Source organism: Anabaena sp. FACHB-1237 (genome assembly GCF_014696225.1).
GTDB lineage: Bacteria > Cyanobacteriota > Cyanobacteriia > Cyanobacteriales > Nostocaceae > FACHB-1237.
Genome location: NZ_JACJPV010000027.1, coordinates 1 through 57,671 on the forward strand (window position 1 = coordinate 1; position 57,671 = coordinate 57,671).

At 35.0% G+C, this 57,671-nt stretch carries 44 protein-coding genes, 3 pseudogenes and 1 CRISPR repeat array (1 of these 48 running past the window's edge); of the genes and pseudogenes, 20 read left to right on the plus strand and 27 right to left on the minus strand.

Annotated elements, in window-relative coordinates; all coding sequences use genetic code 11:
• Together H6F32_RS20615 and H6F32_RS13675 are read left to right on the plus strand one after the other, a co-directional pair.
• A partial coding sequence (locus H6F32_RS20615) for a transposase (RefSeq protein ID WP_242031133.1) occupies positions 1 to 215 on the plus strand: 215 nt, incomplete at its 5' end.
• Between the two features lie 441 nt (positions 216 to 656).
• Positions 657 to 4,706, plus strand: coding sequence for a hypothetical protein (locus H6F32_RS13675; protein WP_190369883.1), 4,050 nt, complete (start codon positions 657 to 659; stop codon positions 4,704 to 4,706).
• Between the two features lie 267 nt (positions 4,707 to 4,973).
• A CRISPR array of direct repeats spans positions 4,974 to 6,892; the repeat unit is 37 nt; unit sequence GTTAAAATTCTCTATAATCCCTATTAGGGATTGAAAC.
• A 149-nt stretch (positions 6,893 to 7,041) separates the two neighbouring features.
• On the opposite strand, the gene H6F32_RS13680 is transcribed toward H6F32_RS13675, so the two are convergent.
• Both H6F32_RS13680 and trxA read right to left on the minus strand, forming a co-directional pair.
• The gene (locus tag H6F32_RS13680) at positions 7,042 to 8,112 is read right to left on the minus strand and encodes an LOG family protein (RefSeq protein WP_190369884.1); all 1,071 of its coding nucleotides are present in this window, start codon (positions 8,110 to 8,112) and stop codon (positions 7,042 to 7,044) included.
• Positions 8,113 to 8,471: 359 nt separating this feature from the next.
• Positions 8,472 to 8,810, minus strand: a complete 339-nt coding sequence (trxA, locus tag H6F32_RS13685) for a thioredoxin (RefSeq protein WP_190369885.1) — start codon at positions 8,808 to 8,810, stop codon at positions 8,472 to 8,474.
• Between the two features lie 370 nt (positions 8,811 to 9,180).
• Between trxA and H6F32_RS20925 the strand changes: the two genes are divergently transcribed.
• Complete coding sequence (locus H6F32_RS20925; protein ID WP_313926641.1) at positions 9,181 to 9,264, plus strand: zinc ribbon domain-containing protein; 84 nt, start codon at positions 9,181 to 9,183, stop codon at positions 9,262 to 9,264.
• Between the two features lie 480 nt (positions 9,265 to 9,744).
• On the opposite strand, the gene H6F32_RS13695 is transcribed toward H6F32_RS20925, so the two are convergent.
• Together H6F32_RS13695 and H6F32_RS13700 are read right to left on the minus strand one after the other, a co-directional pair.
• Positions 9,745 to 10,908 (minus strand): GuaB3 family IMP dehydrogenase-related protein, encoded by a 1,164-nt coding sequence (locus H6F32_RS13695; protein WP_190369886.1) that lies wholly within the window; start codon positions 10,906 to 10,908, stop codon positions 9,745 to 9,747.
• Between the two features lie 84 nt (positions 10,909 to 10,992).
• A complete protein-coding gene (locus H6F32_RS13700) occupies positions 10,993 to 11,538 on the minus strand; it encodes a YdcF family protein (RefSeq protein WP_190369887.1) in 546 nt (181 codons plus the stop codon).
• A 543-nt stretch (positions 11,539 to 12,081) separates the two neighbouring features.
• Here H6F32_RS13700 and H6F32_RS13705 point away from each other — a divergent pair.
• Both H6F32_RS13705 and H6F32_RS13710 read left to right on the plus strand, forming a co-directional pair.
• Positions 12,082 to 12,897 (plus strand): tetratricopeptide repeat protein, encoded by an 816-nt coding sequence (locus H6F32_RS13705; protein ID WP_190369888.1) that lies wholly within the window; start codon positions 12,082 to 12,084, stop codon positions 12,895 to 12,897.
• Between the two features lie 62 nt (positions 12,898 to 12,959).
• Positions 12,960 to 14,240, plus strand: a complete 1,281-nt coding sequence (locus H6F32_RS13710) for a glycosyltransferase (protein ID WP_190369889.1) — start codon at positions 12,960 to 12,962, stop codon at positions 14,238 to 14,240.
• Between the two features lie 20 nt (positions 14,241 to 14,260).
• Here H6F32_RS13710 and H6F32_RS13715 read toward each other — a convergent pair whose 3' ends face one another.
• Positions 14,261 to 15,565, minus strand: a complete 1,305-nt coding sequence (locus tag H6F32_RS13715; protein WP_190369890.1) for a glycosyltransferase — start codon at positions 15,563 to 15,565, stop codon at positions 14,261 to 14,263.
• 319 nt (positions 15,566 to 15,884) lie between these two features.
• Positions 15,885 to 16,748 (minus strand): class I SAM-dependent methyltransferase, encoded by an 864-nt coding sequence (locus H6F32_RS13720; protein WP_190369891.1) that lies wholly within the window; start codon positions 16,746 to 16,748, stop codon positions 15,885 to 15,887.
• Between the two features lie 402 nt (positions 16,749 to 17,150).
• Here H6F32_RS13720 and H6F32_RS13725 point away from each other — a divergent pair, with 402 nt between their 5' ends.
• The 4 genes from H6F32_RS13725 (at position 17,151) to H6F32_RS13740 (ending at position 22,247) form a co-directional block, all read left to right on the plus strand.
• Complete coding sequence (locus H6F32_RS13725) at positions 17,151 to 19,328, plus strand: transglycosylase SLT domain-containing protein (RefSeq protein WP_190369892.1); 2,178 nt, start codon at positions 17,151 to 17,153, stop codon at positions 19,326 to 19,328.
• A 649-nt stretch (positions 19,329 to 19,977) separates the two neighbouring features.
• Positions 19,978 to 20,445, plus strand: a complete 468-nt coding sequence (locus H6F32_RS13730) for an Hsp20/alpha crystallin family protein (RefSeq protein WP_190369893.1) — start codon at positions 19,978 to 19,980, stop codon at positions 20,443 to 20,445.
• 539 nt (positions 20,446 to 20,984) lie between these two features.
• On the plus strand, positions 20,985 to 21,230 hold the full coding sequence (locus H6F32_RS13735) for a hypothetical protein (protein ID WP_190369894.1): 246 nt from the start codon (positions 20,985 to 20,987) through the stop codon (positions 21,228 to 21,230).
• Between the two features lie 30 nt (positions 21,231 to 21,260).
• Entirely contained in the window at positions 21,261 to 22,247 is a 987-nt protein-coding gene (locus H6F32_RS13740) for a hypothetical protein (RefSeq protein ID WP_190369895.1), read from the plus strand.
• 205 nt (positions 22,248 to 22,452) lie between these two features.
• Here H6F32_RS13740 and H6F32_RS13745 read toward each other — a convergent pair whose 3' ends face one another.
• The 8 genes and pseudogenes from H6F32_RS13745 to H6F32_RS20935 all read right to left on the minus strand — a co-directional run.
• On the minus strand, positions 22,453 to 22,986 hold the full coding sequence (locus tag H6F32_RS13745) for a peptidoglycan-binding protein (RefSeq protein WP_190369896.1): 534 nt from the start codon (positions 22,984 to 22,986) through the stop codon (positions 22,453 to 22,455).
• Positions 22,987 to 23,404: 418 nt separating this feature from the next.
• Positions 23,405 to 24,484 (minus strand): calcium/proton exchanger, encoded by a 1,080-nt coding sequence (gene cax / locus H6F32_RS13750; RefSeq protein ID WP_190369897.1) that lies wholly within the window; start codon positions 24,482 to 24,484, stop codon positions 23,405 to 23,407.
• Positions 24,485 to 25,037: 553 nt separating this feature from the next.
• A complete protein-coding gene (locus H6F32_RS21100) occupies positions 25,038 to 27,686 on the minus strand; it encodes a formylglycine-generating enzyme family protein (protein ID WP_313926639.1) in 2,649 nt (882 codons plus the stop codon).
• Positions 27,687 to 27,994: 308 nt separating this feature from the next.
• A complete protein-coding gene (locus H6F32_RS13760) occupies positions 27,995 to 29,194 on the minus strand; it encodes a MoxR family ATPase (RefSeq protein ID WP_190369898.1) in 1,200 nt (399 codons plus the stop codon).
• A gap of 197 nt (positions 29,195 to 29,391) precedes the next feature.
• A complete protein-coding gene (locus H6F32_RS13765; RefSeq protein ID WP_190369899.1) occupies positions 29,392 to 30,810 on the minus strand; it encodes an EAD6 domain-containing conflict system protein in 1,419 nt (472 codons plus the stop codon).
• Between the two features lie 29 nt (positions 30,811 to 30,839).
• Positions 30,840 to 31,697 carry an EAD6 domain-containing conflict system protein gene (locus H6F32_RS13770; protein WP_190369900.1) on the minus strand — a complete coding sequence of 286 codons (858 nt, stop codon included), beginning with the start codon at positions 31,695 to 31,697 and terminating at the stop codon, positions 30,840 to 30,842.
• 25 nt (positions 31,698 to 31,722) lie between these two features.
• The gene (locus tag H6F32_RS13775) at positions 31,723 to 32,271 is read right to left on the minus strand and encodes a Pycsar system effector family protein (RefSeq protein ID WP_242031134.1); all 549 of its coding nucleotides are present in this window, start codon (positions 32,269 to 32,271) and stop codon (positions 31,723 to 31,725) included.
• 337 nt (positions 32,272 to 32,608) lie between these two features.
• Positions 32,609 to 32,737 (minus strand): annotated as a pseudogene (locus H6F32_RS20935) (cation transporter); the annotation flags it as partial.
• A gap of 442 nt (positions 32,738 to 33,179) precedes the next feature.
• Between H6F32_RS20935 and H6F32_RS13780 the strand changes: the two are divergent.
• Positions 33,180 to 35,825: a DUF3536 domain-containing protein gene (locus tag H6F32_RS13780; protein WP_190369902.1), complete on the plus strand. Its 2,646-nt coding sequence runs from the start codon at positions 33,180 to 33,182 to the stop codon at positions 35,823 to 35,825.
• A gap of 10 nt (positions 35,826 to 35,835) precedes the next feature.
• On the opposite strand, the gene H6F32_RS13785 is transcribed toward H6F32_RS13780, so the two are convergent.
• The 3 genes from H6F32_RS13785 to H6F32_RS13795 form a co-directional block, all read right to left on the minus strand.
• Positions 35,836 to 36,168: a hypothetical protein gene (locus tag H6F32_RS13785; RefSeq protein WP_190369903.1), complete on the minus strand. Its 333-nt coding sequence runs from the start codon at positions 36,166 to 36,168 to the stop codon at positions 35,836 to 35,838.
• Between the two features lie 542 nt (positions 36,169 to 36,710).
• Complete coding sequence (locus H6F32_RS13790; protein WP_190369904.1) at positions 36,711 to 38,540, minus strand: penicillin-binding protein 2; 1,830 nt, start codon at positions 38,538 to 38,540, stop codon at positions 36,711 to 36,713.
• Between the two features lie 110 nt (positions 38,541 to 38,650).
• On the minus strand, positions 38,651 to 39,295 hold the full coding sequence (locus H6F32_RS13795; protein ID WP_190369905.1) for a hypothetical protein: 645 nt from the start codon (positions 39,293 to 39,295) through the stop codon (positions 38,651 to 38,653).
• 382 nt (positions 39,296 to 39,677) lie between these two features.
• On the opposite strand from H6F32_RS13795, the gene H6F32_RS13800 reads away from it, so the two are divergent.
• Complete coding sequence (locus tag H6F32_RS13800) at positions 39,678 to 39,950, plus strand: hypothetical protein (RefSeq protein WP_190369906.1); 273 nt, start codon at positions 39,678 to 39,680, stop codon at positions 39,948 to 39,950.
• Positions 39,951 to 40,332: 382 nt separating this feature from the next.
• Here H6F32_RS13800 and H6F32_RS13805 read toward each other — a convergent pair whose 3' ends face one another.
• The 3 genes from H6F32_RS13805 to nagA all read right to left on the minus strand — a co-directional run bounded on the left by H6F32_RS13805 (position 40,333) and on the right by nagA (position 43,430).
• Entirely contained in the window at positions 40,333 to 40,827 is a 495-nt protein-coding gene (locus tag H6F32_RS13805; protein ID WP_190369907.1) for a thioesterase family protein, read from the minus strand.
• A gap of 276 nt (positions 40,828 to 41,103) precedes the next feature.
• Positions 41,104 to 41,478: a DUF1815 family protein gene (locus H6F32_RS13810; protein WP_313926640.1), complete on the minus strand. Its 375-nt coding sequence runs from the start codon at positions 41,476 to 41,478 to the stop codon at positions 41,104 to 41,106.
• Between the two features lie 788 nt (positions 41,479 to 42,266).
• Positions 42,267 to 43,430 (minus strand): N-acetylglucosamine-6-phosphate deacetylase, encoded by a 1,164-nt coding sequence (nagA, locus tag H6F32_RS13815; protein WP_190369908.1) that lies wholly within the window; start codon positions 43,428 to 43,430, stop codon positions 42,267 to 42,269.
• 111 nt (positions 43,431 to 43,541) lie between these two features.
• Here nagA and purE point away from each other — a divergent pair, with 111 nt between their 5' ends.
• Together purE and H6F32_RS13825 are read left to right on the plus strand one after the other, a co-directional pair.
• The gene (purE, locus tag H6F32_RS13820) at positions 43,542 to 44,063 is read left to right on the plus strand and encodes a 5-(carboxyamino)imidazole ribonucleotide mutase (RefSeq protein ID WP_190369909.1); all 522 of its coding nucleotides are present in this window, start codon (positions 43,542 to 43,544) and stop codon (positions 44,061 to 44,063) included.
• 117 nt (positions 44,064 to 44,180) lie between these two features.
• The gene (locus H6F32_RS13825; RefSeq protein ID WP_190369910.1) at positions 44,181 to 44,453 is read left to right on the plus strand and encodes a hypothetical protein; all 273 of its coding nucleotides are present in this window, start codon (positions 44,181 to 44,183) and stop codon (positions 44,451 to 44,453) included.
• 270 nt (positions 44,454 to 44,723) lie between these two features.
• Here H6F32_RS13825 and tkt read toward each other — a convergent pair whose 3' ends face one another.
• From tkt to dprA, 4 genes are all read right to left on the minus strand, one after another.
• On the minus strand, positions 44,724 to 46,736 hold the full coding sequence (gene tkt, locus H6F32_RS13830) for a transketolase (RefSeq protein ID WP_190369911.1): 2,013 nt from the start codon (positions 46,734 to 46,736) through the stop codon (positions 44,724 to 44,726).
• A gap of 441 nt (positions 46,737 to 47,177) precedes the next feature.
• Entirely contained in the window at positions 47,178 to 48,431 is a 1,254-nt protein-coding gene (fabF, locus tag H6F32_RS13835) for a beta-ketoacyl-ACP synthase II (protein WP_190369912.1), read from the minus strand.
• Positions 48,432 to 48,933: 502 nt separating this feature from the next.
• On the minus strand, positions 48,934 to 49,188 hold the full coding sequence (gene acpP / locus H6F32_RS13840) for an acyl carrier protein (protein ID WP_190369913.1): 255 nt from the start codon (positions 49,186 to 49,188) through the stop codon (positions 48,934 to 48,936).
• Positions 49,189 to 49,466: 278 nt separating this feature from the next.
• On the minus strand, positions 49,467 to 50,636 hold the full coding sequence (gene dprA, locus H6F32_RS13845) for a DNA-processing protein DprA (protein WP_190369914.1): 1,170 nt from the start codon (positions 50,634 to 50,636) through the stop codon (positions 49,467 to 49,469).
• 41 nt (positions 50,637 to 50,677) lie between these two features.
• On the opposite strand from dprA, the pseudogene H6F32_RS13850 reads away from it, so the two are divergent.
• The 4 genes and pseudogenes from H6F32_RS13850 to H6F32_RS13865 all read left to right on the plus strand — a co-directional run.
• A pseudogene (locus tag H6F32_RS13850) lies at positions 50,678 to 50,794 on the plus strand (transposase); the annotation flags it as partial.
• Positions 50,795 to 51,156: 362 nt separating this feature from the next.
• Positions 51,157 to 52,587, plus strand: a complete 1,431-nt coding sequence (gene lpdA, locus H6F32_RS13855; RefSeq protein ID WP_190369923.1) for a dihydrolipoyl dehydrogenase — start codon at positions 51,157 to 51,159, stop codon at positions 52,585 to 52,587.
• A gap of 91 nt (positions 52,588 to 52,678) precedes the next feature.
• On the plus strand, positions 52,679 to 53,563 hold the full coding sequence (gene trpC / locus H6F32_RS13860; RefSeq protein ID WP_190369915.1) for an indole-3-glycerol phosphate synthase TrpC: 885 nt from the start codon (positions 52,679 to 52,681) through the stop codon (positions 53,561 to 53,563).
• A gap of 334 nt (positions 53,564 to 53,897) precedes the next feature.
• Positions 53,898 to 55,040 carry an alanine--glyoxylate aminotransferase family protein gene (locus H6F32_RS13865; protein WP_190369916.1) on the plus strand — a complete coding sequence of 381 codons (1,143 nt, stop codon included), beginning with the start codon at positions 53,898 to 53,900 and terminating at the stop codon, positions 55,038 to 55,040.
• A gap of 96 nt (positions 55,041 to 55,136) precedes the next feature.
• Here the strand turns inward: H6F32_RS13865 and tnpA are convergent, their stop codons facing one another.
• Complete coding sequence (gene tnpA, locus H6F32_RS13870) at positions 55,137 to 55,535, minus strand: IS200/IS605 family transposase (protein ID WP_190369917.1); 399 nt, start codon at positions 55,533 to 55,535, stop codon at positions 55,137 to 55,139.
• 51 nt (positions 55,536 to 55,586) lie between these two features.
• Between tnpA and H6F32_RS13875 the strand changes: the two genes are divergently transcribed.
• Together H6F32_RS13875 and H6F32_RS13880 are read left to right on the plus strand one after the other, a co-directional pair.
• On the plus strand, positions 55,587 to 55,724 hold the full coding sequence (locus H6F32_RS13875) for a helix-turn-helix domain-containing protein (RefSeq protein WP_242031135.1): 138 nt from the start codon (positions 55,587 to 55,589) through the stop codon (positions 55,722 to 55,724).
• A 10-nt stretch (positions 55,725 to 55,734) separates the two neighbouring features.
• The gene (locus H6F32_RS13880; protein WP_190369918.1) at positions 55,735 to 56,334 is read left to right on the plus strand and encodes a tRNA-(ms[2]io[6]A)-hydroxylase; all 600 of its coding nucleotides are present in this window, start codon (positions 55,735 to 55,737) and stop codon (positions 56,332 to 56,334) included.
• Positions 56,335 to 56,401: 67 nt separating this feature from the next.
• Here the strand turns inward: H6F32_RS13880 and H6F32_RS13885 are convergent, their stop codons facing one another.
• Positions 56,402 to 56,764, minus strand: coding sequence for a hypothetical protein (locus H6F32_RS13885; RefSeq protein WP_190369919.1), 363 nt, complete (start codon positions 56,762 to 56,764; stop codon positions 56,402 to 56,404).
• 263 nt (positions 56,765 to 57,027) lie between these two features.
• On the opposite strand from H6F32_RS13885, the pseudogene H6F32_RS13890 reads away from it, so the two are divergent.
• A pseudogene (locus H6F32_RS13890) lies at positions 57,028 to 57,132 on the plus strand (transposase); the annotation flags it as partial.
• Between the two features lie 67 nt (positions 57,133 to 57,199).
• Here the strand turns inward: H6F32_RS13890 and hisIE are convergent.
• Positions 57,200 to 57,671 carry the 3' portion of a bifunctional phosphoribosyl-AMP cyclohydrolase/phosphoribosyl-ATP diphosphatase HisIE gene (hisIE, locus tag H6F32_RS13895; RefSeq protein WP_190369920.1) on the minus strand. 176 nt of this gene lie beyond the right edge of the window, so the window shows 472 of its 648 coding nt (coding positions 177-648); its start codon lies beyond the right edge, outside the window; it ends in the stop codon at positions 57,200 to 57,202.

Genomic DNA, 57,671 nt, shown 5'->3' on the forward strand with positions numbered 1-57,671 from the left:
TTTATCCATCCAGCAAAACTTGTTCTCACTGTGGATATAAAAAAGAAAATCTTTCTTTATCTGAAAGAATTTATCACTGTGAGAACTGCGGTTTTGAGATGGATAGGGATCTAAATGCCGCAATTAAATTAATTTATCGCGTCTGGCTAAGGCGTGTAAGTCTACTGAGGGATAACCGCTCCCATGCTCCCATTGAAGTAGAAAGTAAAGTTTAGTTTTGTCTAGGTTTTATATAGCAGGTAGTAACCAAATAGCGATTACGTATGAGAACCTGTTGACACAATGCTAAACCTGAATGCCAAGCGTGTGTGGCTACTTCTGCGTGTTATTTCAGTACTAGTCTTTGTTCCTTGTTAGCCTTGAGTTCGGTCTTGAATCCTAGTAGCATAAAGATATTTTACCACAAAGTTCCAATATTGTTACCATAGAGGTGTGACTTTGTACAGTAAGCACAAGTAGGTAATTGTTAGCAATTGTTAGCTTTTCAGTTACTGTTAATTAACCCCTCTACTTTTGCTCAATTTGTGCTTTACTACAAAATTGTTAGTAATCAGCAGTCTGCACTTCCCACTCGTATTTGATATTATCTGTCATCTATCTTTACTAACTGCTATATCAGTTGTAAATTCATTGTAAATTCATTAAGGTAATGTAAAGTGACTTCCTACAAAGATGAAATTCAACAACTAATTGAAGAAATTGACCAAGTATTAACTCATAATCATAATGGTCTTTCTAAACTTATATTTAATCAATCACAACAAGAACGAGAATTATTTAAACGAGTGCGTAATTTGTTAGTTAACTTAGAAGAGCAATATGAAAATAGACAAATAGACACTCTTGAATCATCTATAGAAACATTTACAGAACAACCGGCTACTGAGTCATCAACACCACCATCTACAGTAACACCATTTTCATCATTGCTAACACAATTTTCTGAAAAGACTCAACAAAATAACACTCAAAATCAATCAAGTCAAACTATTACACAATCTGTAGAAAGTGAGGTAAATTTCACAGAAATAAAACAAGGAATTACAGTAGTAATTCAGTCTTTACAATCTGAATTATACCAAATGCTACAAGAACGAACAAATCTCATGCACGAAATTAGACAATTAGAACAAAAAAGACTACAAAATTATTCTTTAAGTCGTCAGTTAGCAAACCAAGAACAGATTATTTCTGAATTTTTAGAAGCATTGATGAGTCGTTTAGCACCACATTTAATATCAAATCTAAATGCAAATAATATTGTAGGAAATGCTGGCGTAAAAGTTGCCCAAGAATCAAATCAAAAATCAAATTTAGATCAGGAATATCCAGAAGACAAAGAAGATAATTTAGAAGCCCTAAATTCAGCAATTAAACCAATTTTAGACTCAGCAGAAAAAATAGAACAATTAGCCCATTTGGTGAAGAATTTAGATCAAAGATTGCTATCCTTAGATGGTACAGTGAATACTATTTTTGAGGCTTTAGAAAGGAATATTAATACTTACTACCAATCTTTGTCTCAAGGATTATCGAAAATGCACAGCCAAGGGATGCAAGGGGAACAACTAATGGCCAGTTTCTTAGACAATTTGACTCGCTATTTACAGCAGTATTCCTTAAATATTGAACCGATAATTCAAGCATCTGGTATTCAAGATAATCAAGAATTAACGCCTGTTTCTAACTTATTAGTACCATCTGAAAATGAAGAAACATCTGCAAGTTCTGATGTGAATGATGACAACAGAAATAATGAATATGAATCTTCTTCAAGATTACTAGAAAGTAGGATGGATATTTTAAATGAACCTCTATTTACAGTAGGAGAAAATATACATTTGACTAATTTGATTTCTGGTAATGTTGTTCAGGAAGTTAGTGAAGATGATGCAGATGCAGTTGATGAATTATATGCAACTTTTTTGAATTGGGATCATCCTCCGGAAATTTCTGTCTCTATTCCAGAAAGGGAAGATGAGAATTTTTCTATAGGTTTACCAGCTACAACTGATCAACCTATAGTTGATACAATTAAGGACTTATCTAACAGTGATGATGTGAATGATGTAATATCAAGAGAACAAGAGGATAATTTACAAGATAATATCCTGGTAGTTCCTAATGTGTGGCATGAAACAATAGAGGATGATCAAAATAATCCTGATGTATTAGTTGGTGATAGCTTTAATGATGAAGCTATACCACAGTTAAATGTTGAGTTAAATCTTGAAGAAATATTATCCGATAACTCTGTGGATAATAATTTGCCAGATAATGTGGATATTATTACGGTATTAACTGATTTAGTAGTGGATACTCTGCCAGACAATAAATATTATCCAGATGATCAAGAAAGTGAAACAGCAGAAAATTTATCTCAGAATATTTTGGTAGATACCATACCACAAGATGGTACAAAGTTGGAGAATAATATTGATTATGGTTATGATCATCCTTATAACTATGTAATGGCTTCTCCCCAGGACGATTTATTGTCTTTATTAGATAACGATCTTCCTAATGTACCAGAAATTGTTTTAGATGAACAACAATTACAATCATTAGATCAAGATTTGGCTAATTTTGATCTTGATCAATCTTTAAACAAATCGGCTAATGAAGTTAATTCAGGAATAGGTGTAGATATTCAACAATTTACAGATGTCCCCAAAAGTGTTCCTCAAGAACAGATTCAAGTAGAGATTACAGATCATCTTGTTCGTTTACTAGAGGAAGAAAAACAAGATTCTCTACCACAAACTACTTCACAAACTATTACTCAGGAGATTTTACAAGATGCTTTGAAAACTCCTGAAAATGTTGATCATAATGTTGATGATGATGTAGTTAATAATACGTGGTATCTAGGGTTAGATTTAGGAACTACGGGTATTTCTGCGGCTTTATTTAATTATGATGGTTTAGTGGTTTATCCGATATATTGGTCAGCAGCAGTACAAACTATTGGCACTATATTTCAACAGTCTTTCCGTTTACCTGCGGAAGTTTATTTACCCAGTAATGTAATTCCTATTTCCGAAATTGTGGGAAATAATCAACAATTATTTTCTGCACAGTTGAAACCTTATTTACATATTGGAGTTGCTTATCAACAAGAACGACAAAAGTGGGAACCTGTGTTACAGTTAAATGAATTTTCCGCAGGTCCGTTAATTTGGGTAGTCCGATCGCTGTCTAAATTATTATTAACCCTTAAATCTAGTCAAACTAGCACAACTCCGGCTTTAATTGCTAATGCTGTAGGTATTGATCATCCTACTTTTTCCCGCATTATTAATAATATTACGGGAGTAATTTGTAATTGTCCTAGCGCGGCTAATGAACAATATCGTTTTAATGTGCGGGAAGCTATTTTGACTAGTAAATTGGTAGAACATGGTCAACAAGTATTATTTGTGGAAGAAGCGATCGCTAGTCTATTACCAGAATTAGATAATACTAAAATTCAACCCGTACAATTAAGTGAAACTCAAGGTTTCCGCGATATCAAAAATAATGATCATCCCATTTTAGGAAACACTTTATCTATTAATATTGGTGCAATTTCTACCGAAATGACCTTAATAGATATTCCCACAAATTTAGAAGGAATTAGGTATAAAGACTTTATGCTGCATAGTTTTAGCTATGCTGGTAAAGCCATAGAACAAGATATTATTTGTCAACTATTGCTACCACCAAAATCTCGTCAACCTCGTTTATCCACTGATCGTTCTCATAATTCTACTGAAAATCCTTGGCATTGGCAACCATCAATTCCCGGTTTAGATGGAATCCAATTTTCTAATTTAAAGTTAGAAAATTTAGAACTTCCTAGAGTGGCAGAACCTGATACTCTATTGAGAATTCGTCTCCAACAAAAGTTAGAAAGTTCTATTTTAGGACAAGCTTTATTAGATGCAGCTTTAGCCTTAAAACTGATTTTACAACATCAAGAAACCTTCACTTTAGAATTTGCCGATCAACATTGGTCACTATCTCGCAGAGATTTAGAAAGTCAAATATTTGTACCTTTTGTCAGACGTTTAAATCGAGAATTAAATAAATTATTAGTAACTCGCGGTATTCCCACCGAAGCTATCAATCAGGCAGTTATCAATGGAGGAGTAGCTTCTATAGGAACTATTAACCGTTGGTTAAAACAGAAACTTCCTAACGCCCAAATAATTCACAATTCCTATTCAACAGAAAATGGTTCTCCTAATTGTAGTCGAGTGGCTTTAGGTTTATCCATGTTGCCATTATATCCCCAGATTTTGAATGTTCCTCAACAACAATATAGTGATTATTTCTTGTTTTCAGAATTGTTGAAAATTTTACCAGATCGTACTTTATCTTTTCCAGAAGTATTGCAATTATTTGAAAATCGCGGCATTAATACTCGCATTTGTCAACAAAGATTATTGGCATTTTTAGAAGGGGAATTACCACCTGGCTTAATTCCTGCTTATACAGATAATGTTTGGTTGACTCAACAATCACAACATAATGCAGATTATCAAGCGATCGCTTCTACGGCATTATTTACTAAACAAGGTAATCTTTCTTATCGTCCTAATTCTCAGCAAGTTATGTTATTAGTCCGATATTTGGAGAAGATTAAATCTAGCACTTTACAATCTTTGGATGAACCATGCAGTATTAATTTACAACCGTCTCCTCTTAAGTTAGCTGATAGGTGATAGATTATAAGTGGTAAAATTTTTGCCTAAGTGTTGCTAATTGCGCGAATGGGTGGGTGTAAAAATCACCAATGATGAAAAAATGTCTCAACTCAATTGTTCATAAGGTTTTCCGGGTTTTTTCTTTTTGACACACTCGCGCACTTTACACTGTAAGGTTTTTGGCTATTTTACCTCTTGACTTTTTTTCTGGAATGGACTACAATCATATCACTCGCGCTACCGAACCTTGAAAACTAAATATTTCTAGCCTTTCACTACCCCACGGTTAAAATTCTCTATAATCCCTATTAGGGATTGAAACCTAATAATGAAGCAATTTCTAATCTAAATTGTTCGTTAAAATTCTCTATAATCCCTATTAGGGATTGAAACCTTCTAATTCAATATTCTGATGTGCAAGTTTTTGTTAAAATTCTCTATAATCCCTATTAGGGATTGAAACTTCTATATCTAATTCCCGGGTTGTTGAGATATGGAGTTAAAATTCTCTATAATCCCTATTAGGGATTGAAACAAGTTCTGACTAGCCATACTGCTATACCTACTAAAGTTAAAATTCTCTATAATCCCTATTAGGGATTGAAACAACTACCAATCACAACTACAACCACTACATCCAGAAGTGTTAAAATTCTCTATAATCCCTATTAGGGATTGAAACGATTGCTTCAATAGTAGAACCTGATAAGGAATCTAAGTTAAAATTCTCTATAATCCCTATTAGGGATTGAAACGCCTTAACACTACTGGAATGGCAAACACAGATAAAGTTAAAATTCTCTATAATCCCTATTAGGGATTGAAACTCATTCTTCAAGCACACAGTTGCTATTTGAAGAAGTTAAAATTCTCTATAATCCCTATTAGGGATTGAAACCTAAACCACTCCGCCTTTAAAATGATTGATAATACTAGTTAAAATTCTCTATAATCCCTATTAGGGATTGAAACTTCTCTCTGAGAGATTATCATACCCATTAGGAGTCTGTTAAAATTCTCTATAATCCCTATTAGGGATTGAAACTAGTGAGCGATCGCGCTACTTCCCATCTAATTCCCGTTAAAATTCTCTATAATCCCTATTAGGGATTGAAACAGTAGAAATACTTAGGATATATACACATACGCATAGTTAAAATTCTCTATAATCCCTATTAGGGATTGAAACCATGAATCAGAAATAAGCAATTCATAATTTGTCGTTAAAATTCTCTATAATCCCTATTAGGGATTGAAACAATTCAGGACGAAGTTGATAAAACTTTTGACAAGAGTTAAAATTCTCTATAATCCCTATTAGGGATTGAAACTGGCAATATCTTCCTGTGTATGCGCAAATTCTTGGTTAAAATTCTCTATAATCCCTATTAGGGATTGAAACAGTATTTTCTTTTCAGTTTTCCTTAATTCAATTTCTAAAGTTAAAATTCTCTATAATCCCTATTAGGGATTGAAACCAAGTGGGTATGTAACAGCTTCCCACGACACCATGTTAAAATTCTCTATAATCCCTATTAGGGATTGAAACGGTGACGTACTACCAAACACATCATTTAATATGGCGTTAAAATTCTCTATAATCCCTATTAGGGATTGAAACATTTATGAGGCTACTAATGATCAAATCGATCTCGTTAAAATTCTCTATAATCCCTATTAGGGATTGAAACCTTCATAAACACGACATTTCTGACAAGGAGACTGTTAAAATTCTCTATAATCCCTATTAGGGATTGAAACATAAAACTTGAATGCAAAAAGCACAGGATACCTCTTGAAGTTAAAATTCTCTATAATCCCTATTAGGGATTGAAACAGAAATAATCCATCCTTACGTGAATAGAGATGGGGCTAAAGGTTAAAATTCTCTATAATCCCTATTAGGGATTGAAACATAGCTTTAAGGATTACTTACAAAATAACCCTGTTAAAGTTAAAATTCTCTATAATCCCTATTAGGGATTGAAACAGGATCTGTGAAATACCTGTACTGCGTACTTTTAGTTAAAATTCTCTATAATCCCTATTAGGGATTGAAACTTCGCCGCCCTGCGCAACGGTAGTCCAGCACGGTGTTAAAATTCTCTATAATCCCTATTAGGGATTGAAACCAAAAAACTCTAACAAACCTCCTACATAATCAGAAGTTAAAATTCTCTATAATCCCTATTAGGGATTGAAATGGCAACTAAGCTATCATAGAGAATAGTGGTTTATGTAATAAAGTTTTGACCCTGGAGGCTTTACATTGTCACCAAGAAATAGCTAAGACAATAATTGAGACTTGATTTCTTGGATCTTATCCTCATAAATCTTGAGAAATTACCAGCAATCACTTTCTTTCAGGATGTGCTGCTTCTTCCTCAGTGACAATACCCATATTATTAATCATAGAAATCATTTGATATAACCGTCCTAAATCTCGTTGATTAAAATGTAAAACCAATCGAGGTAAATCAAAGGTTTCATCCTGTGCTTCTGCTGGTAAGGCTTGAGATTTATAAATTGTACCACTGACCAAAATATCACTAAAAGAATCATTTAATTCTACTACCTGATCATCAGATAAATCTTCTCGTAAACGAATTACTAATTGATTACCCACATAACGACTAGAATGATAAACCCGATAAAAGTTTCTGATCACATCATAAGCAACTTGTAAATTATTAGTCACCGTATATAAACTAGGATCATCAGGACTAACTAAACCATTATTTACTAATTGTTGATTAATATAATTACTCCAAGAATGCCAATAATCACCTCCGGGATGATCAATTAAAATTAAAGGAACAGGTCCAAATTTACCAGTTTGGCTTAATGTCATACATTCAAAAGCCTCATCCTGCGTACCAAAGCCTCCAGCAAATAAAGCCACAGCATCACTTTCTTTAAGGAAGAATAATTTACGGGTAAAGAAATACTTAAAATTAATTAATTTAGCATCTCCGTCAATTACTGGGTTAGCTTGTTGTTCAAAAGGTAATTGAATATTTAAACCAAAAGAATTTTCCTTACCAGCACCTTCATGGCCAGCTTGCATAATACCAGCACCACCACCAGTTATCACCATAAAACCCATTTGTGTAACTGCATGGCTAAATTCTAAAGCCATTTGATATGCAGGATGTTCTGGTTGTAAACGTGCAGATCCAAAAATAGAAATTTTTCTGACATGACGGTAATCATAAAATAGTTTAAAACCTCGTTCCATATCAGTTAAAGCTGCTGTGAGGATTTTCCAATCTAACCTTTCAATTTCGGTATCAGCTAAATTTAAAATAGTAGTTAAAGCCTGATGAATAAATTGCCGATGTTTTAAACTTGGTAAACGATCAATTAACTCAGCGATATCAGCTTGTAAGGAATCCAATGTTGTCAAAGATGCGTCAGAGTTCATGGGGAAATAAAGAATGGAGTATACAAAAATCAAACATTAAAAATCAAACATTAAAAATCAAACATTAAAAATCAAACATTAAAAATTATTTAATAACATTTAGAAAAGGGTGGAAAAATTTTACTACTAAAAGCTAAAAGCTGACTACTGATAATATAAGAACAGTTTTTCAGAGATGCAAAAGCAGCATCTCTTCAACTATTCACAAAAGTTTAATTGGACTCAATAGATAATTTCCAGAAAATTCCATAATTCCCTTACCATTTTTTGAATGTGAATTTTAGATTAGGTTATCAGCGTTTTAGATTACTGTTTACCATGATCACTTTTATGAATGGTATTATCTATTGATCCTTTTATTAAGGGTTAGGTGGACTAACGTACTTTTCTAGGGTGTTAGATAATGTACTTTTTGGTACAGCACCAACAACCATATCTACCTTTTCGCCATCTTTGAAAATCATTAAAGTAGGGATACTGCGAATACCATATTGACTAGCAATTTGGGGATTTTCATCAGTATTGACTTTAACGACTTTAAGTTGTCCTACATACTGCACCGCAATTTCTTCAACTACAGGAGCTACCATGCGACAAGGACCACACCAAGGTGCCCAAAAGTCCACTAATACTGGAACTTCGCTACTGAGGACTTCTTGGGGAAAATTTGAATCTGTAACGCTTATTACTGATGACATTCCACAAAACCTTTACATAAAATGTTTCTAACTTTGGTGAAAATTCTACCATAGCAAAGGTAATTGGTGATAGGTGATAAGTAATTGCTAAAAAGGTAAAATTTTAAGGTAATAGTTGATAGCTGATGTCTAAAAAGGAAGCGCCCGAACAGTAGTCCGGGCGTAATGTGGTGTGAGGAGTGAACGGAAACATTTGTCTCCGCTAGTTCTATTATAAGGTACAGATACAATTTTGCCAGTAATTTGAGGAAACAATCAGAAAATTTTTTTGTTTGTGATATGTATAGGGGTGCTGCGGGGTGCAGAGTGCCGAGTGCAGGGAAGAAATTCTTTATTCTGACTACTTGTACGGGTTTAGCAGTGCTTATCTGTGTCCACGTCTGAAAGCACTTATCGCTGTTACAATTGCGGTTTTGAGATGGACAAGGATATAAATGCTGCAATTAATTTATAGCGTCTGGCTAAGGCGTGTAAGTCTACTGAGCGATAGCCGCTCCTATGCTTCCATTGAAGTAGAAAATAAAGTCTAGTTTTTTCTAGGTTTTATATAGCAGATGATTTTTAGTAAGCTGTTGTGCCTTTAACTTGAATAATTAATACAAGCAAGATGCTTGTGCTACTGTAACTTCAGGTTTTTTAATTATACAGTGAGTGCTGCACATTAGCTTATTAACGTAAGTTGTCAGTTAGATGAAGTAGGGTGCGTCAGAATCTTAAGATTGGTAGTTTTAACCTAAATTATGGTGTCTGACGCACTCTACAGACTACAAAATATCGGAAAATTAATAACTAGCAACTTGGGTGATTACACAAAGAAATATGGCTTACACCACGCTGCGCTATCATTCCCAGTAGAGACATTTCATGGAACGTCTCTACTTATGTTTTAAGTTAAGTTGATACCAATGAGATCATGCTTTACCCCTACTCACTCCTATTTACCCATACCTAAATGTTGGGCTTTTTGATAAACTTTGCCCTCAGTTAGTAAAGAAGGAGCAATAACAACTTCAACTTGCTGCATTTCTTTAATATCCTTCGCGCCTAAAGTTCCCATACTGGTTTTTAAAGCACCTAACAGGTTATGAGTACCATCGTCTAGTACAGCAGGTCCACGCAGAATTTGTTCTAGTGTACCAGTTGTACCGACGCGAATCCTTGTACCACGAGGTAATACAGGACTAGGAGTGGCCATACCCCAATGATAACCGCGTCCAGGAGCTTCGGCGGCTCTAGCAAAGGGTGAACCGATCATCACACCATCAGCGCCACAGGCGATACATTTACAAATATCACCTCCAGTAATTAAACCACCGTCGGCAATGACAGGAATATATTTACCCGTTTCTTGGTAAAACTCGTCTCTAGCGGCGGTGCAGTCAGCGATCGCCGTAGCTTGTGGTACTCCCACGCCTAAAACCCCACGGGAAGTACAAGCTGCACCAGGTCCGATACCCACTAATATAGCCGCAGCACCAGCACGCATCAGGTCTAAGCTAACTTCATAAGTGACACAATTGCCTAATACCACTGGCATGGGCATAGAACGACAAAATTCCGCTAAGTTTAGGGGTGTAATATTATTTGGAGAAAGGTGATCAGTAGAAACTACCGTAGCTTGGATAAAAAATAAATCCGCTCCTGATGAAGCTACTACTTCTCCAAATTTACTTGCACCTACAGGAGTAGCGCTAACTGCCGCAATACCACCTTGCTGTTTAATTTCCTGAATACGTTTTTTAATTAGTTCCGGCTTAATTGGTTCCGCATATAGTTCTTGCATCAAGGTAACAAATTCATCCTTACCTACTGATGCAATGCGATCCAAAATCGGTTCAGGATCTACATAGCGAGTTTGAATACCTTCGAGGTTAATTACACCTAAAGCACCTAACTCTGATAAACGGACGGCCATTTTCACATCCACGACACCATCCATAGCACTGGCAATAATGGGGATTTCTCGCTCAATATTACCAATTTGCCATCTGGTATCCGCTAAACTGGGATCGAGTGTTTTTTTTCCAGGGACTAAAGCAATTTCATCAATGCCGTAGGCTCGGCGAGCCATTTTTCCCCGACCAAGTTGAATTTCCACGCTTTCTCTTTTCTCAAATCTGTTTAAGCTAGGGTATCAAACTTATGGCCATCTTGGGAATTTTAGATTTGAGATTTTGATCTGTTATTTCTTATGACCAGTATAACCTGTCATTACCCATACTAAAGCTCTGGCGGCATCACGAATAGATTTTTCTATGGGTTCTGACGGTGTTTGAGATGGTACTGCTATTGGTTTAAAATTCATACCCCTACTACCTAAAACTATTTCTCCAATGATGCAAGCTCGACGAAGATGAAAATCGGAGGTGACTAGGTAAACACTGGTGATCCCCCGATTATGAAGTTCATCTACTAAGGTTGTAAAGTTTGTCAGCGTGTCCACTGCTTCATAATCTAGGTTTAATCTTTTGGGATTAATTCCTGCTTTGGTAAATATTTGTTTTGTATATTCAGGGGGACTACCACCGGAAATCCAAATCGGCAAGTTTGGATGTTCCCTAGCTATCTTAGCAGTAAATTTCTCTCTTTCTAGATCGGAGGTAGATCCTCCTAAAACTAAAATAGCTTGGGGTTGCTGAAATATATCCTGTATTTCTTTGTATCCCCACAATATGAATACTGTTATTATCGAAGCGAGAATTTTTACAGATTTACCTTTTACAGGCATTTTAGGTAGTAGTTTATGCCTGTTTTGATTCCGATCTGACTTACATTTAAAAATTAACACGGTAATTAGCAAGAACTATAAATATAAAAATATAAAGTAATACAGATTTTCTCTGATCTATGATGGACTGTCTTTGCGATTATATAATAGGTTTTGGTTTTTAGCCGTCAGTAGTCAGTAGTAAGATTCTGATGTTATGTGGCTATATCAGTAAATTTTATCAAGGTAATTGATAATTTACGTACTAAGATTAGCTTTGAGTGATATTTTGTCTCAACTCCTAACTGGTAGAGTGTGTTAGATATCAAAAACATGGTTTTTTGGCCAATTGAGTATTGGTAAGCTTTTTGTGGTTCAGATATCCTTTAGGATAACTATATTAGGACTTACGTAAGTGTCACACTAAAAAATCTGTTGAGTGGGTGCGTCACACAGTATAAATCTTGCAAATAAACAGATTTTTGATGTCTGACGCACCCTACGAATGTGCCAGTTGCGTAAGTCCTGTATATGATGAATTTGTTGCAGATTATCAAGACTTAAATGATTAAGATTTTTAGTATTTTTCTCGGTATTTTCTTGAACTTGGTGGTTGTTTTGGCAGGAAATATGCCTGCTTTAGCTGAATTACAACCTACTTATACAGAACAGCAGTTACAAGTGGGGGATGATTTAGCAAATAAGGCATTTACAGCAACGAATAAGGGGGATTTCGCCACTGCGGAGGAGTATTGGACGCAAATTCTGGAGAAATTCCCTAATAATGCGGCTATATGGAGTAATCGTGGTAATTCTCGTGTGAGTCAAAATAAGTTAGTAGCGGCTTTAGAGGATTATAATAAGGCGATTGAGTTAGCACCGAATGTCACAGATCCTTATTTGAATAGAGGTGCTGCATTAGAGGCTTTAGGAAAATGGGAGTTAGCGATCGCTGACTACAATCATGTATTAGAATTAGATACTAATGATGCCATGGCCTATAATAATCGGGGTAATGCTAAAACAGGTTTAGGACAGTGGGAAGCAGCTATTTTAGATTATCAAAAAGCCACAGAAATAGCTCCAGGTTTTGCCTTTGCTAGAGCCAATTATGCCCTAGCATTGTATCAAACCAATCAAACAGAAAAAGCTATCCGCGAAATGCGAAATATCGTCCGTAAATATCCCAAATTTGCGGATATGCGAGCGGCATTAACAGCAGTATATTGGGTGACAGGAAAAAGAGGAGAAGCCGAAAGTAATTGGGTAGCAGCGTTCGGACTGGATAGCCGTTATAAAGATATAGATTGGGTGACAAATATCCGTCGTTGGCCACCAAGTTTAGTGGCAGCATTAGATAAATTTTTGAAATTACAGTAGACCAATTTGGTAATTTCTGGTATAATCTACAGCATTTTGTAATTTACCAGAAATACCTAAAAATGACTCACTATGGCTTAATATGTCCCCTAGCTACTGGACATTTGAATACAATGCTACCTTTAGGAAAAGAATTACAACAGCGTGGCCATCGTGTGACATTAATTGGTTATCCTGATGGAGCAGCAGTAGCAGAAAAAGCAGGTTTAGAATTTTGTATGATTGGGGAAAATATATTTCCTGTAGGTTCAGCAAAAGCCAACCTAGATAAATTAGGAAAATTAAGCGGACAAGCAGCCATTAAATACACTATGAGTTTGTTTGCAGATAAGGCCAATACTAATTTACAATACATTCCTCCAGCAATCAAAAAAATAGGCATAGAAGCACTTATCATAGATCAAGCAATCATAGAAGGAGAAACAATTGCTGAAGTTTGTAATCTACCTTTTATTAGTATTTGTAGTGCAGTAGTTTTTAATCGAGAACTGACGATTCCGCCATTTTTCCTCAATTGGTCTTATAATCCTAGTTGGTGGGCAAAAATTCGCAATAAATTAGGTTATGAATTATTAGATAGTTTGGTAAAACCAATTAATTTACCTATAAATAATTATCGTGCAGAAAATAATTTACTTTCTAGAAAACTTAGTAAACCCTATTTACCCTTAGCACAAATTAGTCAAGAACCAGCAGAATTAGAATTTCCTCGTCAACAATTACCTGCATATTTTCATTTTACTGGCCCATATCATAGTCCAGTGGGGCGAGAAGTTCCTGATTTTCCCTGGGATAAATTAACAGGACAACCTTTAATTTATGCTTCTATGGGAACATTACAAAATCAGTTATTATTTGTGTTTGAAAATATTGCTAAAGCCTGTGAAGATTTAGATGCACAATTAGTCATTTCCTTAGGAGGTTCTGCTGATCCTGAAATCCTCAAAGGAGTACCAGGAAATCCTATCATAGTGCGTTATGCCCCACAATTACAATTATTACAAAAGGCAAATTTAACTATTACTCATGGAGGATTAAATACTACTTTAGAATGTTTAACAAATGGTGTACCAATGGTAGCAATTCCTGTGGCTAATGATCAACCAGGAGTGGCTGCGAGAATAGTTTGGTCTGGATGTGGGGAAGCTATTCCTGTGAAAAAAGTTAATGTGAATAATTTGCGAGTGGCTATTAAAAAAGTCCTCACAGAAGATATTTATAAACAGAATGCTTTAAGGTTGCAAGCAGCAATTAAAAAAGCAGGAGGAACAAAAAGAGCAGTTGATATTATTGAACAGGCTATATCTACTGGTAAACCTGTTTTGAATCATATTAATTCATAGTATAAAGTAGCTTTTTTATATTATTTGATGAAATAATCTATTCCTTCCAGTAACATCTTTTCTACAATGTCTACTGCTTTGTTTAAACCTCCACTATTTTTCAAAACATCTGACATCCGATTTGCAGCTTCTTTATAAGTTGAATTAGTAAGCAAGTGATTAATTTTTGTGGTTACTTCAGTGCTATCAAATTTTTGTTTGTTCAATTTCAATCCAACTCCAATATCTACAATACGGGCTGCATTATAATGTTGATCTCCAAAAAAAGGTAGAGCTAATATCGGTTTGGCAAAATACAAAGATTCGTTAATACTGTTCATACCACAATGACTAACAAAAGCTCTCACATTTGGATGAGCAAGAACTGTTTGCTGCGGAACAAAATTTTCTATGCGAAAAGAATCTGGTAAATCAGGAAGATGATGATGATTGTTTGTTGGTAAAGACCATAAAACTTTCAATTTAGTATTTTTTAAACCTGTTACTAATACTTGACACTGCCATTTGTTAATCTCGGCAAGAGTACCAAAAGCAACATATATAATACCATTTGCTGCTTCTTTATCTTCTAACCATGTACTTAAAGAAGGACTAGGGGATGAGGTTATTTTAGGAAAAATTGGACCTACCATTTGTACGAAAGGAGGTATTTTTCTGGGAATTTCAATCCCAAAAGATGTACCTACTATAATTAACTGTTTATTAAAAGGATCATTTAACTTTTTATTATTAGTACATTTCTGACGTAGTTGATTAAGTTTAATCATATTAGGAATAAGAAAAGGTAGAGATAGAATTGGTTGGAGATAATTAAGACAGCGTTCCCATAAATTCATATTAATAGAATAAGATGTACTAAAATGAGGATATTTGCTACTAGTTTTCACAAAATTACCTAAAAACCTAGTTTGAATAATGTATGGTATGTTCATTTGTTGAGCTAAATCCATTGCTGCAATAACAGCACGATCAATAATTAATAGGTCAGGATGATATTTTTCAAAAATAGAAATTAAACTTTGATACATAGGAGAATACAACTTAATGAAGCGTTCAAAAATAATCTTTTCACTATGTAAAATGCTTTTTTCTTGAGAAACATTTTGCCAAATATTATCTTTTTCATCATTGCTACTTTCTATTTCATTTAGCATGATTTCCCAATTAATAAATTCTGCACCAGTTGTAGATATCCAGTTTTTGGCAATTTCAGGAATTACAAAACTAACTTTATGTCCTCGTTCAACTAGTTCTTGAGCGATCGCTATCATTTGATTCATATGCCCCATTAAAGGTAGGGAAACAAACATAATATATTTTTTCATTGCTTTCTCCTCATTGACTTACTTGATTATTCTTTATATTCCGGACTTACGCAACAGGCACATTGGTAGGGTGTGGTTCGACAAGCTCACCAACCACCTCAGACAGTATAAATCATATAAATAACCAAATTGTTGATATCTGACGCACCCACTCAACAGATTTTTTACTGTGACACTTGCGTAGGTTCTAATATTTTGGAAATACAGCACATTCCATCTACATGAGGTACACTATGAACACAGCAAGATGCCTGTATTACAAAGGTTTTATCATTAATATCTATACCTCATAATAAGAGAAACTGCTGTAATGTTGTTATTATATAACTTTTTGAAATAGTTGACCGGCAGAAACATAAGTTACTTCGATATTTCTTTGATAATAGGTTTCTATTTTTGCTTTTAATGATATAAATAGGGAGTTTCTGATTTCTGAATTGAGTTTTAAATAAGGTGTAAAGGTACTTAAAAGTAGTAAATAATCATCAATAGTGTAATTTTTTTTATAGATAATTATTTGTGTATTTAAGTGAGTAAATTTTTCAGATTTTAGGGTATTTTCTTTCCAACTTGCTATTATTTGTTTTTGATGTTCAATTGTTTCATATTTAGCTAAAGATGGGGCATAAATTTGATAAATTTCTTCTATATTTTGATATAGATGATAATTAAGTTGAGGTGTCATATTCCATAATAAAATTAATATACCGTTATTTCTTAAAAGATCAGCAGTTTTATTATAGACAATTTCTGGGTTTAACCAATGCCAAGAATTTGCAGCTAAAACAGCATCAAACGTTGTAATTTTTTGTGGTGTAAATTCTTCCAAGGTTGTTTGTAAAAATTGAACATGAGGATAATTTGCCAAATTTTGTTTTGCTATTTCACAAGCTGGTAGACTGGGTTCTAAGGCTAAAATATTAAATCCTAATTTGGCATAGGGTAATGTTGCTATACCAGGACCACAACCGATTTCTAAGATATTGGCATTTTCTGGTAATTTGGCAATGCTTAAACCTTGGTTGATGATGTTCTGGGGATAGGATGGTCTGATGTAATTGTATGTTTGTGCGATATTTGAATACCAGTTTTTTCTAGTTTCTAATTCTTGGGGATAGGTGTTGATAAATAGTTCAACTTGCTGGTTGATTTTTGCTTGGATATTTTGAGGTTTATCAGTCATGACTATATTTTAATCTTAGTTTAATGTTGTTGGGTTTCCTTGCGTCAACCCAACCTACCATAATAAGATGATCACCTAAAATTGCTGGATCGCCTGATGAATGGTTAACTATGTATCGCTACCAGTGTGTTAGACCAAGCTAATGTGCAGCACTCACTGTATAATTAAAAAAACCTAAAGTTACAGTAGCACAAGCATCTTGCTTGTATTAATTATTCAACTTAAAAGCACAACAGCTTAAAACTGTAACATACCTTACTTAAAAAATCCCAGCAAGCAAAACTTGACGGAAATCATTAGGCAATGATTGTAAAATTTAGCAAAATAGTGTTTATCTAATGTTACAGTATTTAAGGTACTGATCTACTTTTTTCCTTGACTCTCTACTCCCATAGATTATCCATGCTGAAGAAACTCCAAAAAACACAAATTTATTTGCTTGCTGGTGCTGGACTATTGGCTTTTTGTGCTGGGGCAATGGTTTCTGCCCCCCAATTAGGAAAAACTTTGGGAGAATGGTTAAATTTAAGTCAAAGTGAACCAGAAAAGCTATCTGAAGCTCATAAAACTAAATCAATTGTCTTTCCTTTGGTATCTCAATCTATACCGGAAAGGTTTCAAAAACTCACAGAAATTGCTGAAAAAGGTAATTCTCCTGACAGACAAAGGGCGCGTTATTTGTTAGCAAGTGATTATATAGAAACTTCTCAAGGTAAAAAGGCTTTAGAATTATTAACAGGTTTAGAAAATGATTACCCTATCTTAGCTCCTTATATTTTGCTCAAACAAGCTCAAGCTCATGATATTTTAGGAGAAAAACCACAGGCTTCTGATTTACGACAAAAGGTATTAAAAACCTACCCCAAAGAGGCGGCAGTTGTCAAGGCCATATATTTAATTGGGCAACCAAAATTACAAGATATAGCTATTACTAAATTTCCCTACCATCCCCTGACTTGGGAAATTATTCGTAAACGGTTACAAGATAACCCTAAACAACCAAAATTAAGATTAACTCTGGCTAAATATGCTGCTAATGATCCGGGTATTGTGGGTATTTTAGATGAATTGGTGAAACAACCACCTTTAACACCAGAAGACTGGCAATTAATAGGCTCAGTTTATTGGGAAAATAATCAATTTACTAAGGCTAAAGATGCCTATATTCAAGCTCCAAAAACCGCAGAAAGTATTTATAGAATTGGGCGAGGCTTTCAATTAAATAAGGAACAAGATAAGGCGATCGCTGTCTACAAACAACTGATTCAAAAATTTCCCACAGCTACAGAAACAGGTACAGCTTTACTCAGATTAGCCGAAATGTCTCAAGGTGCAACATCTATTACCTATCTCAATCAAATTATTAATAAATTCCCTGAACAAGCACCAGTAGCATTAGAGAAAAAAGGCAAATTACAAGAATCGCTAAAAGATACTAAAGGTGCTAGTGAAACTTGGGAATTATTGTTAGGTAAATACAATACCTCTGAAGCAGCAGCAGAATATAGATGGCGTAATGCCATAGCCAAAGCTAAGGCTAATGATTATAATAGTGCCTGGCAATGGGCGCAACCAATTGCTACTAATAATCCTGATAGTATTTTAGCCCCTAGAGCTAGTTTTTGGGTGGCTAAATGGGCTACAAGATTAGGCAAACAACAGGAAGCAATTACAGCTTATAAATACGTTCTCAGCGAATTTCCTCACTCCTATTATGCTTGGCGATCTGCTAGTATTTTAGGTTTAAATGTGGGTGATTTCCAAACTGTGCGTTTCCTAAATCCACAAATAATTATCCCTCAAAGACCTCTACCAACAGCAGGATCAGAAACTTTTAAGGAACTATATTTATTAGGTCAAGATCGAGATGCTTGGTTACAATGGCAGGCAGAATTTACTAATAGAAATAAACCCAGAGTTGGCGAACAATTTACAGATGGTTTAATGCAATTAGTTAAGGGAGAATATTTAATTGGTATTGATAAAATTTCTAAGTTAGAAGATCGCACAATACCCGCAGAAAAAGAAGAATATCATGCTTTAAGTAAAAAAATCACCTATTGGCAAGCCCGTTATCCTTTCCCCTATACTCAAGATATTCAACAATGGTCTATCACGAGAAAACTTAACCCTTTATTAGTTACAGCTTTAATCCGTCAAGAATCCCGTTTTCAACCGAAAATTAAATCAGTAGTTGGGGCAACAGGTTTAATGCAAATTATGCCTGCCACTGGTGCCTGGATAGCACCACAAATTAACACGGACTTTAAAAAAATTAACCTAGAAAACCCCCAAGATAATATTATGTTGGGAACTTGGTATTTAGATTATACTCATCAACAATATGCTAATAATTCTATGTTAGCGATCGCTAGTTATAATGCAGGTCCTGGTAATGTAGCCAAATGGTTACAAACTATTCCTAAACAAGATCCTGATGATTTTGTAGAAGAAATTCCCTTTGATGAAACTAAAAACTATGTCCGTCAAGTATTTGGTAATTATTGGAATTATCTGCGACTTTATAACCCAGAAATTGGCCAATTAGTTAGTCAATATTCTCAAGAACAACCTGAATAATGCAACAGTTGCCATGCTAAGTACAAAATCCTCAAATTACAGCAGGTTTGAGGTGTATGAGGTACAGTCACAGATTGGACTTCAATTTTTAAAACTAAGCTGTTGTGCCTTTAACTTGAATAATTAATACAAGCAAGATGCTTGTGCTACTGTAACTTCAGGTTTTTTAATTATACAGTGAGTGCTGCACATTAGCTTACCTTCTCAAATTGGTGTACCTCATTTACTCCAAAAGTGCTGTATATCTAAAAATGTACATCACATCGTCAGAACTACATCTTATCACTACCCAGGTATTTGTTCATAACTTTTTTATCACTATACTAGAGGAAACTTTGAGTAATTGTATAGAGTATCTGCTATTTACCACCTATCACCTATTATCTTACTTCTGAAAGATGTATTTTTCCCACTATACGGATATTGCGATTTTATAGTACATAAAACCGAACTTGATGGAATTATGATCAATTGAGATTTTAGTGTTATGTTGATAGTAGGAAGCTATTATATTAGGCTTCAAAGAGTGAAATTGTAAGAAGAGTATAAATTTTTAACCAGTAGATCATTGTTTACCAATTCAGATACTTGAAGTGTAGTCTAAATTTAGTCTTCTCCAGTTCAATAGTATGTTTTCGTGGAGGTAAATATGACACTTGTACGTTGGCAACCATTCCGGGAAATCGAAAGTTGGGAACCATTTAGAGAAATGGATATACTCCAACGACAAATGAACCGTTTATTTGAAAGATTACTACCTACTGATGGAGGTGGAGATTTAGGACTAGGTTTTATTCCTGCTGCGGAAATAGAAGAAACTGATGATAGTGTACTTTTGAAAGTAGAAATACCTGGTTTAGAACCAAAAGATATTAGTGTGGAAGTAACCACTGAATCAGTTTCTATTAGTGGTGAACGTAAATCAGAAACTACCACAGAAGAAGAAGGTTTAAGTCGTTCAGAATTTCGTTATGGTAAATTCCAACGAATTATTAGTCTACCTTCTGTAGTAGAAAATGATCGAGTTAGAGCAGAATATAAAAATGGTATTTTGTCTTTAACTATACCAAAAGCTGAATCGGCAAAAACCAAAGCTGTGAAGGTTAGACTTAGTTAGTTTGTTGGTTAGTTTGTAGTTAACAAACTGCGCGGTTGTAATATCTGTGAAGGTGTATCAAATCTCGAAAATCTGTAAGTTATTACTAGATAATCTTACTAGATGATCCCATTTGATACACCTTATGAGCAGAGTATTAATTATAACTTTTAATTCTGTCATCAATCACCAATCACCTATTAGATGTCTGGTGGTAATTCAATGTCCGCCTGCCTGTCGGCAGACAGGTGATTTGAAACCCCTTCTAGGGACAATTCATGAATTGTCCCTACATTCATTTTCACTTCTATGTCTATTATAATTCTCAAGATGGATGCAAAGAAAACCATTGTATTCATAGTTTAATAATAATATATCATATCCCTGATTTCTGATCAAAGTTGGGGATATCCGATAACATCTAAGAAGGAAACTTCTGTATTATGGATTTGGATAGGATTTTTGTTGATTTTTAGAAAAGTTATAGAAAAACACATACTGATACAGTTTTATTTGCTTGAATAGTTATATTAAGAGGATTGAGATTTTAATTATTAACTATGGCTACCAAATTGATTGATGTTCGGGAATATACCGTCAGAGCGCACAAAAGACTGATTCACACGCGCATTTTTAATTTCGTTTGTAAAGAGTGCAATCAGGCGACAAAAAGAGAAACTTTCGGTACAAGACCTTTGTATTGTGAAAGTTGTCGTCCTCCCCAACCTCCAAAAAAATCAGTTCAATCATCAAAAATGGCTAAACCAAGACCGATGATTTACATGAATGATACAGATTTGCAGTAATTAACAGTAATTCAATTTGATGGCAATATTATGAATTCTCCAGGACAATTACAAGCACCACCGGATGTTTTTATTACTCCACTTTTAGAGTTAAGAGATTACTATGGGAGTCTGACTCAAAAGTATCAAAGTCTGTTTTTAGAGGCGCGATCGCAACTAGCCCATGTGGAATCTTTACTATCTAGTTGGTCCTATGATGATCACCAAAAATTATCACAGCTTCCGGCGGTTTCTGAAGAATCTCTAGCATTTTTATCTTCTCATTATACCTCGGAAGGTTATGTAAATTCTGTAAAATCAGCAGTGATAAATAATATTTCTATCAATGCTGAACATACAGAAAAATTAGCAGAAGTAGAACAAATAGACAAGATAGAAAAACTACAATTCTATCAACGACAAAGACATCATTTACTCAGGGGGGAAGAAGTTCCCATGTTAAATGAGTATCAAAATATGAGTCGCATGGAAGCCTTAAAAAAACTGTTGCGGGAATATCTGGGTACAGTTTGTCACATAGACTTTATTGTGCGATCGCTCTATGGTGATTTAGAGCCTACCATTTTCAAAGTTGTTAAAGGTAGAGTTCAATCATCATTAACCCAAGGTAGAGAAAGTGGTTATTGGTCAGCAATTCCCAATGAACCAGGATGTTATACCATAGATCTAACAGCCCTGGGTCCCATTCATCAGAAAGGTTTATCCAAGGGAGTAAAAACCAAAACTCCCAAACATTTCACCAGAAATCAATCAAAAACTGTACCCATGTTACCACAATTTCAAGGTCAGTTTTTAATTGATGCACTGACATTATTTTTAGAAAACAACCCTGGCAAAGTTTTCAATGTTAATGAAATAGTTAATGGTATTTATGGCAAATTAGACGAATTAGAAATCAGAGAGGTGAAAAATAAAGTCCTAAATGAATTATCCAGAGGTCATCGCACAGGAAGATTTGTCAGAGTACCTCATCAAATAGGATTATATACCTTGGATATGAATATGGTGCGAAGATAGTCTTCCTAGTAGAGTGCGTCAGATATTAATAATCTGCTTATTGACGTTATTTATAAGTCTGACGCATCCTACCAATTCACTGATAGCTGATAGTTAACCGCTATTAAGCTGTTGTGCCTTTAACTTGAATAATTAATACAAGCAAGATGCTTGTGCTACTGTAACTTCAGGTTTTTTAATTATACAGTGAGTGCTGCACATTAGCTTAACTTGTTAATTTCCACCAAGTTTTATGGCCAACAATACCATCGGCCGATAAACTATGACGATTCTGAAAAGCCTTAACTGCTACTTCTGTCACAGGTCCAAAAACACCATCTACAGCAACTCCATAGCCATTAGATAATAACAATCTTTGTAAAACTCTTACAGATATTCCTGAACTACCAAACCCCAAAACAGGCATATTTTCCGATTTAACTGGAGAATATCTAGTAGCTAGTTTTACAGATGGATTTTCATTTATTGGTACATTAGCAGCATCAGCTAACATAAATGAGCCTGAATCAATCTGTTGTATTTGTTGTTGGTTGACTTGTTGAAAAATCTTATTCCTTCGTAATGCTAAATTAGGTAAATTATCTACATTATTCTCCTCAACTTTGATAAACTCAGGTGGTGTAATCGGCAAAGTAGAAATGAACTGAGAAGATAAACGATTAAATTGCTGGATATAGTTTTTTGACTCTGGAACAAAATGATGTAAATTTGATGGTGCTAAACTGAGTATACCTGTCATTAATAATCCTATTTATTCATTATATTTGACCATATTTAACCATATTTAACCTACATAATACCCTACTTAACTCAAAATAAAAATCAATGCACACCTCAAAAGTTTGATATTACAAAACTTCTCTTATATGAGACTATATAACCGATTTAATCTATTCATCTATCTTGAGGAAGTTTAAATTTTAGCAAAATTTTGTAAGTAGTCAGCTGTCAGTATTCAGTAGGAGTTTAATAGTGCTAAACTCCTGCAACCGCCAGCCAGAATGGCATTCAAAATTCTGAAAGTTGAAAGCTGATAGCTAATAGATATCTGGTGGTAATTCAATGTCCGTCTGCCTGTCGGCAGACAGGTGATTTGAAACCCCTTCTAGGGACAATTGATGAATTAATTGTCTCTACATTCATTTTCACTCCTATGTCTAATTAACAACTGGATGGAAGTAAAAAGCAAAACCCAATACCATATAAGCTGCTAACAATAAAGTTCCTTCCAACCAATTAGATTTTCCATCGGAACTAATACTATTAGCAATTAACACAGCCACAGCTACGGCCACTAATTCAAAAGGTTGAAAACCTAAATCCATTGGTTTACCCATAAACCAACCCGCTATTACTAACACAGGAGCAACAAATAGAGCAATTTGCATACTTGAACCCACAGCTACAGATAAAGAAAGATCCATTTTATCTTTCATAGCAACTGTTACAGCCGTTGCGTGTTCTGCCGCATTACCAATAATAGGTACTAAAATTACCCCGGTAAATAATGCTGTTAAACCTAATTTTGATGTGGCTACTTCTAGGGTATCAACTAATAGCTCTGATTCAAAAGCAACTAGTAGAGTACAAACTAAAAGTACACCTATCCATAAAAAAAGATTTGGTTTTTCACGACTTTCTTCTTCCTCCACATCTGCTACACCAACATCATACAAATAAGCATGAGTTTTCATAGAAAATAGCAAAGTCAAGCCATAAACTAAAATTAACACTACAGCCACTGCTACAGAAAGATTTTGTATGGTTGTTTCACTAATTCCCATAGAAGTATAATTCATCGCTGTAGGTAACAAAATAGCAATTACCGCTAAATTCATTGAAGAAGCATTTACTCTCGCCACTACAGACTCAAAACTCTGCTCTTTATATTTTAACCCTCCTAAAAGCATCGAAAGACCCATTACCAACAATAAGTTACCAATAATGGATCCGGTAATACTAGCTTTGACAACATCAATTAAACCTGCCCTTAAAGCAACTAAAGCAATAATTAATTCTGTCGCATTACCAAAAGTGGCGTTTAAAAATCCACCTAAAATTGGACCAACTACAACAGCTATTTCTTCTGTAGCTTCTCCCATCCAAGCCGCTAGGGGTAATATAGCTAGGGCTGCTGTAATAAAAACTATTAATTCTCCCCATTCCAAAAAGTGTGCGGCTAAGGAAATAGGAATAAACACTAGTAAAATCGTAAAAATCAGGTTTTTGGTAGACATTTTTTACCTAACATTATCTGTAATTTGTACAGTGATCATATCTGTAACTGTTAATTATCTGTGCAAATATTGAGAAAGTTTTCTATTCTTTTACAAAAATTAGTAAAAATAGTTAAGTTTATTGTAATTTTCTTGACAGAATCAATAATGGTGGAAAATTCTTTTGTATTATGGCTTACTAAAGATTACTAATGCAATTTGCGCACTTTGCACATCATAGTAACTTATTAGCATAACAATACTAGCTAAATCAGCCTTAATTATACCAGCTATTTGTCCAGCTTTTTTATCTAAAAGTATCAAGATGAATTAATTTAGAAAACTTTGTAATAATTTTAGTAAGCTAATGTGCAGCACTCACTGTATAATTAAAAAACCTGAAGTTACAGTAGCACAAGCATCTTGCTTGTATTAATTATTCAATTTAAAGGCACAACAGCTTAGTTCAAAAAAATCAAAAGATAAAAAAAATTTTTCAACCGCTCCGTTTCACTACGCTCAAGAAAGTAAAAAAGAACAAGTGCAAAGGGCAAAAAGGCAAAAGTATAAAGGGCTACAAAGTCCTCCCCACCCCACACACAACACGAAAACCGATATAGTTGTCGAAGTGGCCGCGCCCCGCCCTAACATCAGGGTTGCGAGACGCAGAACGGCAGATGACAGGAATGTCGTTCCAAGAACCACCACGCACTACAGCAGTTTTAGTCTTGTCAAATAGAGTAGTATTGTCGTCAAACCATGGCCTACCATCTGTTGGCGATCCTTCATAGTTATTATGCCAATCATCTAAACACCATTCCCATACATTCCCGTGCATATCGTATAATCCAAAGTTGTTGGCTACTTTAAAAGACCCTACTTCTGTTGTTTTTTCTCTGTAAACTCCTTTAACTCCATTTCCATAAGTGTAATTCCCATCATAATTAGCTAAATCTGTGGTAATTGTCTCCCCAAAGTGAAACGGTGTGGTTGTACCTGCTCGACAAGCATACTCCCATTGTGCTTCACTAGGTAAGCTGTAGGGTCTGTCTGTATATTGAGAAAGACGTAAACAAAACTCTACGGCATCATACCAGGAAACTTGCTCTACAGGGCGATTATCCCCTTTAAATGCAGATGGATCTAGTTCTAGTTGTCGGTTTATTTGGGGTAATTGTGCCACAAATCGCCATTGTGCTTGGGTAATTGGATATTTACCCATCAAGAAGGGTGGTACTGTGACGGAATGCTGGGGACGTTCACTATCATAACTATCTTGCTCTTTGGGTGAACCCATCATGAAAGTACCACCGGGAATAGACACCATTGCTAAGGTGAGATTATCGCCTAATTCTTCTGGGAAATACTCTGCTTTTTGTGGTTGACGTTTTATGTTTAATTGTGTCTTTCCCATGCCAAAGAGTGGTTTTTCCGGTTCTATGGTAGCGACTTCAAAATCAAACGTCTTGGTAGTTAAAATAGTGGCAGTGGTAAATGAAAATTCTTCTAAGGTAATTGGTGTTACCTTCCAAGCCTTTTCCAGTTCGTTAGCCAATGTGCGATACTGGCCTCCCAATCTTTTTAAAACTTTGGTAGTGATAGTAGCAAAATATTCAAAATTTAACCCTGAAAGATTTTTCTCTTGTTGGATATGTTTTAATTCCTGTGGATTTTTCAATAAAGCCTGAAATTCTTTGACACTTTCTCCTAGTTTTTTGGCAATATATTCAGAAATTTTATCAACTATTTCCAGAGAAGTAATTCGCAAACTGTCTTTCAGGAAAATATCTCTGACTTCTTCATTAACAAAGCGATATTCGATGTCATCTGGATGTTTACCTGGCGTAATTTCTTGAGTAGGTTTTAAGATTCCTCCTAAAAATACTTCAGCTATGATATGAACTAATTTTTCTGATTGAGGTAGGAAATTTTTTTGAATTAATCGCACTATTGGTAAGTTAATTACAGGTGCAGATGCTAATAAACTGGCTAAATTCCTGGCTAATGGTGAAGAACTCATGCGAAATTGATATACTCGCTGTTGATTGGTTATTGGAGATATATTTTCTAATTCATTTTCTAATTCATTTTCTTCTGTCTGTGTTTGTTGTTTAATTATATCTGAATCTGGAAAGGCAAAACCACCAGCGCCAGTAGTTCCTTTTCCTATAATCATTTTACCCCAAGTTTCTATGGAATCTGGTGTGAGACTAAATACAGGAACTTTAATAGATTTATGAAAATTAATATCATCCCAAATTAAAATTTTTTTAATAGATAAATTACGATTAGCGACTGTATTATTGGCAGAATTAGCCAGAGAATTGGCAATATTTAATTGTACCATTGCCCCAGAACTTAACGCAGTTCTTAACCACATTCTTTCGGGTAACATTTGCACAATAGCCACAGTATTATATTTTCCCCAAATGTTAAATAGATTAAAAGCTGTACCATTGCGCCAAATTTCGCTCACACAATCACTAACTATGAAGATAATTCTATGACCACTAGGATCAATTAATTTTTGAGGAGAATATATTTTCTTACCTATTTTTTTACCTATTTCTTGTTTTAAATAAATATTTCCCTTATCTTGAGAAATACCCAAGGTTTGAATATGGCGAAATATACCATAATGTTTAAGAATTTGTTGTAATTCTTTGATGATACGTTGCCAAAAAATCATAGAATCACTTTTATCTATAACAAATACTAAATCAAATTTTAATTCTGTTCTTTGTTGAAGTATAGGAATACAAATACCATTTAATTCTGCCATCAGTTCAACGGTGGCTTTTTCATTTAATAATACTGGTTTACCGTAGGCGATATATTGAATTAAAGGATGTAGTGCTTTAGCAATTTTTCGGGGATAGGGAAGGGAGGAAACATCAGGAATATTGATTGACAAACCACTATCAGGATAGTCATTTGGCGATTTAGTAATCACAGCAACTGGAACTGGAGGAGGAGGTTCTTGTTCACTGTTACCTCTCATTTGTTCAGGTTTTTGGGGCTTGTTTGGGATTTGTGGAGGTGTATTTTCAGATTGATTATTGGGATTATCTTTATTAGTTTCTAGCGATGAATTTGGTTTTTTTTCCACAGAAATAGGAGTACAAGTTTGTTGTGCTAACCAAAGAACTTCGGCAATTTCTGTACCAGTCAGATTTAATTCTTTTTCTAATGTGGTGATGAATTGGTCAAATTGCGCATTCATGGTTTTAAAATCTTTTGATTATTTACCTCTATTATTTATATTTTAGAGTATTTTAGGGTATTTTACAACTAAGTTTGTAATGTTAATTAACCGTTAATTAACCTTTGATAAGCTAATGTGCAGCACTCACTGTATAATTAAAAAAACCTAAAGTTACAGTAGCACAAGCATCTTGCTTGTATTAATTATTCAAGTTAAATGCACAACAGCTTAATAGCGATTTATTGGTGCGTTACGCTATCGCTAACACACCCTACTATACTATGGTCTTTTCTTAGGAGAGGGTTAAAGAGGTAAGAAAGGTAAATTTACTGTTCATCGGTGTCAGATAAAGATTTAAACAATAAGTTTTGTATATCTTCAGTAAAAGATTCAGGATTGAGGTTATTTCTCATATAAATAGCATTTAATAATTGATCTGTTGCCCTTTCTGTTGCTTCTTTTTCTCTAAAGTCTGTTATGAGCTTATCTATTGTTTCTTTCATGTTTTGATAACTGTCATCATCAAAATGAGATTTAATGATCTCTTTTAAAGATTCAGGATCAGGATCAGGCATTCTTACCCGTAAACAGCGCCGCACAAATGCGGGAGGAAAGTCTCTTTCTCCATTACTGGTCATAATAATAATGGGAAATTCTGCACAATGTACTCTACCTGCTTTAATTGTGGCTTTAATATCTGGATCTTCTGTACGTACTGTTACAGGTTTAACAGTTTCTCCTTGTTTTTCTTCTTTTTCTTCTATTTTAGATGTTTCTATATTAGCAGTATCAGCCCAACGGACTAACTCAGGAATGGAAAATTTACCTTCTTCAAATAGATGTAATAAATCATTGGGTAAATTGATGTCACTTTTATCAATTTCATCAATTAGTAAAACCCTAGGATAATTAGATGGTAAAAATGCTGTACCCAATGGTCCTAATGTAATATAATTACCAATATCAAGAAGTTTTTTCTTTTCTGGATCTATAATTAATTGAGAATCTTGAAGTCGGGCGATCGCATCATAAGCATATAATCCATCTTGGAGAGTAGAACGGGAAGTAATAGGCCAACTGAGTACAGTTCCTAATTTTAATTCATGAGCGATCGCATAAGCTAAGGAAGTTTTACCGGATCCAGGATTTCCTGTTACTAACAGTGGTCTTCGTAACAAGATAGCAGCATTAACGGCATCTAGAACTGTAATTTTATTAATATTATTAATACTAGTTTCCTCTTCATCACTATCATTATTTGCTGAGGTTAATTGACTAGAAACGCGAAATTTTTTACCCTTTTCTTGACCTCGTTCATTTTCGGGAGAGTTAGCTAATTGTTGAATTTTTTGCCATCGTTCTTGAATTGCTGGTAAGTCCTCCTGTTGAATTTCTAAAAATTTTCGCCAAGGTGGAGGAGATTTGAGTTTTTGTTTGATATTAATATGATGATCTTGTCCATCACCATAGAATAAATACCAGTCTTTGTTGTTTGGTGAGTTGTTTTCTGTTTGATGTTCAGTCATTATTTGTGTCCTTAAATATAGTTTACAGATTGTTTCCAGATACCGGACTTCTTTCCAGATACCGGACTTCTTTCCAGATACCGGACTTCTTTCCAGATACCGGACTTCTTTCCAGATACCGGACTTCTTTCCAGATACCGGACTTCCTTCCAGATACCGGACTTCTTTAAGAAGTCCGGTATCTTAACTCTTATTTATCAGATTTTCCTGGCCATATTAGGGGATATCAGTTGATTTACTTCCTCTGGTATTTTATCATGATCAAATAACACTCCTACTGTTAAATTTTTTTGATATTGTTGATAAAATTTTCGTCTAATATTGAAAATGTTATTGTATATTTGATATATTTTACAATAACTATCAGTGGATATTTTAAAAATTTCTCTACCTAGATCACTACTATGTTCGTCAACTGTGCATCTGCATCTAGTCCATACACACAAAGGAATACCTGGAGAAATGTAATGTATATAAAACTTATCTGGTTTTAATTTTAAGTCATTTTCAGGAATAATCTTATAACAATTTTCTCTTTGAAGAGAATCTAGAAGATTATTTATATCATGACTATCATTAATAATTTGTTTTAGTTTTTTAAATTTTGACTCTAACTGACTTCTAGAATTAGGATGTTTAAACCTATGATGGGAGCGTACTGTAAGAGGATATAAATAACCAATTGGTTGATTAATTTCATTTTCCTCAATTATTTTCATACTAAAATCTTTAATTAAAAGTTCATTAGGTAAAAATAATTCAATAATTGGTGTAGGACTAAAAAAAATGGGTGTTAATCGCAGTTGATCGATAATTTCACGTATGGCAACAGAAATAATTTCCTTTTCTAAATAACCTTGTTCTCCCTTAGATAATGTAATAATTGTTTGATCATCAGCAGCATGGATCAGAGTATCATTATTTCTAAATTGTGCAACTTGAGATGTTATATAATATTTCCCCTGCACTGTGGTATGAGGAGTAACAATAACAAAAATATAATTAACAATATAATCTAGACTTTTAGTATTATCTACACTTTCACTGGTAACTTCTGGTTCTGGACAATTCGTATTCATCCATTCTGTTAATTCATTTTTAACACTTTCAATATGTAAGAGATGTTTTAGAAAAAACTCTCCAAAATCGTTTAAATGTAAAGCAATGTTATCAGATGTTTTTATTGACTTTACTAAATTAAAAATAATATCTACTATATTAAATGATTTTATAGTCTGAATATTTCTATTTTTTAAACAATATTTTTCATTATAAATCTGAACAATTTTCTGTTCCCTTTCATGTTCAATTCTTTGTAAAACAGAAATTAAAAGATGGCAATGGTACTCATTAAATAACTCATTTAAATAATTTACCAAATCACAAAAGCGTTCACTGTCTTGACAAAGTATGTTTAGGAAACTATCTATGAACCCTCTTGAAATTAAATATTTAACTAAATCACTATATCTAGCATTAACCGTAGTTCCAGCAATTGCATGATAAGGATTTCCTCCTAGACTACCTGTATTATTGTCACATATAGTCCTCAGTTCTTGCTCTCTAAATACATCTTTAATAATTTTAATTAATACTTGTTTATATTCGTCTGTCATATTCATTATGTTTCACTAAAAAAAATGATTTATTTTCGTAAAGATTCTACTAAATTAGCAAAGTGTGTACTCTCTTGACAAAGTATGTTTAGGAAACTATCTATAAACCCTTTTTTAATTAAATGATTAACTAAATCACTATATCTAGCATTAACCGTATTTCCAGAAATTGCATGATAAGGATTTCCTCCTAGACTACCTGTATTATTGTCACATATAGTGATCAGTTCTTGCTCTGTAAATACATCTTTAATAATTTTAATTAATGCTTGTTTATTTTTATCCGTCCATATAATAGGTCTAATAGATTGTACATAATTTGCAAGCATAGGACAACCATAAGCCTGTCTTGACTGACCATGTTTATTTTCAAAAGTTTGACTAGAGAAATTAGTTCGTATTTCTTGAGAAAGTGCATTATATGTCATTTCATCAATAAATAACCAACCAGGAAACGCTCCTGTTTCCAATTCTTTAACTACCACCAAAACATTACTAATCATTGGGTTCATACGTTCAGGATCATAATCAACATTACCTGTTGCAGCACCAATGCGAAAACACCACTGATCTATACCTGTTTCTTCATTACGCTCATTAACCTTTCTGCAAAATATTCTAATAAAATTATAAGCATTTTCAACAGATTCAAATGTCAGTCTACAACCATCAGCTAGAGCAGTTTCAATTTTTGTAAATTCACCTTGAATTTCTTGATTTTTAATTGATTGATTAAAAGCTGTAGCAATAATTTCTTCAATTTGTTGGATAAATTTGGCTAGAGTTTCATTACCTAAATTGTATTTAGTGTATATATCTTGAAAAGACTTTGATGAGTTAACAAGATCAAGTTGAACTACAGTTAATTCCTTATTGATAGATGACATAAAATACCTCACTAATTATAAATGATTATAAATGACGATAAATCACTAAATTAAACAAAATAACACAGGGAATTACTAAAATCGAAGCAATTAAAACATATACTGCATAGGTAAAAAGTTGAAATTTCAGAAAGGCAATTTCAGCATTAACAGTAATTTGTGTAGCAATATCTTGATATTCTTTTTCATAAGGTGCATTGATTTTACCCTTCAAATAGTGCTGATTAAGTGCTGCTAATAAATCAGTTGCATTATATTTTTGTAAATCCCCAAAAAACCAAAAGTTATCTGTATCTTTTTGGATATAATTTGTATTTTTAGGTGGTTTACTTTTTAACCAAACAACACGTTCAAGATTGGTTTTAGGTAAAAAAGATAACGTACAAACTAAAGCACAAATAGAAAGTAAAACAGTTGTGAAAAATAACCCAATTTTTAATGAATTAGGCAGATTTTGCCCTGTGGACAGTATAGTGATAGTAGCAGTAATCGCAGCACCAGAGAAACCGAGCAGAATACCATTTTTAGCCTCTGCAAACTTTAGCCACTCATTCACATTTTGAAATATTGACATGAGCTTAGAAGAAATATCATCCATAAGGAGAACAGCTTTAGATTTATATGTATTTAAAAATGTTTATTACGTTGTGAAAAGTACATATTATCACTAATCGGGTATTTTTTCAAACTATAAACTAAACTATAAACTAAACTATAAACTAAACTATAAACTAAACTATAAACAAACTATAAACTAACAGGACTCTTACGCAACTGGCACATTAGTAAGGTGCGTCAGATATCAAGAACCTGTTTATTTACATGATTTATACTCTCTGACGCACCCTACATACAGATTTTTGGTGTGACACCTGCGTAAGTCTTAACTAAAATTAACACTACATCTAATAAACTACAGTCACTGCTACACAAAGATTTTGTCTGGTTGTGGAAGTATAATTCATCGCTGTAGGTAATAAAATAGGAACTACTGCTAAATTTATTAAATAAGCATTTACTTCTGCTACTACAGCCATAAAGATATATTACTTATATTTTCTTATATTTTCTTATATTTTCTTATATTTTAACTCTATTAAAAGTATTTAACAAACTTTAATAAACCTTAACAAACTTTAATAAAATAAACTAGATCCCTAATTATCTGTGGAAATATTGAGAAAGTTTTCTATTCTTTTACAAAAATTAGTAGAAATAGTTAAGTTTATTGTAATTTTGTTGACATAATCAATACAATTTGTGTACTTTCAGTGAAATAGGTTTTAATTTATCGGGAAAGTTAGCAGATATTAGGAAATTATCAATATTTTCCTGGAAAGAGAATTAACAAGATAATCTCACGTCCTTTTTTTGATTTTCAATGAATTATAAATTTAAGGATCAAAAGTTGAGGATCTGCCTTTTGAATGCTATATATAACAAGACTGCCACTCAGCATTACAATTTTTTGGATCAGAATATATGATTTCTACTTCGGAAATTCCTGGTACTTCTATCTCTATATTATCACTCGATGAAGAGGCTAAAGACGCTCTGGAAAATGATCCCCGTGATCTCCATGATCCTTTAAAAATTGCCCATGGTGTTTATGTCACTGTCCATGGTCATTTTTATCAACCTCCTAGAGAAAACCCTTATCTTGATGCTATTGAACGTCAACCTAGTGCAGCACCTTTTCATAATTGGAATGAGCGTATTCATTGGGAATGTTATCGTCCTAATGCTTTTGCTAGAATATTGAATGATCGCGGGCAGGTTTTGGGTATTGTAAATAATTATGAATATATGAGTTTTAATATCGGTCCAACTTTAATGTCCTGGTTGGAACGTTATGATATGGAAGTTTACCAGCGTATTCTAGATGCGGATGCTAAAAGCTGTGAACGCTTAAATGGTCATGGTAACGCGATCGCTCAAGTTTATAATCACATTATTATGCCCTTAGCTAATGAACGTGATAAATATACCCAAATTCGTTGGGGCAAGGAAGACTTTCGTTCCCGTTTTGGCCGCGATCCTGAAGGGATGTGGTTAGCAGAAACCGCCGTAGATCAGGCTACTTTAGCCGCTTTAGTGGCAGAAAATATTAAATTTATTATTCTTGCACCTTCCCAAGCTCAACGTTGTCGTATTATACCTACAGAAGATTTATTAAACCCACAATGGCATGAAGTTGGCGGTAGTCAAATTGACCCTACCCGTCCCTATCGTTGTTATGTAGATAGCAGTAGAAACGCTTATATTGATGTCTTTTTCTATGATGGTCCTATTTCCCGTGATATGGGTTTTAGCGATGTTGTCTACAGTTCTAGCCATTTTGCGGGGAGAATAGGCGCGGCTATTCGTGGTGATCATCGTTCTTCACAATTAATTTCTGTAGCTACTGATGGTGAAACTTTTGGACATCATAAAAAGGGTACAGAAAAAACCTTAGCTTATGCTTTTATTGGCGAGTTTCCTCGTCATAATTGGACTGTAACAAATTTTGCCCATTATCTGAGTATTCATCCACCAGTTTGGGAAGTAGAATTAAAACCTGTTACAGCGTGGAGTTGCGCTCATGGTGTAGATCGTTGGCAAGATGATTGCGGTTGTGGCGGTGAAGGAGGTACATGGCATCAAAAATGGCGCAAACCTCTAAGAAATGCCCTAAATTGGTTAAGGGATGAGTTAATAAAAGTTTATGAAGAATATGGTAATTCTTTATTCAACTATCCTTGGCAAGCTAGAGATGAATATATTCAGGTAATGTGCGATCGCTCTCCTGTTAATGTCCATCGTTTTTTAAGTCGTCATCAAACCCATAAACTCACTGCTGCTGAACAAGTGGAAGCATTACGTTTATTGGAAATGCAGCGTCACGCTTTACTGATGTTTACTAGTTGTGGTTGGTTTTTTGAAGAACTTTCTCGTCCTGAAGGAACGCAAATTTTACGTTATGCTGCCCGCGCTTTAGAATTAGCTGGCGAAATTTCTGGTGTACAATTAGAAAAACCATTCATAAAGCGTTTAAGTTTAGCTCCCAGTAACCTTGAACATTTTCAAAACGGTTCCGAAGTATATCGTCAATTAGTCATTACTTCCCAAATCGGATTTAAACAAGTTGCGGCTCATTATGCCATAACTTCTTTATTTAACCATCAGGATCATATTATTACTGATCAAGATGATCCTATTTCTAATAAAAATGTTTATTGTTACACTACCAAAGAACTAGACTATAAAATGCAGCGCATTGGTACATTAAAAATGGCAGTGGGACAGTTACAATTAGTATCAGATATTACCTGGGAAAATCAGCATCTATTATTTGCTGTATTACATTTAGGCGGATGGGATTTTCATTGCTGCATTCAACAATTTACCAGTAGAAGAGACTATAGTATTAAAAAAGACCAGTTATTTCAAGCATTAGAACAGGGAAGTATTGCCCATGTTATCTTGATCATGACAGAATTATTTGCTGGAGAAACCTTTAGTTTACAGAATTTATTTACCGAAGAACGTCATCGGATCATGAGGTTGTTGAGTCAAGAAACTTTAACGAGGTTAGATCAATTATATACTCAAGCCTATCGAGATAATTACGCAGTGATGATGGCATTTCATCGAGATGAGTTGGAAGTACCTCAAGAGTTACAAGTAGCAGCAGAAATCGCTTTAGAGTATCGTTGTATGACAATATTGAAAGCGTTAGAGCAAGATATCGCAGATACTCAATTAAGTAACTATGATATGTTACAGTTAGAAGCGATCGCCACTGAAGCAAAACATTTACGCTGTCGTTTAAATATACCTCAAGGTAAACAAATCTTAGAACAGTTAATAATTGGTCTGTTGTGTAAATTATTATACAGCACCAATAATCATTTTGATACAGCTATGGAAAGATTAGAACGCTTGATAGATATTAGTAATCAGTTGAATCTAAATCTAGGACTTAATAGAGCGCAGGAACTATATTACAGTTGTTTACATAATCAAATTTTACCAAAATTCAACGGGTTAGGACATGAAGAACTGAAACAATATTTAGAAATACTCAAACTAGGGGAAAAATTGCAAGTAGACGTGAGTATTTTCATGAATATAGTAAATAAGCTGTGATGCAACTCCCTTATATACCTAAAAATGGGAATAATTGTAATATAGCTTTACGTATTCTTAACACAAATATTTGGTCTTGAATAGCAGAGTTTAAACCAGGTGCGGGACTAGTTTGTAATTGTTTTTGCAATTGTGTATATTCCGTAGCTGTAAGAGGCTGACCATTGATAGGCGATCGCGCAGTTAATATAATTTCTGTGCGTAATATTTCCTCTGGTATTTCAGCAGTAGTAGTTAAATTAGGTTGTGGAACAACAGCGGGCACGCCATTAGCGACTAAGATGATAATAACAGAGGTTAATATACTCAAAATTATCCACAATAGTTTTTTACTCCATTTCATATTTGTTACAACAGGAAAGGTAGAAATAGTATAGACCGTCAATTGTAGCATTTCCTATGCTCAGGTGGGACAAAATAAACATACTAACTAGTTAAAACCGTTACCTGTCAACCATGAAGATAAAAAGACTTTTTGCTACTAAAAGATAGAAAATTTTATAGTTAGCGATCGCGCAAAAATTCACAAGCAAATATTAAGATAGTCAAGAATAATCCATAGATATTTAGTGGTAAGGTATTGTGCTTTTAATTTGGATAATAGATGTAAGCAAGATGCTTGCACTACAGTAATTTTAGGTTTTTTAGTTATACACAGGACTTATGTAACTGGCACATTGATAGGATGTGGTTCGACAAGCACACCAACCACGTCAGACAGTATAAATCATGTAAATAACCAAATTGTTGATATCTGACATACCCACTCAACAGATTTTTTAGTGCGACACTTGCGTAAGTCCTAATATAATTACTGTAGATACCTTCTATAGAACGTCTCTACAAGGGTTTTAAACAACGCACATTTAATTTTCAGTCTTATGTCTACTTATTTATATCTGGTGGTATTTGTTCCAGAGGAATTAAAGCATCAATAACCTTCTTGACAATAGGTGCTGCAACAGTAGAACCATAAGCATTTTCTCCTTGAGGCTCATCTACTATAGCAAAAATCACATAACGAGGAGCTTGTACAGGTAAAATAGCCACAAAACTAGTAATTCTTGCACCGGGAATATATCCACCACGAGGACTAGCTTTTTGTGCAGTACCAGTTTTACCTCCTATGCGATAGCGATCAATTTTAGAAGCCTTTCCCGTACCCTTATCTACTACCGTTTCCATCATTTCCACCACTTTTTGAGTAGTTTCTGGGGAAAAAATTGGTCGCGGCTGAGGTAAAGGTAAAGAGTAATGTAGCTTACCTTTACTATCAATTAAACCTTTGACCACATGGGGAGTAACCAGTTTACCACCATTAGCTAATGCACCATGTAATTGCACCAACTGTAATGGAGTCATAGAAAAACCCTGGCCAAAAGATGTAGTTGCTGCTTCAATTTTAGAAGATACAAATTGTGTTTCACTTTTGAGTTGACCAGTAACTTCAAAAGGTAGATCAGTTTCTACCTTTTGACCTATTCCCAATCTTTCAATCCAATTATAATATATGGCAGGTTGTAAACGTTGAATTATTTTCACCATGCCAATATTACTAGAAGTTTGTAAAATTTCTGCAATATCTAAATTACGATGCCCGGTTTTTTCAGCATTTTTAATAATATGTTTACCTACTTGAATAAAACCAGGATCTTCAAATACATCATCTGGTTTAATGACACCATTTTGTAAAGCGATCGCTATATTTATCGGTTTAAAAGTTGATCCAGGTTCATATAAATCAGCTACAGTCCAGTTTTTAAACAAGGAAATATCAGCTTTTCCATATTGATTAGGATTATAATTAGGCTGAGATACTAATGTCAACAAAGAGCCATCTGTAGCATCCATGACAATTACCGCTCCTCGTTTGGCTTTAAAACTTTTCATTTGTTCTTGTAAAGCGTCTCTTGCCACTCTTTGTAAACGATTATCTATAGTTAATTGTAACTGTAAATCATCAAAATGTAAAAATCCTTCTGGAGCATGGTTAGGAATTAAAGCTCCATTTCCAGCCCTACTTAACTTTACCGTTTGTCCAGAACGTTCTAACAATTTTTCTTGACTATATTCTATACCTGCTTGACCACGACGGTCTAAATTTACATAACCTACAACATCAGATACTAAATCATCCTGTGGGTAAAAACGTGAATATTTTTGAATAAACTCCAAACCATCTATCCGTAGTGATATTAACTTATCAGCAATATCTTCAGACACAGAACCAGATAATAAAATTCCACTTCTTCTTTTCTCAAAAATTCTCACTAATTCTGTTTGATCTTTCCCTAAAACCGGACCAATTTCCTCAGCAACTTCTTGAGCAGATTTCATAAATAATTTAGGATGTACATATAAATCATAGATTGGCCTATCCACAGCTAATAAATTACCACTTTTATCTACTACTGGACGACGGGGCATATAAGGACGCAAATTCACCATTTGCTGACCTCTAGCTTTTGCTGTCAGTTTCTTTCCATCTATAACTTGTAACCTATATAAGTTTAAGGATAGTCCTAACATTGCTGTTATTAGTATACCCCAAACTGTCATTATTCTTAACTTAATATCTTGATTGGTATTTTCACTAAAATTTTCATTACTTCCTATTGTTTCTTGAGTTGCTAGGTTATTTCTCTCAAACTTTCTTTGTCTCGTGTATATGAGATTTTGTAACCTAAATTTTCTCCTAATTGGTGTTTTTTGCATAATAGACTAATGGTTCTTATCCCAGATGATTTTTACAGCAAGTTTGTATTTCTACAAAAATAGACTTATATAATTTACATTTATTAACATTTGATTACTCAAAATTTGAGTTAGTATCCTAGTGGTGTTGGTGTTTTATTTTCTGTCATTACATTTGACTGATTAGATGGAGATGATTTGCTAGAATTTTCTGGCATAGGATTAATAAAAATTGCTCCTTCAGGACTCGCTGTCACCATTCCTGCTTTGGGTTTTTCTCCATCCTCTACTATTTTACTGGTTAAAGTTGCATTCGCAGTATTTAATTGTCTTTCATGTCGTTGCAAATTTCTTAGTCTTTTATAATTTCCACTCCAAAGCTGCTGTGAATACACTGTTAAACTATAAACTGTTAATGTACACAATACTAATACCAATGTTAGTATTGATGAGTAATGATTAGCTTGGTATAATTTAATTAACCAGATGGGTAATATTCCACTATTATTCATCTCTGAGTAATGAGAATTACCTTGGGGATCAAATACAGGTTTTTCTTTGTTTTCTGTGTTATATGTGGTTATTGTGACGTTTTTACGACTCAAACCCAATAATTGGGCTAATATACCGCTTTTATCTTGATTTTTACTCACTTCTTCTTCCTTCTTTGCCGAAACCTCCAGTTGTGGCGCTAGTTTTTGACTTCTTCTTCTGATGGGAAATAGCAAATTTCCAGCAAACCAGTTCTTTTTTTTAGCTTTACTTGCAAAACTCATGGTATTTTCCCCTTTGTCCTTTTGAATCTTTTAATTTTAAATTATAGGACTAAGCCTGTTTACAAACAGACTTTCACCTCTGTTACTTGTCATTTCTTTTACTTGCTATGTTAATTACACCTTTCTAAATGTTTTTTAAACTAAATAAGCAGTTTGTTAAGATTATTATTGCTTTTAGGGCAATTTAACATAAACTTCCCTGAAATCCGTCCTGTAGAGAAAATATTAGCAAAGTTTCTTATAAATTATACATTAATATAGGATCACTAGTCGAAAGACTTGGCAATATGTAATGTCAATGACTTTCACAAAAATCCATAAATAGGGTATGTTATTGAACAGGCGAAAATTTTTATGCCCACAATTTGGTGAAAGAGGAGTTATGAAAACAAAAATTTTTGGTTTGGCTATTGTCTTGAGTTTGGCTACTATGTTAGGAGCTTGTGAAGGTGGCAATCAACCAGCTACCAATACCACCAGCACTCCTGCTGCTACTGCAGGAGGAGAACCAACAGATACAGGTTCTACTCCTGCGGCTACTGGTTCTCCTGCGGCTACTGGTTCTCCTGCGGCTACAACTTCCCCTGCGGCTACCGGTTCCCCTGCGGCTACAACTTCCCCTGCGGCTACTGGTTCCCCTGCGGCTACACCTTAATAAATGCCCTAATATTTAATAAATATTTAGGATGAACTGCTGATGTAAACAACTTATGCAAAACCAGATAAATTCTTACATATCAGATATTTAGATGGTTTTGCTGGATATAACCCCATCTTACTTCCTTGTAGCTTATTTCGAGCGAAGCAGTAGATGGGGTTAATTAGCAGTTAATTAATGTGCCAATTACTTAGGGCTTGCTGAAAAAATTGTAAAAAGACATCAGGAAAGTTGACTCAGAATCAAATATTATGCACTGTATGTAAGTCATAGCAATGGAGTAAAAATTCAGATTGTAGCAAATTTAATTTTTTTATGCGGTGTTAAATCAATTAGTTTCAGAAGTAGCAGTTTGACAGCAATGAGCATTGCTAAACCCCTACTTATACGATGCGGCAATTTTATCTAAAGCATCTTTCACACTAGCTGGTAACTGACGCATTATTTTCCCTTTCTCTTTATCTAATGCAACTAATGTTACTTGAGCAGTTAAGTATAAATCCTGTCTATCAGGGGAAACTATACTATAATCCCAATTCATCCGTACACCTGTAACTTCGGACATCCGTGTTTTAATAATTGCGGACATACCCAAACGAATAGAACGATGATAGCGTACAGATAATTCTACTACAGGCAAATCACAACCTAACGCAACCAAATCAGAAAACTCAATACCAATAGAGCGCAAACACTCTACTCGTGCTTCCTCCATCCAAGTTAAGTATGTACCATGCCAAACAATACCCGCATAGTCCGTATGATGAGGTTGCGCTTTTATAGGGTATTCAAACCAATTTTCAAATACAGCATTGGTAACACTATCAATAGCACTAGTAGGTGGTAATTGGTTTTGGTTCGTTTGTTGAGACATTTTTATACTTTTAAGTTACACTTTCCGCGGACACTGTGAGGAGATCACTATAGTTGTTAATAGTTGTTAATGACTAGGAAAAACAACTACCGCTGATTTTACAACATTTTTATGAAATTTTTATTGATTCTTTGTGTTTTTCTGACTAAATCGCACTGTAAAATTTATCTAGTATCTCAACTATCTATTTTCAAGATGCAAGGATAAATCTCAACAGTGCTAATAATTTAGTAAATAGTTCCAAGATGAAACACAAGACAAAACAATTAAATTAGACTATCTAAGAACTACTGGATTTAAAACACGCTTATTTTTAGATGCATAATTTTCTGGACATTGGTGTTTTTCTATAGACCTTTTTACAAGGGTAGATAGTTGTTCTAATTGAGTAATGGCTTCTGCACCTTCTAGTTTCATCAGTTCTCGATCATCTCGCATTTCAGTCCATGTGATACCATAATCAGATACCAAAAATCGTATTAAATGATTATCTCCTAAACTAACCATAAAAGACGCGCTATTCATTTGATTACCACAAGTATAGCAAGAAGCCGGGAATCCATGTTTCTCTAGCACATTTGCTAATGCTTGTAGATTCATTACTAAGTCCTGTACAAACTGTCTATGTTGATTTGCAAGTCTTAAAAACACTTTCTCCTCCTCATACCACTGTCATGGGAATAAATTTTATATTTTCTTTAGATTTTCTCATCAACTGGCATTGTAATCTAGCATTTATCACTAGTGGCAATTAACAATATTGCTTAGGGTGTTATATATCTACCTTATAAGCAGTATGAAACAATTGAATTTTTTGTACAGTCAGAACGGAAAAATTACTAAACTTCACATTATACCTGGGGTGAATGACCACAGGACTTACGCATCTGGAAGGTTGGTAGGGTAGATCAGATAAAAAACCTGTTTATTTGTACGATTTATGTAGTCTGACGCACCCTACATACAAGTAAATGGCAGCAGTTTCTCAGGTTGCTAAAAATTAAGACTTCTTTAGCCTAGCCGAAATTCCGAAATAGTCAAATGGTGAAAACTGCGATATTGTGCTGTGATAGTTCTAGTTTAGCCAAATTATAGCATGAACACAGTCTTAGATAAGTTTTGTTTCTCTGATCACCCGAGTCAGGAGTCAGGAGTCAGTAGGGTTTTAGCAGTGCTCATTGGTAACACAAAATCTTTTCGCTAATTGACCAAAAATAATGGGATGCAAGCCCCGTCCTTCTAGAACGGCTTTTCTTGACTTTTAATATACTCGGCGTTGCTGAATTGGGGTATGATATTTATTTTATTTCGCGCATCAGCGAAGGAAAGCACTTGCGTTAGACGCAAAGTTTCAAATTTTGAATTTCTCAATTTCATACCTGAGTTCAGCAACGCCTTTCACTCCTATGTCTATTAGACTGGAAAACGCTATGTCTTGATTAATTACTAATTCTTTGCCAAGATAGTTTTTTTGTACTTTCATTTTTATGCCATTGTAATAAATTAGCCTGCTGATTTAAGCCAAAAATAGGTAAATTTACTGCTTTTCTTGGTGCATCTGTAGCTAGAGTAATGGCAGTTTGCACATCGCAAATACCCCATTCAACCAGGTTTTGTACTCCTGTCAACAATGGTAAAGTAGTTCCAGCTAATGTACCATCTTGCAATCTAGCTGTACCATTTAATACTTCTATATGGCGATTATCCCAAGGATAGAAACCATCTGGTAGTCCTAACGGTGCAAGAGCATCACTAACTATAAATAATCCTTCACTGGCACGCAATAATATTTTTAAAATTATTGGTGAGACGTGCTGTCCATCAGCAATAAAACCACACATTACATCAGGATGAGTCATAGCGACACCTAGTAATCCTGGTTCACGGTGATGTAGAGGAGGCATAGCATTAAAAGCATGGGTAATCATTGTTGCCCCTTGAGAAAAGGCTTGTTGTGCTTCTGTAGATGTGGCTTGAGAATGTCCTAAACTAACTGTAATGCCTAAAGATCGTAGGTAGGGAATGACTTGACCTGTATTGTCCAGTTCTGGGGCTAAGGTAATAACCTTGACAAGAGAACTGTAATCACCTAAAACTCGTTTAACTTGTTCTATGGTAAAAGGAAGAATATTCTCGGCTGGATGTGCGCCCCGTTTATAATAGTTTAAAAAAGGTCCTTCTAAATGTACTCCCAATATTTTCGCGCCAGATTTGGGTGTATAGTTAGCAATTAGGTTGAGCGATCGCCCAATATTATCTATAGAAGTAGTAACTATGGTAGGTAAATAACCATCAACGCCCAAATTCCATAAAAAGTCGCTAATTTCATCTAGTTTATGGATATTTTTGGACGTTAACTCAGGAAAAGCTAACCCTAAAGCACCATTAATTTGTAAATCTACTCCACCTAAAGAAATCCAATCTTGAGCAACATCTAATACTTGTAAATTTGCTGATGGGGGATTTTCTCCAGCTTGATTCATGGAGATAATATCACTAATTGCACCATGATCATTGACGATAATTTGTTGTAACCCTTGATAACCAGGTATTCTAGCATTGATAATAGCTATATTTTGCAAAATGGATGTAGATTTACGCATTAACGGTCACCAAATTTAACTCAATGATTATTGTAGATGAAATTGACGATTGATAATTGACAATTGACAATGGATAATTGAGATTTACTGAAATCTCCAATCTGAAATTCTATGTCTCCTGAAATTGGTATTATCATGGGTAGTGATTCTGACTTACCTACCATGAAAGATGCGATCGCAATTTGTGAACAATTTTGTATAATCTCAGAAGTTGCCATTATTTCCGCCCATCGCACACCAGAACGCATGGTAGAATATGCCCAAACAGCCCATGAACGCGGTATTAAAGTTATTATTGCAGGTGCAGGAGGTGCGGCACATTTACCAGGTATGGTAGCATCTTTAACACCCTTACCTGTAATTGGTGTACCCGTAGCCACTCGTAACTTACAAGGTATAGACTCATTATACTCCATTGTGCAGATGCCCGCAGGTATTCCTGTAGCTACCGTAGCCATTGGTAATGCTAAAAACGCAGGACTTTTAGCCATCCAAATAATTGCCAGTCATCGGCCAGAATTATTAAAAAAAGTACAGGAATATCGTCAAAGTCTCAAAGATATGGTGATGGATAAACAGGGTAAATTAGAAGAGTTGGGATATCAAGAATATTTACAACAACATTTACAATAGATACAGCAGTTTCCGTTATTATGAGGTACAGATGTTAATGATAAAACCCTTGTAACACAGGCATCTTGCTGTGTTCATAGTGTACCTCATGTAGATGGAATGTACTGTATAGTTATCATGAGTGAAGTAAAAAGATTTGTTGAAGGAATATATAGCATAGGTCATGACTATGCAGCAATGTTAGGGTTTGTGATTGATGGTAAAGTTAATGATTGTATTGATTTAATTTGCGATCGCCTGAATAAATATAAAACAGAAATTTGCTTAAAAGACAATTGGACTGATGAGAGAAGTTTCGGTACACAATACAATATAATATATCGTACTCGTCATCTGCAAAATGAACAAAATATAATGTCTATTCTCCATTTATTTCTTGTCGTTACTTAGTTTTAATGATTAGATAATCTAAATGGCAACTTACATTAAAAATATTTTATAGTTCTTTAAACTAAAATCTTGAAAAAACCTTATCGAAAATTGCTTTTGGAGATAATTATTTTTTTAATTATTTTCGTTTTTTGACTCTACACTTGTGCGAAATGTAGATTTAATTTACTTGTATAAAACAAGGTGAGCGTATTAGCCCACCTGTAAATCATTACAAAACAATTACGAAATACAGCAAGAAAAGCTATTACCTGCTGTACCTTTTGATAGTTAACCTAACAATGCTTTAGCTTTAGCTACCACATTATCCACAGTGAAACCAAACTTCTCTAAACAAGTACCACCAGGAGCGGAAGCACCAAAGGTATCAATACTAACGGTATCACCTTCAGTACCAACATACTTGTGCCAACCAAAACTACTAGCAGCTTCTACGGATAGACGCTTAGTAACAGCTTTAGGTAGAACAGATTCTTTGTAAGCTGCATCTTGTTGATCAAATAAAGTTGTAGAAGGCATAGAAACAACACGCACTTTCTTACCTGCTGCTGTGAGCTTTTCTGCTGCACCCACAGCTAGACTTAATTCTGAACCAGTACCAATTAAGATAATATCTGGTGTACCTTGACTATCTACTAATACATACGCACCTTTAGCCACACCAGCAACAGATGTACCAGCTAAATTAGGCACATTTTGACGAGTAAATGCCAATAAGGTGGAAGCATTTTCCTTAGACTTCTCAATGGCTATTTTATAAGCCCCAGAGGTTTCATTACCATCGGCAGGACGAATTACGGTTAAGTCAGGAATAGCGCGTAAAGAAGCTAATGTTTCAATAGGTTGGTGGGTAGGTCCATCTTCACCTTGGCCAATGGAGTCGTGAGTCATGACCCAAATAGATCCAGCTTCAGATAATGCGGCTAAACGAATGGAAGCACGCATATAATCTGTGAAGATTAAGAAAGTTGCACCGTAGGGCATTAAACCAGAACGATGTAAAGCTATACCATTACAGATAGCTCCCATAGCGTGTTCACGGACACCAAAGTGAATATTGCGGTTAGCGAAATGTCCTTTTTGGAAGTCTCCCGCACCTTTAAGTTCAGTTAAATTGGAGTGAGTTAAATCCGCAGAACCACCTATTAACTCTGGTAAAATAGTACCTAATTTGTTAAGGCAGATTTCAGAATGTTTACGAGTAGGTTGAGCTTTATCTTCTGTGGTATAGGTAGGTAGAACGTTGTCCCAACCTTCGGGTAATTTACCACTGAGTAAACGTGAAAATTCTGCTGCTTCTTGGGGATATTTAGCTTGGTAGTCAGCGAAGGCTTTATTCCATTCAGTTTCATAACCAGCACCGCGTTCTACTGCTTTGCGGGTATGGTTAAGAACTTCTTGAGGAATTTCAAAAGGTGCGTAGTTCCAGCCTAAGTTTGTACGGGTTAATGCTGTTTCATCTGGACCTAAAGCAGCACCGTGAATACCTGCGGTATTAGCTTTGTTGGGAGAACCATAACCAATAGTAGTGGTTACTTTAATCATGGTTGGCTTGTCTGTAACTGCTTTAGCTTCTTCAATAGCTTTAGCAATGCCCGCTAAATCTGTATTACCATCTTTAACGTGGAGAACGTGCCAACCGTAGGATTCAAAGCGCTTGGATACATCTTCTGTAAATGCTACATCTGTAGAACCATCAATGGAGATGTGGTTATCGTCATAAAGAGCGATCAGTTTACCTAAGCCCCAATGTCCAGCAATGGAAGCTGCTTCACCAGAGATACCTTCCATATTACAGCCATCACCAAGAATTACATAGGTGTAATGATCTACAATTGTGGCATTAGGTTTGTTAAATTTGGCGGCCAAGTGTGCTTCAGCTACAGCTAAACCCACGGCATTAGCAATACCTTGGCCTAAAGGACCTGTGGTAACTTCTACACCAGCAGTCACAAAGTTTTCAGGATGGCCTGGGGTTTTAGACCCCCATTGACGAAATTGCTTAATGTCTTCTATGGTGACACTATCATAACCCATGAGGTACAGTAGGGCATACTGCAACATTGAACCATGACCAGCAGACAACACAAAGCGATCGCGGTTAAACCATTGAGGATTTTTGGGATTATACCGCATGAACTGATCCCAAAGTACAAAAGCCATTGGAGCAGCACCCATCGGCAGTCCAGGGTGTCCAGACTTGGACTTTTCTATGGCATCAACAGCCAAAAAGCGGATTGAATTAATACAAAGTTCTTCGGTGGATTGGGTTGCAACAGCCATAATCTCTTATTGTTAACGACGGGTTAGGACTCTTTTTAGCTTTTTTAGTGGGTTTCTAAACTTATAGCACCTGTCAAGCACACTAAGTATTTTCAAAACGCTAAGGGATGTCAAAATACATTGACATACAACAGTTTTGACTTTTGACTTTTGAATGCATGACTTTTGCTATAAATGATCCCCACTCTCATCTTCCCACTTTTAGTGGTCTGTAACAAGTGGGATTTTCTGAGGTTTTGGTAAGGAATAAAGCTAATATTTTGACCATGTTAAACTAAATGTTCAACAAAGATGGATCTCTATAATACTAGTGATAGGTTCACTTATAACAAGAGATAAAGAAAATAGAGGAGTCAACTGATAATTGATCATTCTTTTATGATGTGGCTAACGCTACGCTATCACTAATCACCAATTACCAGTTATCAATTGTCAATTACTCTATTTAACATACTTCCGAAAAGCTAAGGTGACATTATGACCACCAAAACCAAATGAATTAGATAAAGCTACCTCTACTTTTTGGTGACGACTAGTACCGGGCACATAATCTAAATCACATTCAGGATCAGGGTTTTCTAGGTTAATTGTTGGTGGAATGACATCATTAGCGATCGCTAAAATCGTTGCTACCGCTTCAATACCTCCAGAACCACCTAACAAATGTCCTGTCATGGACTTAGTTGAACTCACAGCTATTTTATAAGCGTGTTCGCCTAATGCTTTTTTAATTGCTGAAGTTTCATTACTATCATTTGCTGGTGTGCTTGTACCATGTGCGTTGATGTAACTTACCATCTCTGGTCTTAAATTACCATCCTTTAAAGCCAATTCAATCGCTCTTGCCGCACCTAAACCACCAGGAACAGGGGAAGTAATATGGTAAGCATCACAAGTCATACCATAACCTACCATTTCCCCATAAATTTTCGCACCGCGATTTAAAGCGTGTTCTAACTCTTCCAATATTAATATACCCGCACCTTCACCCATGACAAATCCATCTCTGTCTTTATCAAAAGGACGGCAAGCATGAGCAGGATCATCATTGCGAGTAGATAACGCTCTTGCGGCCGCAAAACCAGCTACAGATAGGGGAGTAACAGCCGCTTCACAACCGCCACAAATCATGGCCTTAGCATATCCATTTTGAATTTGTCGAAAAGCATCACCAATAGAGTTAGAACCAGCCGCACAAGCTGTTACAGAGCAGGAGTTTGGACCTTTTGCACCAGTATGAATTGCTGTTAATCCTGCTGCCATATTAGCGATCATCATGGGAATCATGAACGGACTACAACGATCAGGTCCACGATTTAGATATATAGTTTGTTGATCTTCCAATACCTTAATTCCACCAATACCAGAGCCAATTATTACCCCTACATCTTCAGCATTTAATTCATTAATAACTAAACCAGAATCTGCTAAAGCTTGTTTAGCTGCTGATACTCCCAACTGAGAAAAACGATCCATCCGTTTAGCTTCTTTAGCTTCTAAGTAAATCAATGGATCAAATTTTTTGACTTCTCCAGCAATTCTACAATTATGTTTTGATGCATCAAAAGCAGTAATATAGTCAATACCGTTACGTCCCTCTAATAGTCCTTGCCAATAGTCAGTGGATGTGTTACCAATTGGTGTAATCGCGCCCACACCTGTAACAACAACGCGGTTACGTTTATATTCTGTCATGATTAATACAAAGATGGCGAAATATGGCGAACAAACAAAACAAACAATAGGTTAGTTGTAGGGTGCATCAGATACATAAATCCTGCAAATAAACAGATTTTTGACATCTGGCACGCACTACCAATGTGCTAGTTGCGTAAGTCATAAGCGAGTACACAGTGCTAAATTTACTCAATTATGAGGATTTATTCTAGCATTAGATGACATCAACGCAGTAATTTTGCTGAGTCTTGCTTAATTCCAATTAAATGATATTATGAAATCCTAAATATTCTTAGTTTTTGTATAACTGCTAACAATGAGTTATTAATAATTTAGGAAGTCAAGAAGCTAGTATGTCCCGGCGGAAATAAACATTGTTTTCAAAATTATTAAGAAACCATATCGTAACCATATTTTAAGGAGTTATAGGTTTAGAGAACTTTGAAATTATAATTTTTAATTCCGCCCTATCGTACTAGTTTAACATAAGTTAAACAGATAATACTAGCTAAAGATTGTTTTAGGCTGATGTAGCAATTTTAGACTGGATATAGTCTACAGCTTCTTGAACTGTGAGAATTTTTTCTGCAGCTTCATCAGGAATTTCTACATCAAATTCTTCTTCTAAGGCCATAACTAACTCAACGGTATCTAAAGAGTCAGCTTGTAAATCATTGGCAAAACTAGATTGTGGTTTAATAGTGTCAGCATCATCAATACTAAGTTGTTCAGCGACAATTGCTTTTACTTTCTCAAAAATCTCTGTTTGACTCATATACATTCCTGAACTAGTTGTTGTAATTTTGCTCATAGTGAGCAATATTTTTGCAGCATATATATCTTATCGGAAAGGGTGATATTTCGTATCATTTCTTTCTGTAATAGTGGATGTATATTATGTATTTTGTCACATAGTATAACATATAATTAAATTTAATCGCAATAAGCCAAATTTAGGCTATTTTCTAATATAATATTTATATTATATATATGTATAAGCGTTTATAATAGCAAATATCCCCAACTTCTTAGAGAAGTCAGGGATTTCATATTTCAGTGTTGAATTAATTGATATCGCATTCCTGGTAATTGAGAAACTAAACCCATCAACTCTAATTCTAATAAACAACTAGAAACAAAACCTGCATCCATATTTGTTTTTTGGACAATTAAATCAAAAGGTAAAATATCCAAAGTTAAAGTATTAATTACCTGTTGTAATTCTGGTGATAAATTAGATATTTTAGAAATTTGAGGATCTATTTTATTAAATATTTTATCATCTATTGTTTGTGTTATTGTTGTGTCCATATCTATTTGAGGAATTGCACCTAATACAGTTAATAATTCATGCAATTGCTGACTAATTAAACCTGCACCTTGACTAATTAATTTTAAACATCCTTGAGATGGTTGATCATCTACTCTTCCTGGTAAAGCATAAACATCTCTACCAAATTCATTTGCATAAGTAGCAGTAATTAAAGCACCTGATTTTAAAGGTGCTTCCATAACTAAAATTGCCCGACTTAAACCAGCAATAATGCGATTTCTGCGGGGAAAATTATTACGATTAGGTGTAGTTTTGGCAGGATATTCACTAATTACTAAACCAGATGCTAAAATCTCTTTATATAATTCCCGATTTTTGTAAGGATAAATGACATCTACTCCAGTTCCTACTACTGCGATGGTTCTTCCTCCTGCTTTTAAAGCTGCTGTATGACTTGCGGTATCTATTCCTTCAGCCATACCAGAAACAATTGTAAAACCATGTTTTGTTAAAGCAGTGCTAATTTGTTGAGTCCATTTAATGCCATATTCTGTAGGTTGACGAGTTCCTACTATTCCTACTAAGAGTTTTTTACCTAAATTTTCTTGGATATCAATTACACCACGATAATATAATATTGATGGTGGGGTGGGAATTTCTTTTAAGACTTGTGGATATTCTGGATCTGCGGGAGTCCAAAAATTAGGGTTAATTTCTTGATGTTTAATTAATAGTTCTTGGGGATGAATTTGTGATCGCTGTTCCACTACTTTTTGTAATGTTTGACTACCCAAACCCTCAACTTTAATTAATTCTCCTTTACTAGCATTCCAAGCAACTTCTAAACTAGTAAAATGTGATTTTAGTCTTTGTAATAATATTGGACCAATCCCAGAAATTTGTGACCAAGCTAACCAATATGCACGTTCTTCTATACCTGTATTAGTCATTTTTTTTGTTTGATTAGTTTTCTTGTAATCTTTTTTATGATAACAAAATAGCTGATACCCGGAAAGACTTTTTGCACAAACTATCCACCAAAATAGTTAGGGAAAACGAAGTTATCGTTTTAGAAGATTTGAATGTGTCGGGTATGGTTAAAAATCGTCATAAACAGTCTATGTTTCCTAGAAAATTAATAGATCCGCTTGTATTTAAAGCAGCAAGGTGTAAGCCTTACCAAGCTAGAAATATTTGATTATATTTAGGACTTACGCAAGTGTCACGCTAAAAAATTTATTGTAGGGTGCGTCAGATATCAACAATTTGGTTATTTACATGATTTATATTGTCTGACGTGGTTGGTGTGCTTGTCGAACCACACCCTACCAATGTGCTAGTTGCGTAAGTCCTGATATTTTTAGTAACTATGTAACTATATTTGAAAAACTATCATCAGCAAAGTTTTACAATATAGCAAGATAGCAAGTAAAGTTGAACAACATTAACCAAAATAACGGGGAAACTAACGTGAGTTCTGGATTTGATTATGATTTAGTGATTATTGGCGCTGGTGTCGGTGGCCATGGCGCAGCTTTACACGCTGTTAGTTGCGGTTTAAAAACTGCTATTATTGAATCTGGGGATATGGGAGGAACTTGTGTTAATCGCGGTTGTATTCCTTCTAAAGCATTGTTAGCTGCTTCAGGTAAGGTAAGAGAATTAAAAAATGCCCATCATTTAAAGACTTTGGGGATTCAAGTTGGTAGTGTGGCTTTTGAACGGGAAGCGATCGCTAACCATGCTAATAATCTCGTTGCTAAAATTCAAGGCGATTTAACTAACAGTCTTAAACGTTTAGGCGTGAATATTATTCGCGGTTGGGGTAAGTTAGCAGGTAAACAAAAAGTTACCATCACTTCTGATAGTGGGGAAAAAACCATTACTGCTCAAAATATCATCCTTTCCCCTGGTTCTGTGCCTTTTGTACCCCCAGGAATAGAAGTAGATGGCAAAACAGTATTTACTAGCGATCAAGGCGTAAAATTAGAAAGTATCCCCAATTGGATCGCTATTATTGGTAGTGGCTACATCGGTTTAGAATTTGCTGATATTTACTCGGCTTTAGGTTCGGAAATTACTCTGATTGAAGCTCTTAATGTCTTAATGCCAGGTTTTGATCGAGATATAGCTAAGTTAGCAGAACGAGTATTAATTACACCTCGTGACATTGAAACTAAGGTGGGTATCTACGCTAAACGCATTATCCCCGGTTCACCTGTGGTCATAGAATTGGCTGATTTTGAAACTAAGAAAGATTTGGAAGTTTTAGAGGTAGATGCTTGTTTGGTGGCTACAGGGCGTGTTCCCGCTACCCAAAACCTCGGTTTAGAATCAGTAGGGGTAGAATTAGATAGACGCAATTTTATCCCCGTTAATGACAATATGAAAGTTCTTGCTAATGGTGAGGTTGTCCCTCATTTATGGGCAATAGGAGATGCTACTGGAAAAATGATGTTAGCTCATGCTGCATCGGCTCAAGGTATCATAGCAGTAGAAAATATGATGGGTAGAGAAAAAACTGTTGACTATCGCAGTATACCTGCTGCCGCTTTCACTCATCCAGAAGTAAGTTATGTGGGTTTAACAGAACCCCAAGCCCAAGAATTAGGACTAGAAAAAGGTTTTGAAATTGCTACAGCTAAAAGTTATTTTAAAGGTAATTCTAAGGCTTTGGCTGATGGTGACGTGGATGGTATGGCTAAGGTAATTTACCGTCATGATACTGGGGAAGTTTTAGGTGTACATATATTTGGACCTCATGCTTCTGATTTAATTCATGAAGCTGCTGCTGCTTTAGCTAATCGTCAATCCGTACAAACTTTAGCTCATTTAGTACACGCCCATCCCACTCTTTCGGAAGTTCTCGATGAAGCATACAAGAGAGCTTTATTAAGTTAGTAGGGAGTAGGGAGTAGGGAGAAAATTCTTTATTCTTACTCCGCACTCCCCACTCCGCACTCCGCACTCCCCAATTACTAATCACCAAAATATGAAGATTCGTCGTTTTCCACCTAGTCCGATTATTAATGTTTCTGTTGTTAGCTATCAAGCCTTAGTAGATGATGCTAAACCCAATAACATCCTAGAGGAAATTGTCTGGCATAAGGAAACAGAAGTTACGCAAATGCGGGAAAAACTCCCTTTGCTAGAACTACAAAAAAAAGCCTTAGATGCACCTCCAACTCGTGATTTTATCGCCGCTTTACGTCACGGGAAAACTAACCCAGCTTTAATTGCTGAGGTAAAAAAAGCATCTCCCAGTAAAGGTGTTTTCCGTGAAGATTTTAATGCGGTGGAAATTGCTAAATCTTATGAAACTGGGGGAGCTAGTTGTTTATCAGTGCTAACTGATGTAAAATTCTTTCAAGGTAGTTTTGAAAACCTGTCTTTAGTGCGTAATGCTGTAGATTTACCTTTATTATGTAAGGATTTTATTATTTATCCTTATCAAATGTATTGGGCGCGAATTAATGGCGCAGATGCGGTTTTATTAATTGCGGCAATTTTGAATGATCAAGATTTACAATATTTTGTTAAAATTGCTAATAATTTAAAAATGGCAGCTTTGATAGAGGTACATAATTTAGAAGAGTTAGATCGAGTATTGGCTTTAAATGGTGTTACTTTGGTGGGAATTAATAACCGCAATTTAGAAGATTTTACTGTGGATATTCAAACTACTTGCGAATTACTAAAAATGCGAGGTGAACAATTACAAGAAAAGGCTATTCTGGTAGTGAGTGAGTCTGGTCTACATCATGCGGATGATTTGGATGTAGTAAAAACAGCAGGTGCTTCGGCTGTACTGATAGGAGAATCTTTGGTAAAAAAACCAGATCCGGCGTTAGCGATCGCCAATTTATTTACTAAATAATTACTCAATCATGTAAAATATATGATCTATGTTTTGTAGCGACTGTCTTGATTGTCGCTACAAACAAATTACGAACAAATAAATATTTGCTGCTGCTGACATGGAAGTTGAATATCGTTGCTGTAATTGTAATTTACTTTTACCTCAGAGTGAAAGCTACTTCTATGCTAAGATACAAAATCTCATAAGGAAAACGTGCTAACACAACACAAAGGAATATTATATAGGGAAAATACCCATATATAAGAAATAATATTTAAAAGTGTATTTAAGTGTCTAGTTTGTGTTTTCATTATTGTACCAATTACTTATATGGGAATTTAAGGACAAATAAATGGACAATAAATTAATGTTGATGATTCCTGGACCAACTCCAGTTCCAGAAGCGGCCTTATTAGCATTAGCTAAACATCCCATTGGCCACCGTAGTGGCGAATTTAGTAGTATGATGGCTGAGGTGACAGAAAACCTCAAATGGTTACATCAAACTACTAGCGATGTCTTAATGTTAAATGTCAGTGGTACCGGTGCGGTAGAAGCAGGAATTATTAATTTTCTGTCAGCTGGCGATCGCGTATTAGTGGGTAATAATGGTAAATTTGGTGAACGTTGGGTAGAAGTAGCCCAAGCCTTTGGTTTAAATGTAGAAACTATTACTGCTGAATGGGGAAAACCCTTAGATCCACAAAAGTTTGCTGAAGTATTAGAAGCTGATACCAACAAAGAAATTAAGGCTGTTATTATTACCCATAGTGAAACATCCACAGGTGTAATTAATGACTTGGAAACTATTAATAGTCATGTGAAAAAACATGGACAAGCATTAATTATAGTGGATGCTGTTACCAGCTTGGGAGCTTACAATGTAAACGTGGATGGTTTAGGCTTAGATGTAGTTGCTTCCGGTTCACAAAAAGGTTATATGATCCCCCCCGGTTTAGGTTTCGTTTCTGTTAGCCCTAAAGCATGGGAAGCCTACAAAACCGCCACATTACCCAAATATTATTTAGATTTAGGCAAATATCGCAAGTCTACCGCTAAAAATACCACTCCTTTCACACCCCCAGTTAATTTAATTGTGGCATTACATACCACTTTGGGAATGATGAAAAAAGAGGGTTTAGAGTCAATTTTCGCTCGCCATGAACGTCAGAAAAATGCTACCCGCGCCGCAATGAAAGCATTGAATTTACCTTTATATGCGGCAGATGAATGTGCAAGTCCCGCAATTACGGCGGTGGAAATAGCTGAAGCTGATAAATTGCGTTCAGTGATGAAAAAACGCTTTGACATCGCTTTAGCTGGAGGACAGGATCATCTGAGTAATAAAATATTCCGTATTGGCCATTTGGGTTTTGTTTGCGATCGGGATATCCTTAGTTGTATCGCTGCTTTAGAAGTAGCACTTCCTCAAGTTGGCTATGATAACTTTACTCCTGGTGCTGGTATAGCCGCAGCAGCTAAGGTTTTTAGCTAATAATATCCCTAGTAGAGTGCGTCAGATTCTATAAATCAAGCAAATACATAGATTATTGACATCTGACCAAAAATCTGGGATACAAGCCCCGTCCTTCTAGGACGGGTTTTCTTGATTTTTAATATACTCCTTTAATATTTCTAATGGCGCACCACCTACAGAAATGGCAAAATAGCTTGGACTCCATAATGCTTCTTTATGGGGTTTTTTATAGCCAGCTTGCCCATATTTACGACTAGATACGCCTTTTAAAGCATTTACTATCTGGGAAATAGATAGCTTGGGCGGATACTCAATAAGTGCATGAATATAGTTTTCTTCACCATTAAAGTCAAGCACTTGAAAATTCATTTTTTCAGCAACTTCCCGAAATGATTTTTCAATCAAATCAATACTTTCTCCGGTAAATACGGACTGACGATATTTAGTAACACAGATCAAATGAATCTTTAAGTCCGTAACGCTATTCCTTTCACGCCTAAAAATACTTGTCATTTTACCCAAACCAATATATAATTAACCTACCAACCAATTGTAGCACTAATCATGAAAGCTAGATATCAGTACCGTTTTTACCCCACAAACCAACAACAAAAGCTTTTAGCTCAATTGTTTGGTTGTGTTCCTGTGGTTTGGAATGATGCTCTAGCTATGTCAAAAATTAATATAGAGCAAAATATATAAATGTAAAACAATGATTAGTTCACCAACACCAACTATTAATGTTCTTAAACAACCAACAAAAGAACAATGGATAAAACAGGCGATCGCTAATATAGATATTATCTTATTAGATCATGCTCACTGTGAACGCAAAGCCGCAGGCGTAGCAGTAAATATGCTATTTCGGTATCCATCAAATGTAAAAATGGTAAGAGAGTTAACAGCGATCGCTCGTGAAGAGTTAGAACACTTTGAACAAGTGAACCAATGGTTAGAAAAACGTAATATACCTATTGGACCTCTTGCGCCACCACCCTACGGAGCGGGATTAAAAGCCCAGGTACGTAGTCAAGAACCCCACAGGTTTTTAGATTCTTTATTAGTGACAGGGTTAATAGAAGCTCGCAGTCATGAGCGTTTAGGTTTACTAGCTGCTAATTGTCCAGAAGCAGAATTAGCAGCATTTTACCGCAGTTTAATGGCATCGGAAGCCAGACATTTTGGTACATACTGGGTACTAGCTGATACTTATTTTGATAGAAATACAGTAATGACGAGATTAGATGAATTAGCTCAAGTTGAAAGTGAATTATTATCAACATTGTATCCAGAACCAAGAATACATAGTTAGATATAGGAATAATATTTGATTTAGGATGCATATAATTTGAAGTAAAGTATTTACTTATCTTCTTCATCTAATCTATTTCTTCCAAACTTAAAAATGGTAACTCACTCTGAACTTCTAAAGAATTAGATTTTTCTAACTCTGTTGGTTGTGGAAAGTCCGTAGCTGCAAACAATTCACTTTTAATCACTTCATCAAATAAAGAAGATAACTTAGGATATAAATCTACTGTAGCATCTAAAACCCAAAGTAAATCAAGTAATTCATATTTACTAGGATCTGCACCTTTTCCTGGGGCTTTTATTTCAATGTGTCCCATTAAAAGACCATTAATTATAACTCCAATATCAGGTCTTCCTGAAAGTAGTTTTTCTCGTACTTCAGTAACTATTGCTATAGATAAATTGAGAATATTACCTGCTGATTTCAACAAATTCTCAATTGGTGATTTCAGTTGATCCTCATACCAATGTGCCAGTTGCGTAAGTCGTGAATAAAATGTGAATAAAATATTTACTGATATTTTAAAAACAAAAGAAAGAAGCAACACAATTACTTCTGCTAAATTTTTGAGAATGAAAACGCCCTGCTTTATATGTGCAGCTAAACCCTGTTCCTCCCATTTTTTAACCAGTCTGCGTACTGTTCAAATTGACTTACCTAGTTTGGCTGCTACCTCTGTTTGTCTTTGTCCGTAATAAAGAAGCATTATGGAGTCCAAGCCATTTTGCCATTTCTGTAGGAGGTGCGCCATTAGAAATATTAAAGGAGTATATTAAAAATCAAGAAAAGCCGTCCTAGAAGGACGGGGCTTGCATACCAGATTTTTGGTCATTTAATTTGGCAAACGACAAGTTCTTTATTTCTGTTACTTGCGACGCTCTTGTAATTTACGATAAACTGCTTTAATATCTACTTTATGGTGTGCTAAGGCTACTAATAGATGATAAAGTAAATCTGCTACTTCACCTGCGATCGCATCTTCTTGATCATCTTTAAAAGCCATCACTACTTCAACAGTTTCTTCACCAACTTTTTTGAGTATTTTATTGTCTCCTTCAGTAAAAAGTTTACAGGTATAGGAGTTTTCACTAGGATGATCTCGGCGATCGCAAATTACATCAAATAGCTGGGATAATGTATCCCCAGGCGGAGGTGTAATTTTGCCATCAATTTGATGAAAACAACTACGTTCTCCAGTATGACAAGCAATATCACCTAATTGTTCAACACCTATTAATAAAGCGTCACTATCGCAATCATAGCGAATACTTTGCACCTTTTGAATATGCCCAGAAGTAGCGCCTTTATGCCATAATTCTTGGCGGGAACGACTCCAG

Excerpts from the sequence above, each read along its gene's own strand:
- H6F32_RS13680 (WP_190369884.1), bottom strand. The coding sequence starts at position 8,112 with ATGAACTCTGACGCATCTTTGACAACATTGGATTCCTTACAAGCTGAT.
- trxA (WP_190369885.1), bottom strand. The coding sequence starts at position 8,810 with ATGTCATCAGTAATAAGCGTTACAGATTCAAATTTTCCCCAAGAAGTC.
- H6F32_RS13700 (WP_190369887.1), bottom strand. The coding sequence starts at position 11,538 with ATGCCTGTAAAAGGTAAATCTGTAAAAATTCTCGCTTCGATAATAACA.
- H6F32_RS13705 (WP_190369888.1), top strand. The coding sequence starts at position 12,082 with ATGATTAAGATTTTTAGTATTTTTCTCGGTATTTTCTTGAACTTGGTG.
- H6F32_RS13710 (WP_190369889.1), top strand. The coding sequence starts at position 12,960 with ATGACTCACTATGGCTTAATATGTCCCCTAGCTACTGGACATTTGAAT.
- H6F32_RS13715 (WP_190369890.1), bottom strand. The coding sequence starts at position 15,565 with ATGAAAAAATATATTATGTTTGTTTCCCTACCTTTAATGGGGCATATG.
- H6F32_RS13720 (WP_190369891.1), bottom strand. The coding sequence starts at position 16,748 with ATGACTGATAAACCTCAAAATATCCAAGCAAAAATCAACCAGCAAGTT.
- H6F32_RS13725 (WP_190369892.1), top strand. The coding sequence starts at position 17,151 with ATGCTGAAGAAACTCCAAAAAACACAAATTTATTTGCTTGCTGGTGCT.
- H6F32_RS13730 (WP_190369893.1), top strand. The coding sequence starts at position 19,978 with ATGACACTTGTACGTTGGCAACCATTCCGGGAAATCGAAAGTTGGGAA.
- H6F32_RS13735 (WP_190369894.1), top strand. The coding sequence starts at position 20,985 with ATGGCTACCAAATTGATTGATGTTCGGGAATATACCGTCAGAGCGCAC.
- H6F32_RS13740 (WP_190369895.1), top strand. The coding sequence starts at position 21,261 with ATGAATTCTCCAGGACAATTACAAGCACCACCGGATGTTTTTATTACT.
- H6F32_RS13745 (WP_190369896.1), bottom strand. The coding sequence starts at position 22,986 with ATGACAGGTATACTCAGTTTAGCACCATCAAATTTACATCATTTTGTT.
- cax (WP_190369897.1), bottom strand. The coding sequence starts at position 24,484 with ATGTCTACCAAAAACCTGATTTTTACGATTTTACTAGTGTTTATTCCT.
- H6F32_RS21100 (WP_313926639.1), bottom strand. The coding sequence starts at position 27,686 with ATGAATGCGCAATTTGACCAATTCATCACCACATTAGAAAAAGAATTA.
- H6F32_RS13760 (WP_190369898.1), bottom strand. The coding sequence starts at position 29,194 with ATGACTGAACATCAAACAGAAAACAACTCACCAAACAACAAAGACTGG.
- H6F32_RS13765 (WP_190369899.1), bottom strand. The coding sequence starts at position 30,810 with ATGACAGACGAATATAAACAAGTATTAATTAAAATTATTAAAGATGTA.
- H6F32_RS13770 (WP_190369900.1), bottom strand. The coding sequence starts at position 31,697 with ATGTCATCTATCAATAAGGAATTAACTGTAGTTCAACTTGATCTTGTT.
- H6F32_RS13775 (WP_242031134.1), bottom strand. The coding sequence starts at position 32,271 with ATGTCAATATTTCAAAATGTGAATGAGTGGCTAAAGTTTGCAGAGGCT.
- H6F32_RS13780 (WP_190369902.1), top strand. The coding sequence starts at position 33,180 with ATGATTTCTACTTCGGAAATTCCTGGTACTTCTATCTCTATATTATCA.
- H6F32_RS13785 (WP_190369903.1), bottom strand. The coding sequence starts at position 36,168 with ATGAAATGGAGTAAAAAACTATTGTGGATAATTTTGAGTATATTAACC.
- H6F32_RS13790 (WP_190369904.1), bottom strand. The coding sequence starts at position 38,540 with ATGCAAAAAACACCAATTAGGAGAAAATTTAGGTTACAAAATCTCATA.
- H6F32_RS13795 (WP_190369905.1), bottom strand. The coding sequence starts at position 39,295 with ATGAGTTTTGCAAGTAAAGCTAAAAAAAAGAACTGGTTTGCTGGAAAT.
- H6F32_RS13800 (WP_190369906.1), top strand. The coding sequence starts at position 39,678 with ATGAAAACAAAAATTTTTGGTTTGGCTATTGTCTTGAGTTTGGCTACT.
- H6F32_RS13805 (WP_190369907.1), bottom strand. The coding sequence starts at position 40,827 with ATGTCTCAACAAACGAACCAAAACCAATTACCACCTACTAGTGCTATT.
- nagA (WP_190369908.1), bottom strand. The coding sequence starts at position 43,430 with ATGCGTAAATCTACATCCATTTTGCAAAATATAGCTATTATCAATGCT.
- purE (WP_190369909.1), top strand. The coding sequence starts at position 43,542 with ATGTCTCCTGAAATTGGTATTATCATGGGTAGTGATTCTGACTTACCT.
- H6F32_RS13825 (WP_190369910.1), top strand. The coding sequence starts at position 44,181 with ATGAGTGAAGTAAAAAGATTTGTTGAAGGAATATATAGCATAGGTCAT.
- tkt (WP_190369911.1), bottom strand. The coding sequence starts at position 46,736 with ATGGCTGTTGCAACCCAATCCACCGAAGAACTTTGTATTAATTCAATC.
- fabF (WP_190369912.1), bottom strand. The coding sequence starts at position 48,431 with ATGACAGAATATAAACGTAACCGCGTTGTTGTTACAGGTGTGGGCGCG.
- acpP (WP_190369913.1), bottom strand. The coding sequence starts at position 49,188 with ATGAGTCAAACAGAGATTTTTGAGAAAGTAAAAGCAATTGTCGCTGAA.
- dprA (WP_190369914.1), bottom strand. The coding sequence starts at position 50,636 with ATGACTAATACAGGTATAGAAGAACGTGCATATTGGTTAGCTTGGTCA.
- trpC (WP_190369915.1), top strand. The coding sequence starts at position 52,679 with ATGAAGATTCGTCGTTTTCCACCTAGTCCGATTATTAATGTTTCTGTT.
- H6F32_RS13865 (WP_190369916.1), top strand. The coding sequence starts at position 53,898 with ATGGACAATAAATTAATGTTGATGATTCCTGGACCAACTCCAGTTCCA.
- tnpA (WP_190369917.1), bottom strand. The coding sequence starts at position 55,535 with ATGACAAGTATTTTTAGGCGTGAAAGGAATAGCGTTACGGACTTAAAG.
- H6F32_RS13875 (WP_242031135.1), top strand. The coding sequence starts at position 55,587 with ATGAAAGCTAGATATCAGTACCGTTTTTACCCCACAAACCAACAACAA.
- H6F32_RS13880 (WP_190369918.1), top strand. The coding sequence starts at position 55,735 with ATGATTAGTTCACCAACACCAACTATTAATGTTCTTAAACAACCAACA.